A 57,671-nucleotide genomic window follows, 5' to 3' on the forward strand; every position below is an offset into this window, starting at 1 on the left:
AAGCCATTGGCCAAGCCAAACAAACCAAACTTTGGCGCCTGCATAAATCTCGCGGTACACTTACCACCCACCATGACCCTGAAGGGCGTCCAACAGTTTTTGAGCGTCTACCTAATCATATGGGCCGTGTAATCAGTGTTGGCCGCCTTGATATGAACACTGAGGGCCTGCTTCTTCTTACAAACGATGGTGAGCTCGCCCGCTGGCTTGAGTTACCTGCCAATAGTATTGAACGCACGTACCGAGTGCGTGTGCACGGCTATGTTAAACCCGGTGTGTTCAACAAATTGAAAAATGGCACCACGATTGACGGTGTTCACTACGGTCCAATTGATGCTGAACTTGAGCGTCAACAAGGTGCTAATGCGTGGGTGATTGTTAAAATTCGCGAAGGTAAAAACCGCGAAGTGCGGAAAGTTATGGAAAGCATCGGTTTTGAAGTGAACCGCTTGATCCGCACACATTATGGTCCTTTCTCACTTGGTACAATGGCCAATGGTGCTGTGGCCGCCGTTGGTGAAAAACAGATGCACGAGCTACTTGGTGATTTCTTTAAAGACGCAAAAGAAACTGTTGCAGCTCCGAAGGTAAGACATAATCCAGAAAAATGGGCAAAAGCTAAAAAACAAAACAACCCAAAACCAGGTGCCAGCCGCAAACGCAAATGGGAACAACAAAAGCGCGATGGTGTGTTACCTGCAAAATCTGAAACCAAAGCTTCAGCGCGAAAAAAGGCGGACACGGTTGCACGAAAACCTGCCAAACCAACAGGCAGACCAGCTCGTGGCTCTAAGCCTCGCCCAACCGGCAAAGCTAAATGAGCAGAATAGTTGCAGGTATCCACCGAGGCCGGCGCCTCAATATGCCTAAGGGAAAAGATGTTCGTCCAACCACAGACAGGATGCGCGAACGGCTTTTCTCAATGCTGATGCATAGTCGCTATCCTGATCTTATTGATGCAAGGGTAGCCGATCTGTTTGCAGGTACTGGCGCGCTGGGGCTGGAAGCCCTCTCTCGAGGAGCGGCACATACCACTTTTGTAGAAAAAGCTCGCTCTTCAGTGGATATTATCAACAGTAACATCGCCCTGTTGAAACTGGAAAAAGAAACGAAGGTTATTTCAGGCAGCGCCCGTACACTGCCTAAATCTTCAACCCCCTTCGATTTTATCTTCATGGATCCTCCCTACAGGCAAGGCCATGTAACGCCAACGCTTGAGAGTATTATAGATAGTAACTGGCTTGCGGAAGATGGTGTTATCATCTGCGAACTCGCGGCGGATGACACCAGCATATTTCCCGATGCACTGGACTTGATTGACGAACGTACACAAGGCCAACAGCGCATTGTGTTTTTAATGCGTAAAAATACCGAAGGTTAAACACGGCCAATTCGTATCATGGATGTGGACAAAAGAAGCTCCATTATTTTGTCCACTGCCCTATTTCCCGGCTTCATATCTTGAAGCCTCAATATGTTGTTTACTATTAATACCTCGCAGGATGCGGTTTTCCGCATCCTCTTTTTTCAGCATAAAAAACTTCATTGGCCTTTCACTCATTTCCTGTAAACTCACCTAAACATTTATGAGGAAACGATTTATGCGGGAACTGGAGCTGCGCTTAGCCCTGGTTTGTTACGGTGGGGCATCGCTTGCTGTTTATATGAACGGTATCTCGCATGAGATACTTAAACTTATTCGCGCGTCTCGTGCTTACCACAGCATTGACAACCGAGACAAACTGGCATCCGCCACATTCTTGGAACTCGCACCTAAACGCCCCTACACTACGGATACAGAATCTCTCTATTACGAACTCCTTCAAATGCTTGGAGAAAGGATTGATATCAGAGTGATTGTTGATGTTGTCTCAGGCACATCGGCGGGTGGCATCAATGGTATTTTCCTCGCACGGGCTATAGCACATGATCTGGATTTCAACCCTCTTCGCGATATGTGGATGAAACTGGGGGATGTAGAAGAACTGATGGAAAAAGGTACTATCGCCGAACGTTTCAGCAAATTCTACCTCTACCCTTTTATCTGGCTTTTTGCAGATAAAGCCTTTGATGACGCTAATCCAGATGAGGAAAGCAAAAGAAAGCTCTCACGCTTTCTCAGGTCTCGATGGTTTAAACCACCCTTTTCGGGACGCCGTATGCTCAGTTGGATGATCAGTGCCTGTCAGAATATGGGGGAAGCTGATGCAAACCATTCTCTACTGCCGAGTGGTCATAAACTGGATCTTTTTGTAAGCATCACTAATTTCTTCGGGCAACCAAGGCGACTGAAGCTACATGACCCGAAAGAAATCAAAGAACGCCAACATAAAGTGCCTCTCAGTTTTTCCTACTTAAAAGCGGAGGGACAAACGCTAAAAAGCGAGCTGGATGACAGCAACATTCCCGGGCTTGGGTTTGCCGCTCGCGCAACAAGTAGCTTTCCCGGTGCATTTCCGCCCATATCTTTCAGTGATTTAACAGCGTATCTGAAACACAAGAAAATGCCGTGGCCTTCAAAACAAGCATTCTTCGCTAAGAACTTCCCGAACCAAATACATAATGAAGATGCGCTCAACACCATGTCATTCATTGATGGCGGTGTGACAAATAACAAACCGTTCGGTGAAGCCTTAGAAGCCATGGAAGACAGGGCTGCACACAGAGAGGTAGACCGCCGGGTAATTTATGTAGACCCAATGCCAGACCGTGCAACGGATCGATTGAACGACCACAGTGAAGAAAAGCCGGGTTTTTTCCGTACTATTTTATCATCACTTGCAGAAATTCCCCGCAACGAACCAATTTATGATGACCTGCAGGATATTGCAGAGCGCAATAAAGAGGCGCGACGCATGGAAAGCGTTTACGCCACGATTGAAGCTGAAGTGCGACAGCTCGTGGACAATATGCTGCAACTGGATGCAGAGAAGCGCGTAAGTACTGCTATTCTCGCCAGCTGGCGTGAGCGCGCGCACCGACTTGCAGAAGAAAAAGCTGGTTACGGCTACAGCACTTATATGCAAAGCAAAACTTTAAGCTTACTTGATCGCCTAGCCAAACTACTTGTCCACATAGCTTCTGCAAGCGGTCAGAAACTCAGCCAAACATTAGCGCGGGAAAGAATTTACGCTTGGGCGAACGAACAGAAAATTGACAAGGCCGATCTCAACCAGTCGCATGAAGATCTACAGAACTTTATCAAGTTCCTCCGTGCTTTTGATGTGGATTATAGGGTTCGGCGGCTTAGGTTCACCGTGAGACAGCTTAATCAGTTCCTCCAAACAACCTGCGGAGAAACAACTGCGTTTCATAAACTTACTAAACAGCAACTATACAAGAGCATGGAAACCTTCCGCTCTAAGTGGCACGCAGAAGCTTATGCAGGCACACTGGATGATATATGGAAAAACAAAGCCCTACTGCCTGATGACGCAGTACCAGCAATCATGAATCGTATTGCTGAGACCATGCAACTGGAAGAGCATGATTTTATCACCGATGAATTTATGGCGCTTACCCTTTCTGGCGCTGGCGATGAAGACCTGAAACTAACCCTTTTCAGGGCATATGTGGGCTATGCTTTTTATGATGTGCTGACACTGCCAATGTCTACACATGCCGACCTGCAGGAAATAGACGAAATTCGGGTTGACCGTATCAGTCCAGTAGACTGTGCATCTATGCACCAAGATGATCAACCGCTGAAGGGCACTGAGTTATATAATTTCGGCGCTTTCTTCAGCCGTAAGGCGCGGGAAAATGATTATCTTTGGGGCCGTATCCATGCAGCGGACAGGCTTGTTGATTTCGTACTCGATGCAGCGGGCAAAGAAAATATTCCTGCCGACTTTGATCGCACTCGCTTCAAGAAGCGCCTCGCCAACAGAATTCTATCAAGCGAAGAACACGCGATGAAGCATAGCGGTGAACTAATCGCCAAAATGCGGGCAATATTTAACTAGAAACAAACCACCATAAAGATTATATGTATATCTTTATGCAATTTTAACGGTTATTTATATGTCAGAAAATATTCGAATTGACCTTTTTCTTCGCTACAAATTTGACTACGAAGAAGGCGGAAGTCTACTTGATGCTTATGATGGCACAAAATCACTACACGGTATCGCTAAATCTATTAACCTCTTCACACATGCATTCCTTAAAAATGATATTTTAAGACAGGCTCCTCGCCTACAAGGCGCTAAGATATTTGTAACACCGCAACGAGAAGGTTCGGTCCTTCAACAAATACAAGTTTTCATACAAGATCCAATTGTCATCGCTGCACTTGGTGGCTACTCAGCATTAAAAATACAACAAATAGAAAAATTATTCACAAACAGCCTTAAATGGGCCTTCAAAGCAGCTACAGGAACCAACACTCAAAATGACGAATTGGGAGAGATATCTCCTAGCTTAGTTGGAACCGATTTAGAACCTCACTTTAACGACTTTCAACAACAAACCCTTCAAGATCTACCTGAGGTAATAGAACCAGCCTTAATTGAGTTTCACAGGCCACTCCTTAAGAGTAATGGAACAATCACTTTGGAAGATAATCAGAATATAGCGCTCGCACATTTTGATTATTCTACACTACAGTATTTACAGAATACCACTCTCCAAGAAAATAGGGAAACCATCGTTGGTAATGTCACTAGATTAAACGGAATCAATGGCAATGGTCGACTATTTGATCAAAACTTAAATCGAACCGTAAGTTTTGAACTAGCCTCTAAAGAAATTTTCGATAAAGTCGGTAAAACTCTATCTTGGTCAATTGATAAGTTTATTCGGAAAGAACCTTGCGAACTCAAATTTACAATTTTGAGAGCAATAAGCGAAAATGAACGAACAAAGAAGTATTTTGTTTACGATGTAAGCTTCTCCGACGGAACAAAATTATAACTAACGACGGCCAAATAATTTTTCGATATCGTTAAGCGCAAGTTCCACATAGGTAGGCCTACCGTGATTACATTGGCCTGAATGAGGAGTGGCTTCCATTTCCCTAAGCAGCGCGTTCATTTCATCAACGGTAAGCCTACGGCCAGAGCGCACACTGCCGTGACACGCCATTGTACCTGCCACTTCTTCAAGTTTTTCTTTCAAGGACAATGCTTCATCAAGTTCGGTTATTTCATCAGCCAGATCACGCACGAGGCCTTTGGCATCTAGCTTACCGAGCATGGCCGGTACTTCACGCACCACAACAGCCCCTTCGCCAAATGGCTCAATAACAAGACCAAGAGCTTCCAGTTCCTCTGCGCGCTTAAGCAAACGTTCAGCAGGCGCATCTTCAAGTTCCACCACCTCTGGCAACAGTAGTGATTGACGCGCAACACCTGTTTCAGCCATCTGCTTTTTCATACGTTCATAAACAAGCCGTTCATGGGCTGCATGCTGATCAACGATCACGATCCCATTTGCTGTTTGGCTCACGATATATGTGGCATGTACTTGCCCCCGTGCTGTGCCGAGTGGAAAATTCTCTGGCTCTGGCTGCGCTTGTGGCACTGGTGGTGTTTCAGCGGAATATGGCGTCTGCATACTCTCCGCAACCGAGGTATATGATGCATCTTCAACAGGGCGCGCACTTGGCGCAGAAATATCCCCTTGCGGGTCAAAACCAAGCTGGGTTTCCCGAGCTTCCACAGGCTGATAAAGCTGGTCTGCTACCTGCTGAAAGCCTGACGGTAACGTTGGACGTTCTACTTGCCGGGTCCACGGCATCGCAGTTCCTGCCCCTTCTGCTTTAATTGCCCCAAGGGCAGCGCCAGCCACCGTTGTGGATGCTCGGTGCCCAGCCATGCTCAAACCATGCCTGAGAGCTGAAACAATAAGCCCACGCACCAAACCTGCTTCCTTGAAACGCACCTCCGCTTTCGCAGGATGTACATTCACATCAACAAATTCGGGCGGCACCTCAAGGAAAAGTGCAAGTACAGGATGTCTATCCCGCGCTAGATAATCTTGATAGGCACCACGTACCGCGCCCACAAGCAAGCGGTCTTTCACAGGCCTACCGTTCACAAACAGATACTGGTGCTGTGCGTTACCGCGGCTAAAAGTTGGTAAACCTGCGAAACCAGTAAGCCGCAGCCCTTCACGTTCCGCATCAATTTCAATGGCATTTTCCCGGAATTCTCGGCCAAGGATAGCGCCTAACCGCTCCAAACGCGGGTCCTCTGTCAGGCTTACCACGGGCGGTGCACGGAATGTAGTTCGGTCGCCATCACCGAAAGTAAAAGCAATATCAGGATGTGCCATAGCAAGGCGCTTGATCACATCCCCTGCCTGACCATATTCCGTGCGAGCTGTTTTCATAAACTTAAGCCGGGCCGGTGTGGCATAGAACAAATCCCGCACTTCAATGCGTGTACCTTCCGTATGGCCCGCGGGTTCAGCTTCGTGCTTCACCCCACCTTCAACACGAATTGCCCATGCGTCTTCAGCTTCCTTCGCGCGCGAGGTAACACTAAGGCGCGCTACTGAACCAATAGAGGCCAAAGCTTCACCCCGGAAACCGAGCGAGGCGATATTCACCAAATCTTCGTCTCGTAGTTTCGAGGTGGCATGCCTCTCAACCGCAAGCGAAAGTTCTTCGGCATTCATACCACAACCATCATCCGACACCTGGATAAGGGCCTTGCCGCCATCCCGCATGATCACATCAATCCGCGTTGAACCAGCATCAATAGAATTTTCAACAAGTTCCTTCACTGCACTTGCAGGACGTTCTACCACCTCACCAGCAGCAATTCGGTTGATGGTTCGTTCAGAGAGAAGGCGGATAATTCCCGCTTCTTTCGGGAGGGTATGTCGGTTCTGGCTAGTCATGGCGCGACCCTATCAGGCTTTGAAAAGGGATGAAAGAAAATGCCGTTTTTAGCTGTATATTTTTCATAATTTAACCAAATGGTTGACTATTTAGAAAATATCCATATACTTAACCATATGGTTAACGATAATACACAACGACTAGATGCTGTCTTCCATGCTCTTTCTGATCAAACCAGAAGAGGTATGCTTGTAAGTCTCAGCAAAGAAGATCAAACAGTTTCTGATCTGGCAGCGCCTTACGCTATGTCTCTTGCTGCTGCTTCGAAGCATATTAAAAAACTCGAGCAAGCAGGCCTTGTAACCCGCGAGGTTATCGGACGCACCCATATCTGCCGCTTAAACGCAAAAGCAATGGCTGAGGCGCAAGCATGGATCAAACAGTATGAATGTTTCTGGGCTGACAGATTAGATGATCTTGAAACAGAACTCCTGAAAGCAAAACGCAAACAGCTTGCAAAGGATGAGACATGAATATTCATGGAAAATTATTGGACGAGCAAACAGTTCGGCTAGAACGCCTGTTACCCGGGCCGATCGAGCTTGTATGGGAGTACCTGACAGAATCGGAAAAACGCGGCAAATGGTTAGCAACCGGCGAAACCGAACCAAGTGTTGGCGGCAAGGTAGAACTGCACTTCAATCACGACAACCTATCCCCTGAGCGAGATAGCGAGGCCCCTTCAACCGATTGTGGCGACGGCACAATTCACTACGGAACCGTAACAAAATATGAACCACCGTATAGACTAGCCTATACATGGGCCGAAAATACGGGCAGCACCTCAGAAGTAATGTTTGAGCTTGAGGCTATTGGTGACCAAGTGAAGTTAACCATCACACATGAACGACTACCAGATATGGAAACTATTGTTGGCGTGTCTGCAGGTTGGGAAACCCATGTTGCTATAATGGCGGATTGCCTTGCTGGCATTACACCTAAACCATTCTGGGGCGTGTTCAACAAGATCAAAACAGCGTATGAAAACCTCTATGCCACCTAACAAAAAAGCCGGTTCAAAGACCGGCTTTCTTTAAATGATTTATGTAAGTCTACCCGCCCGTTGAAACGCGGTTAACCTCAACATTATCAGGGCGGAAGGTACGTTCTTCAGCTTCAAGAAGATCAGCGAGAAGAAGCTTCTTTTTCACTACATCCTGCGTTAAAGGACCACCAACATTCGAACGAATATCCACATCAGCATACGGCAACTGGCTGAGCAGTTGATTTTCGCTTTGGCTCTTTGGAACCTGACGAGGGAATTTCTTCCCAGGGAACAACGCATCAAATGCAATACGGCCAGGGTTAATAGTTTGAGCGCGTGGCTCGCCCGGGCGTGGCGGTGTTAAAGTTGATTCCGGCGGAACTGCGAGCGGCGCCCTGTCCACAACTTCAAACTCGTTCGGCACATAGGTTTTCTTACTGCCACCGCTACCACATGCAGCGAGACAAGCGGTTGCCAAAACTAAAACTGATACAGACTTGAGCGTCATTCACCCTACTCCCTTGTGATCACGCTGGTTTAATTGTCAGCTTGATCGGCGTTTAAGGCATTTTTAGGGCCTTTCCTGCCTTCAAGCAAGCCATCAATTAAAAGAAGTATCACACCAATGGTTATGGCACTGTCCGCCACGTTAAAAACATAGAAATTATAGCTAAAAGCATGAAGGTGAATAAAATCCACCACAGCACCATGTAAGAATCGGTCAATGATATTGCCAATAGCCCCGCCAAGAATGATAGCAAGCCCCAAACCCTCAAGCTTTCGCTCCGTGGTTCGCAGCCAATTCAACAACCACATACTGATGCCTGCAGTTAGGATAACAATGCCCCATTTACCAAGGCTGTCACCGATAGGCAGGCCCATAGAAATACCGTAGTTCCATACCATGGTGAAATTGAGGAATGGCAGCAGTTCAATGGAACCAACTTCCGGCAGTTTCAAGCCGTTCAATACCCACCATTTGCTGATTTGATCAGCGAGTAAAAGTATCCCGCTGATCAGCAAACCACGTTTAAAATATGGGCCAACCTTCATATCTGTTAGCCTGCGTCGTGCGCATCAACCGCTGCATTACAGCGGTTACACAAGTCACCATTTTCAGTAACTTCTGGAGATACCACCCAACAGCGCTCACATTTCTCGCCATCTGCCACTGTAATAACAGCAACATCTTCACTTCCTACCTTCAGTGTAGCAGCTGAGGTGATGAAAATCTCTGCAGCATCAAGGCCATCAAATGCTTTGAGTGTAGCTTCATCAGCTACAGTCACTTCAGCATTTGCCTGCAAGCTTGAACCAATCGTCTTATCGCGGCGCAGAAGTTCAATCGCAGATGTTACTGTTGAGCGCACTTCGCGGATTTTTGCCCACTTGGCTGCAAGAGCATCATCTTTCCATTCCGAAGGTGTATCCAGCCAAAGCTGACGGTGTACGCTTGGTGCATCGGCACCATGGCGAGACAACCAAACTTCTTCTGATGTGAAAGAAAGGATAGGCGCGAACCACAGTACAAGGCGGTTAAATACTTCATCAAGCACGGTGCGAGCTGCACGGCGGCGCGTATCAGCCGTGTTATCACAGTAAAGCGCATCTTTCCGGATATCGAAATAGAATGTGGAAAGATCAACGATACAGAATTGATAAAGTTCACGGAAGATCGGGTTGAAATCATAGCTATTTGATTTCGAACGGATCAGCTCATCAAGTTCTGCAAGGCGGTGTAAAACCCAGCGCTCAAGCTCAGGCATCTCCGATGCTGGCAAGCGCTCTTCATCCGTGAAGCCATCCAGATTACCAAGTAGGTAGCGCATCGTGTTACGGATCTTACGGTAAGCATCAGCCTGGCCTTTGATGATCTCATCACCGATACGTACGTCTTCCATATAGTCAACAGCAACCACCCACAGACGCAGAATATCAGCGCCATACTGCTGGATGATTGTTTGCGGCGCTACGGTGTTGCCGAGCGATTTGGACATCTTGCGACCTTCACCATCCATGGTGAAACCGTGTGTAAGAACACCTTTATACGGAGCCACGCCACGTGTCCCACAGCTTTCCAAGAGGCTTGACTGGAACCAGCCACGGTGCTGATCAGAACCTTCGAGATACAAATCAGCAGGCGACTGAAGATCAGGACGCATTTCGCTTACAAACGCGTGTGTACAGCCACTATCAAACCAAACGTCAAGAATATCGTGTACTTGCTCGTAATCATCAGCGCTATATTTATCGCCAAGGAAATCCTGTGCAGGAACAGCAACCCATGCATCAGCGCCGCCATCTTTAACCGCAGCCACAATACGGGCATTCACTTCAGCATCCTGAAGAATTTCGCCTGTTTCTTTATGTACGAATACAGTGATTGGTACACCCCAAGCACGCTGACGAGAAATTACCCAATCAGGGCGATCTTTTACCATCGCTTCAATACGGTTCTGGCTTACTGCAGGGTACCAGTTTACTTCTCCGCGAATTGCCCGTAGCGCGTTTTCACGCAGGCCAGTTTTCTCCATAGAGATAAACCACTGTGGCGTATTACGGAAAATAAGCGGTGCTTTGGAGCGCCAGCTGTGAGGATAACTATGTGAAAGCGTGCCTTTAGCAATAAGACCATCAACAGCTGTTAGAAGCTCACAAACCTCATCAGCTACTTTATAAACGTGGCGGCCAGCAACAAGCGCTACATTATCATAATAGCAACCAGCTTCATTCACTGTGTACGGTACAGGAATACCAAATTGAACGTGTGCTACCTGATAGTCATCGTCACCGTGGCCTGGAGCCGTATGTACGAAACCGGTACCCGCTTCAGTGGTTACATGGTCACCCGGTAGCATTGGCACATCAAAATCATAGAAGCCATCCGCATCTGCGTGACCGTTCCATGGGTGCATCAACACGGAACCTTCAAACGCAGAACCCTTTACATGGGCAATCTGTAGATAATTGCTAATACCTGCACGGCTAACAAAATCCACCGCCAGTGCTTCAGCAACTACAAAACGGTCACCTTCTTTGGCAAGGGCGCCTTCTGCTGTCTCAGTTACTTCAAGCACAACATAATCAACAGCAGGGCCAAAACAAACCGCACGGTTTGCAGGGATGGTCCACGGTGTTGTTGTCCAGATAACAACGCGAGCACCATCAAGTTCTTTCGCAGATGTTTCCTTTACACGGAACGCTACATCAATCTGTGTGGATGTGTGATCATGATATTCCACTTCAGCTTCAGCGAGTGCCGTTTTCTCAACCGGAGACCACATCACAGGCTTGGAACCTCGATACAACGCACCGGATGTTGAGAACTTCAAAAGTTCTTCAACGATCTGCGCTTCCGCATCGAAATCCATAGTCAGGTAAGGTTTGTTCCAGTCACCGAAGATACCAAGGCGCTTGAACTCTTCTTTTTGAACACCGATCCACTGATCTGCAAACTCGCGGCACTCGCGGCGAAATTCAACAGGATCAACCTCATCCTTGTTTTTCTTCTTCTTGCGGTATTTTTCTTCGATCTTCCATTCGATCGGCAAACCGTGACAATCCCAGCCTGGAACATACGGTGCATCTTTACCCTGCATCTGTTGTGATTTGGTAATCACATCCTTCAGGACCTTATTCATTGCGTGGCCAATATGGATGTTCCCATTTGCGTACGGAGGGCCATCATGCAGTACGAACTTTTCCTTGCCCGCAGCATCTTCGCGCAGTTGTTTATAAATGCCTTCTTTTTCCCACTTAGCAAGGAATTCAGGCTCACGCTTGGGGAGCCCCGCTCGCATTGGGAAATCTGTTTTAGGCAAAAAGACTGTATCGCGGTAATCGCGTTTTGTTTCTTCAGCAGACATAATTCTCGTTCCGCTCTCTTATTCTTTCGGCGCATAGCCGAATATAACTATATTCTTGGTGAAAGTGACAAACTAGAAACCCCGGTCGCTACGTAAGCGCCGGGCCAGTAATTCGAATAATGCTGGCAGTTATCTGCCACTCATATGAACATAGATTCGTCATGGGGCGAGTTTTAACAGTGGTCACCCCTGCTGTCGAGCATTGAATCTGCTAGAAAGCGCTATTTTACTCGCCTTTGAAATAGATTTGCTGCTTTTCCACTGCCATAGCCCCTTCCTGCCGAATGCGACGTTCAAGGCCACCATATGCCTTCTTGGACTGCCTTCTGTCTGGCCCACTATATCCAGTTATCTGAATAAATGGCTTTGGATGCAGCATGATATCAGCAAGACTTTTAAGCAAAGTTGAAGTTGTAAAAGGAAGAATAATCATCTTATTCACGCCAGCATCTCGCGCAGCGATTACATCATGCCTGCTAGGGTTTTTCATACACATAATAATTGGTGCTATAGAAGTTGGACTGGCAAGCATACGCACAAAACGCACAAAATCCACCCCGCCAAGATCGGAAAAGCTATCTTCTACCAACAGGAAATTAAAATGCGTTTGCCCAAAACGTTCAAGCGCATCTCCTTTGCTTTCAGCAATTTGGATAATATCTGCTTTTTGTTCTTTAAAAATTGCACGCGCACCTTCTGCCGCCTGACCATTTTCCATAGCGATCAAAACGCGCAAATCATTTTTGCTTCCTAGTACCAAGTCACTCGCCCCACGAATACTCAATTAAGATAAAAAGTATAATCTGCTTACTCTTAATAAAGTAACAATCACAACATGCAATTTTAAGTACTGATTCATGCTATTTATTTTTCACCGTGCACAAAAAAATGCCGGCTTCACAAAGAGCCGACATTTTTAACTTATTCAGTATTCCGCTACGGAAAATTTGATTATTACTCAGATTGAGCTTTTTGTTGCTCACGTTTTTTAAGTTTGCGTTTTCGCGACATTAAGTTGAGTACTTCCACACCTAATGAGAATGCCATAGCAAAATAAATATAACCTTTCGGCACATGCACTCCGAGACCTTCGGCTACAAGGAATACACCAATCAAAAGAATGAAGGATAGTGCAAGGATTTTAAGTGTTGGGAACCGCTCAATAAAGCTGGCAATGAATCCTGATGAAAAGATCATTACAATCATTGCAACAGTCATCGCTGCAACAATAACTGGAATACTATCGGTCAGCCCCACAGCCGTCATCACAGAATCAAAAGAGAAAATAATATCGATGAAAACAACCTGCGAGATAACCGCCAACATACCACCAGTGTATGTTTTACAGTCTTCGATTTTATCGCCCGTAATTTCATCATGGACACTATCTGTAGCTTTGTAGATCAGGAAACCACCCCCAACGAGCATCAATATATCTTTCCCTGAGAAAGAATGCCCAAACAGATCTAGAAGTGGTTCTTTAAGACCTATGATCCACGCCACCCCCATTAGCAGACCAATGCGCATAACAAGCGCAAGGGTTAGACCAATAACACGAGCTTTTTCTCGCTGACCATCAGGCAGATGACCAACAAGCAAGGCTACAAAAACCACGTTATCAATCCCGAGAATAATCTCAAGAGATGCCAAGGTCAGGAAGCTAACCCACAGATGATAATCAAGTAACAGTTCCAAGGGAGCCTCCAAGTTAAAATATCAACACGTCTTAGTTAATGATCAAATGTGTTTATAATATTTGAACAGGAATACAATCATTCAACTATATTTTTATTCTCAAATTCATCAATGTTCGCCAGCACAATATCTTTAATTTCATCTGGCGCTCCCTCAAGGTGAGCAGTAATGGTCTCACGGTATCCACCGCTTTTAATTAATTTACTTAAACCGCGATTAAATAGATTACGCATAATTTCACCGTCTTGAGTTTTAGCAAACAGAACATGCGCATAATTATGATCTACATCACTTGGGTAACTTTCAAGGAACACTCCGTTGGAATCATTTTTCATCAAATGGCCCGCTGTAAGTGTTGGCAATAGTGTAAAATCAGCCCGTCCTGTTTTTACAAGCTGGTAACAGTTTTCAAGCGAAGTAGGATTCACAACACGCAGATCATAATGTTCAATATGTGGTCGAATAAAGTCAGGAATGGTCCAGCCAAGAGGATAACACCAGGTGCGCTCAGCTGAACTATCATGAAGGCTTGAAGGAAAACGAAAATCTGAATCGTGAGATATAAACACATGTTTGAAAATATAAATTACATCAGAAAGGTAGAATTTTTCCTCTCTTTCTTTTGAGTACACCCAAGCGAATGTCCCAATTATTCTTTTAAGCTCTAAATCCCGGTAACTGCGAGGCCATGGCCTGATAAGGAGATCAAGATCAACACCTTCCAGTTTCAAACTTTGCCTTACAATATCAGTAAGCAACCCATCATTAAGATGAGCCTTCGAAATATACGGTGCGAAATCGACATCTGTTGCAAGCTCAACCCGCTGTTCTTCAGCCGAAACCGCAGGCAGCAGAGGCCAGAGTATAAGCATGGCGATCAGGAAACCTCGTACTTTGCCTTGCTTCAGCACCAATTACTCCTCCTGCCCATCATGCAAAACACCTATATCACTTAAACCAGCTTTAATATCTTTCTGCATTTCTATAGGTAGACCCACCAAATACGGTGAGATGATATCAAGGTATCGGCCATTTTTTACCAATGCCTCAAAACCTTTATCATATAGCGCTTTAGCCTTTTCACCCGCATGGGTTCGCGCAAATAATATATGTGTATTACCAAAATAAATATCGTCAGGAGCGCTATAAAAGAACAACGGGCCCGGCCTGATACCTTCCGCTAGAAGAATACGAATATTGCTACCAAGCGCTAAACGCTGCACAAAAACTATATCTACCCGTCCGGTAAATATCATACGAAAACAAGATTCGATACTTGGAGGCAGAGCCACCTCCAGCACCCCTTTGCTTTTCATTTCTTCGGCAAAAGCCGGAAGTGTCCAACCCAGTGGGGAACACAGAACAAGTGACTTACCCTCGCTATGTTTCTCGTGAAACGTATCGGGATACTTGAAGTTTTCCACCCTACTGACGAAAACAGCTTCAGATCGAAACATTGGCCGAGACAGAAGGAATTTTTCTTCTCGTTCTTTAGTATGTGCCCAACTGAAGGTGCCGGTAATTTCCCCTATCTCTAAAGCTCGATGCGCTCGCTTCCAAGGCATCAATCTTAGCTTTAAGGTAACGCCCACCTCGGCAAAGCTTGCCCGAACCAATTCTGTGAACAAACCGCCAGAGGCAATCTCATCTGTGATAAACGGCGGGAAATCCATATTGGTGACAAGCTCAATTTCTTCAGCATAGGCTGAAGGTATAGCCAAAAACCCCACACATAATGAGAGGGCTGCTATTCCTGTCTTTATTTTTTTTGTGTCTAAACCGAGCATCTTATTAAAATCATTAATATGAACAACTTAAGATGCCCTTAACTGGGTAGGTTTAATCAGTCTCGCGCTCTGACATGTGGTTCAGGAAACAAATCCAGATAAGCATCAAGGGTTGGACCACCAAGACGTGCGCGGTCATTCTCGGGCTCCGCAAGTACTATTTTGGCAACTCGACAATCTTTTGCAATCTGGTTCTGTAGTTCTTCAAGACCACTAAATTTCATCTCAGGCCTAAGAAAAGCAACAAGTTCAACCCGGAGATGGCGATCATAGATTTCTTCATTGAAATCAAATAGATGTACTTCCATCAACACATCGTGCTTATCAAAGGTAGGGCGCTTCCCGATATTAGCCACCCCCATAATAAAGCGGCTTTCATCATCAAGTCTCGCTCTTACGGCATAAACACCGAGTTTAGGCTGAAGGCTTTCCCCCAACTCAACATTTGCAGTTGGAAAGTTAATCGTGCGACCACGCTGATCCCCTTGGGTCACACGGCCATTAATTGTCCACCAATGTCCAAGCAGTGCAGCAGCTTTTCTAGCCTCACCATTTTGCAGGGCCTTCCTCACTACGGTAGAGCTGTAAACCTCACCTGCATACCCTTCAAGGCCAACAGTTACAGCCTTGATCACAGAAAGACCAAAACCTTCCATATCGCCCATATAAGCTAGAACGTCAGTACCGCCGCCACGCTTGCTACCGAACCGGTAATCATAGCCAACAAAAACATGCTGAGCGCCAAGACCATCAACAAGAATATCCAACACAAAATCTTGGGCTGACATGCCGGCAAGCTCTTTATCGAACGGCAGCACAAGAAGCTGATCCACGCCAAAACGTTCTAGAAGCTGTGAACGTTCACGGAAAGGTGTCAGCCGAAATGGTGGCGCATTGGGTGCAAAAAAGCTAACCGGGTGCGGTTCCGTAACCACAACAGTGAGCTTTAAACCAAGCAAACGCGCTAGTCGGCCAGCTTCACCAATCACCACTTGGTGGCCACGATGAAAACCATCAAAATTACCAAGAGCCACCACACTACCTTGTGTTTCAGCTCCCAGTTCACTGACATGCCTCAATAAGCGCATCTCTTATCCCTGCTTGTTTGCTTTTGGTTTATATAGGTGAAATATAAATATTGCCTATATATTTTTGCGATTAGGCACATACACCAAGGCTTCGCCTGTCACCACCTTTTTGTCTTTTACAAAACAAGCAGTCTCGAATTTAACCCGGTTCTTGCCTTCAACACACTCAAGTACACTTACTTCCGCTTTAACTGTGTCACCAAACTTGACAGGCGCTAAAAACTTTACTGACTGGCTCATGTAAATAGCTCCCGGGCCAGGTAGTTTGGTTCCCAACACTGCAGAAATAAAACTGCTGCTAAGCGCCCCATGAGCAATACGTTCCTTAAATTGGGTCCCTGCGGCATAATCTGCATCCACATGCACGGGATTGTGATCTCCAGATACCGCCGCGAACATATTCACCATTTCTTCCGTTACCAAATAGGTCATGCTCTCGCGCATTCCCTCAGAAATATCTTCAAAAAAAATCTGTTCCATAAGTTCACCTACAAAAAAAACACCAATCAACGGCACCGTTAAAAACCTAAATACCTTCAGCACATATACAGTATTTGCAAATTTCTTTGCGAAATATTAGGGTTAGTGATGAGAAGCAATTGAAAGATCATTATCTTTAGGTTAACCAATTCTTCAGAATGTCGGGGCTAATTTCCCGATATGGGAATAGTTCAGAGGATCTCTTTGGAGATGCTCTTAGTGCAAATCATTATGTTGAGGAAATATCATGGCCGTTGATATGGGTATGCCGATCCTGATCGTCGACGACTACAAAACAATGCTCCGCATTGTACGTAATCTACTAAAACAACTTGGTTTCAATAATGTGGATGAAGCCACAGATGGCTCTATGGCGCTGGAGAAAGCCCGCGCTGGTAAATATGGCCTTATTATTTCTGACTGGAACATGGAACCAATGACTGGTTACGAATTCCTGAAAGAAGTTCGTGCTGATACTCAGCTTAAAGATACACCATTCATCATGGTGACCGCAGAATCTAAAACAGACAACGTGATCGCTGCGAAAAAAGCTGGCGTGAACAACTATATTGTTAAGCCGTTTAACGCTGCGACACTAAAATCAAAAATGAATGCCGTTCTCGGAGATTTCTAAATGAGTGCCGAAGAGCTTCCGGATCAGATCAGATTACTGGTCGATAGTTTAAGGAAGCAAAATACCGCAAACCTATCACTGACAGATGTTGCATCTGTCACGGAAGTATTGATGGGCACAATGCAGGTATTTTTCGCAAACATTGATACGTCTGTTTATCGGGAATGCCGGGCGCTCAGCGACTATATCAGCAACGCCCGTAAGGAAATCGCTTCCTTGCAGCCTTCTGATTTGGAAAGCGCCCGTATTCCGAGAGCAGGTCTGGAATTGGACGCTATTGTTCAGTCCACCGAAGACGCTACAAACACCATCATGGAAGCTGCCGAAGAAATCATGGGTGCTGACACCAGTGATTCTGAAGCTTATCAAGCTGTTACCCAAGATGCTGTTATGCGAATTTTTGAGGCTTGTTCTTTCCAGGATATTACCGGACAACGAATCTCTAAAGTAGTTGAGACCCTCTCCTATATCGAGAAACGAGTTCTCGAACTTCGGAACCTTCTTGGGGTAACCGAAGATGATATCGACGTAGCCAATGAAGAACACCAAAAAGAACTTGATGAACGCGCTCTGCTTTCAGGCCCTGCGCTTGAAGGTGAAGGGATCGATCAAAATCTGGTTGATCAACTTCTTGGAGATGACGATGCGGCACCTGCAGCAGAAGCACCAGCCCCGGAACCTACTCCGGAGCCTGTTGCAGAAGCAGCACCGCCGCCGCCTCCTAAGCCACAGGCTCCTCCACCACCTCCTGCACCGGAGCCACCCAAACCTGTTAATCCACGTCAGTTGGATTCAATGTTTGAGGAAGACTTCGATCCTGTAGCTGAATTAGCTGCCAAGGAAGCGGAAAAAGAAGAAGCTAAGAAAAAGGCCGAAGAGGAAGAAGCCAAAAAGGCTGCTGCCAAAAAAGAAGAAAAGAAGGAAGAGGACATTGATCTTCCCTCTGGTGAAGAAGTTAGCCAGGATGATATTGACGCGCTCTTTGGCTAAGATTTACCAAGATAACTGTTGCATTACGGCGTGGGGAACAGCCTTTCCTGCGCCGAAAATTTTTCTAAACTGTGCAACAGACACCCTACCATCCTCGGCTTGGCGCTCAAGTTCAGGGAATTCCATACGGTGAATACCGCCAGCAATAAATAATCCCTTATACCCAGCAGCCAGAGCACCAGCCATATCAGTTTGCAAGCTATCACCAACCATCAGTATACGGTTTTTGGGTGTATCCGCAGGCAAACCACATTCTTTCAGACATGATTGAAGCGCATAAGCCGTAGGTTTACCAAACCAACGTACCTCCCCGCCTATTTCTTCGTATAGATCTGCAACTGCGCCTGCACACTGATAGAGTTTATCTCCCACATGTACGATACGGTCAGGGTTCGCACATAAAAGCGGTGTTTGTTTTTCTGCAGCAATCTTCAGCCAATTCCTGTGCTTTTCCACATCCCTATAATCAAGGTCTGTTGCAAGAATAACATCTGCTTCATCAGGGTGGTTCACCTCAACAACAGGCAATCCTTCTACCGTATTCCTGTCTCCTGCTGGCCCAAGGTGATAGAGTTTTTTTCCTCTAAAATTTGCCCGCACTTCATCACGAGCCAATCCACCAGACGTTACAACAAAATCTGTTAAATCTTCAGATAGCCCCATAGAAATAAGATGATCTCTTACATGGAACCTCGGTCTTGGCGCATTTGACAGAAAAACCGTTTTAATTCCAGCAGCTCGAGCCTTCTGTATGGCTATTTCTGCAGATGGGTGCAGACTAATTCCATCATGCATTACCCCCCAAAGATCACAAATAATGAGATCAAGTTGATCAGAAAACTCTCGGATTCCTGAAATTAAATCAATGGGACGACCACCACTATTAGGCATAAAACTCTCTACAATTCCCGGCTTAATTCATGTGCCGAAGCTGGTTCGCCAAATAAATATCCTTGTGCAAACTCAACCTGTGTTTCTAGCGCCTGCAATACCATATCTTCGGTTTCAACTCGGCTGGCTACAAGCTGCATACCGCGACGGCGCAACGATGATTTGAAGGCGTCTACGTCACCACGCTCAGGGTGAGATTCTATAAGTGCACTCAAATCTGCTTTGATAAATTGGAAATTATACTTCTCAAGCTCAGTGAAACTATCATCAAACTCAGTCACCATATCTAATGAGAAGCCAAAGCCTCTTTGACCCAGTATTTTCAAACGTCCAAGCACATCATCATTCAACATTTTAAAATCTTGCTGTGCTATCTCAAATACTAAGCGCCCGGAAAACTCTTCATTGCTGGTCATAAAATCAATGAACTGCGGGAAAAACTCATCATCTTCCATAGAATGACGTGACATATTACAGAAAAAGCGAAGTTCGGGTTTTCGCTTACCCATTCTGCGAACAAGCTGAATAAGGCGGAACAATAAAAGGTTATCGATAGTACCTATTAATCCTTTGCTTTCCGCAACTTTCATATATTGGCGCGGCAGTACAATCCGACCATCTTCATCTCTCACGCGAGAGAAACATTCATAGTGTACTTTCTTTCGGCTTGGCAGGCTTACAAGCGGCTGTAAATATAAATCAATACGGTTTTCAGATAGTGATTCTTTCACCACTTTTAGAAGTTGATCTTCACGCTTGATAAGACGGATAGGCGCCCTTCGTGGACCAACAGTAGCACGAGGCTCAGCAACTGACTTTCTTTCTTCATCATCAGATTTTTGATCAAGTGTCCCATCATCGATAACAGCAAGCGCTGCCTCTTCAGGTGTAAGCTCTAACTCTTCGATCTCTTCTTCAGTGATCACCTCTGGAGTTTCTTCTTCCACCTCTTCAACGATCTCTTCGTCATCATCTTCTTTTACGGGAGGTAAATGATCTACGCTAAGTTCAAGCACCTCCTCTTCAGTAGGCTCGACTGTATCTTCAGCAACCTCAACTGGCTTAAATCCACGTTCCTGCGCCGTCACCTGAGAAAGAAGCGTCTGTAGGACTTTAAGTTCAGAAACCACCAATTCATTCTGTTCTTCACCCATTCGGCTTCGGCTCACCATCTCTCGCCGCGCGCGTTCCAAATCCCTACGCAGAATTTTGACTGTGTCTTCAAGACTATCCAACCGATGTTTAGCATTTTTCTCTGAGCGGCTAACTACGAGCCAATTTTGTATCTGCCAAGCTCCGAAAAATATAAACATGCCAATATATCCGGCATGCGACATTGAAATACCCAAAGCACGTGGCAGAATAACCGTCGCTGCTACGCCGAGAATAAAATAAGAAATGAACAATAAGATTTGCGTTATTGGCGCCATAGAGCTTCCCGCCTGACAGTTACCCACTTCTTATAAACTGCCACAAAGAAGCAGTGTGGTTAAGCTATAATTCCGTTTCTTTATTCCTCCCCTTAACATGTCACTGAAACAGTGTCATCATAATGCCTTATAGTTTATCCAGTATCTGGAGCGATTTTAATAAGGGGACACTTCGTGAAAAAATTCATCCTAATCGTACTTCTGCTCATTCTCGCAGGTGGCGCATATGCATACACACAATTAGGCACTATCGTAAAAACTGGCTTTGAAGTCGGTGGCCCCGAGGTACTGAATGTTTCAGTAAATGTAGATGAAATCCAGATTTCTCCCTTATCTGGAGAAGTACAAGCCTCTGCTCTTGCACTTGGTCAACCCAAAGGTTTTGGAGACGGTCCAATTGCAAAGGTCGGCAATTTCGAGATGAAGCTCGAGCCTGAAACACTGCTTACAAACCATATCATCATTGACGAAATTGTTATCAACGAGCCTCTCTTTGATATTCGTATGCTTGACGGAAAGATGAATATCAAAGCCCTTCAAGAAGGTTTGAACATTCCAGAAACAGGCCCTACTACAACCGAAACTGCTTCCTCTGAGGAAATCACACTTACTATTCGCAGCATGAAAGTGACCTCTCCAAAAGTTCTTGCCCAGTCTGATGGTCTGTTATCAATAGATGAAGATATCAACTTAGCGGACTTTACCATTACAGATTTAGGTACTGATGAAAAAGGTTTGGCACCAGCAGAAATTGCTCGCCATGTTATGGATACTCTCCAACCTCAAATCGCAAAAGCCCTTGTTGCCGCAGGGGCATCCAAGAAACTTCAAAATCTTGCGGACGATGCACGTGGCAAATTAGAAAAAGGTGTTGGTGGCCTTCTGAACAAACTAAAGAAAAAAAAGGATAATTAATGGATTGATTTCTAGACCAGACAGTCCATTATCTTGGTATATCATCTAGGGAGATAACAATGTCACTTGAAAAAATCACAGAAGAAATGCGCAGCCGTGTCGGCGCTCATTCGCCAATCCAAAAAGTAATCAAATTTGATTTTGGTGATGATGGCATCGTACGTATTGATGGCGTTTCTTCACCAACCGTAATTGATAACGACGACACAGATGCCGACTGTACAGTGAAAGTTTCAATGGAAAACTTCATCCAAATTGCAGAAGGTAACCTAAACGCACAGATGGCTTTCATGACAGGCAAATTGCGTGTAGAAGGCGATATGAGCATTGCGATGCAGCTGGGATCAATTCTCGGCTAAAAAACCCGGCGGCTCACTGAGCCGCCTTTTTTTTGGTGAGTATATATGCTGGATAAAATCCGTTCTGCACTTATTGGTGTTAGTCTTTTCGTTATTCTGGCCCTTGGTGGCCTTTATATGTATGTCCAGATTAAAGGCGGCGATGGTCTCCTTGGAAACGAAGAAGGCTCTTTAGAACCAACAAACTTCAGTACACTGTCACATACAACCAGCGATGATGGCTTTCTTCTGTGTTCACCAGATATCTGTCCAAATGCAGAAATTGATGAAATTCCAGAAACCTTCCAGTTATCTGCAGCAAAGCTGAGACAATTGGTTGCTGATTTCACCGACAATTATAGCAACATCAACACTCTGAGCTTTAACTTTGCCGCCAACCAGTTCGAATTCACAGAGAAACTACCGGGAAAACCATTCCCAACAGTAGTATCTGTGAAAATTATTGAAGTTACACCTTATTCAAGTCAGCTGGTCATCTATGCTTATCGCCCTGTTGGTGACACATCTAAGGCACAAAATAGAGAGACTGTTGAACGTTGGCTTAGCTTAATGCAGGCCGACGCTGCTTCTTAAGAAGCTTCCTCAACAGCTTGGGTATCAACACCAGGTAATGTTGGCGTTGATATCTGTACAAAACTGGAATTACCACCGGACCTACCCTGAAGGCTTTCTCTAATCTGTGCCTGCGTTTCCCTGTAGCTATTAAGAGCATTCCCTATTCTGGTAGGGGCAACAAAAGGAGCCGCGGCTTCAGCTGTTCGGGTTTCAGCCAGTAAAAGCCCAGTGCCCGTCGCCAGTAAACCACTACCAGCAGGCTCAAACTGAGCCGGTATTGCTTGCGGTGCGGTATTATCCTGCCCTGTTTCACTGGTCTCTGGGAAGCGGCTCGCAAAGGTATGAGCAACTGTTTGAGGGCGCAGAGAAGGGTTCGTACCTCGCACAGGAGTACGTTCAAACCTTGTAGGCTCAGTCGCTACACGCGACTGGCTAGCAAAAGCTGCATCTGCCATATTGGCACCCGTAAATTTTCACCCACAGCTATTTTACCCTCAAGCTATACCTTTTGGCAACTTTTTGAGCAGAATGGGCCTAGCATGGGCGTTTTTCTTGTGCTAGGTCTGGCTGTTGAGCGAATGTGTAGCTGCTTCCTGGGGGAGGAGAGACACTCGAAATAAGATAAGAGTAAAAGAAAAGCGAATTTGTACAATGGATAACACCACACTCGCCATCTACATTCATGAACTCCGTAATCAGTGTCTTCATGCACAGGCGTCTTTCAACCTGTTCAACCAGTCTGTTCAAGCGGGTCAGGGTCAAGGCATTCTTTATTCCGCCCAAATGATTTTGATGCCAACAAGCCAGATTGCTTCTCTTTTATGGCCAACACGTGCTCGCGCACGTCACCGCGGTGAAGCACTACGTAAGGTTCTTCAGCTTGACGATAAGCACCCTCTCAATGACCGTCGCCTCTCGGAAGTATGGGAGCGCTCAGACGAGAAAACGGAAGAATGGATTGCCAATACAAAAGGTAAGCAGATCGCCTTCGACCTAGTAGGTGACCCAAAAGTACTTGGTGATGGCACCAGCACAGAAGAAACAATCTATCGCGGCTATAACCCAGACACCCGTATTTTCACATACCGCGGTGTTTCCTTTAATCTGCCAGCAGTTGCTAATGCACTGACAGATGTAGCAGGTCGTGTAAATGTTGTTTACCGCCAAATGTTCCCTGAACAAGCTAAGGCAGACGATGAAGCACGTGCACGTGCTGAAGAAGCCCAGAAACAGGCGATAGCTGAGCAGCAAAAAGCAATGGAAGCTGCTGAAGCAGCAAAAACAGAAACTGAGCAACCAGCTGAAAAGAAAAAAGCGCCTGCTAAAAAAGCAGCCCCAAAAAAGGCGGCTGAGAAAAAAGCCCCTGCGAAGAAAAAAGCGCCTGCCAAAAAGCCTGCAGCTAAAAAGGCTCCTGCTAAAAAAGCAGCTCCAAAAAAGGCAGCCTCAAAATAGCCAGATTAATCTTCTATTCAGGGCAGATATGATATCTGCCCTGAATGAGTTTTAGCTACCTAGGTAACTGGTTTAGAAGAATAACGGATAGTATAATGAAAAATTGGATTGCTACATTTGTTATTGCAACAGCTATGAGCACATCAGCACTTTCAGCTGATTGCGGTGAACCACCAATGGACAGACCAACTATTCCTGATGGGGCCACCGCAACTCAAGCATCTATTCGTGCAGCCCGAGATTCTGTAATTGCTTACTCTACAAAAGTTGATACCTACCTTCAGTGTATGGATAGGCGAGCAACAAATGTTGTCCCATATCTTACCAAAGATCAAAAGGTACGTTGGGATGAAGATCTGGCAAGCATCCATGAAAAACGCCGCGACCTTCAAACTAAAATGAATGAAGCAATTCGTGCTTACAGGAACGCTATTCGAAAGAAATAGACGGTTAATTATACGATTAATTTAAAGGACCTTATAGGTCCTTTTTTTGTTTCTAGATATACTCTCACCCCAATTAGACTAAATAGTCTAATTTATTTGACTCTTCCCCTTGAGCGCCCCATCTTTCTTCACAAGAGGAAATAAAGGGAGAAAACCAGTGTTAGCAAAGCGCGCTGTGTATGACGAAGAACACCATATTTTCAGAGATGCGGTTCGAAAATTCTACGAAACAGAAGCTACTCCGCATGCAGAAGAATGGTCAAAGGCCGGGCAAGTGCCACGCACATTCTGGAACAAAGCTGGTGAAGCAGGCATTCTTTGCCCTCAATTACCTGAGGAATATGGTGGCGTGGGTGGTGACTACCGCCTGAACTGTATAATCAATGAAGAACAAGCCTATTGCCGGGCTGGCGGTGCAGCTTTAGCAGTACATTCAGATATTGTAGCACCTTACCTTCTTGATTATGGTTCCGATGATCTAAAGGAACGTATTCTCCCTAAAATGGCCACAGGTGAAATGGTCGGTGCAATAGCCATGACCGAACCCGGTACCGGATCTGATCTTCAAGGTATGAAAACAACCGCCAAGATGGACGGCAACCATTATGTTGTAAATGGTTCTAAGACTTTCATCTCCAACGGACAAAACTGTGATTTTGTGATTGTCGCCTGCAAAACAGATTCGAACGCTGGTGCACACGGAGTGAGCCTGATTGTTGTCGAAGCAGATCGCGAAGGGTTTCGTAGAGGACGAAATCTGGATAAAATTGGTCAGCACTCATCTGATACGTCAGAGTTGTTTTTTGATGAAGTACGTGTACCTGCTACTAACCTTATTGGTCAGGAAAACGCAGGCTTTATGTACCTTATGCAGCAACTGCCACAAGAACGCCTATCTATTGCTGTTATCGCAATGGCTGGGGCACAGCGCGCTTTTGATATTACCTTGGACTATGTAAAACAACGTGAAGCTTTTGGTAAGCCGATCATGGCATTCCAGAACACCCGCTTTAAAATGGCCGAAATGAAAACTGAGCTGGAAGTGGGCTGGGCCTTCCTGGACCAGTGCTTGAGCCGCCATATAAAAGGGGAGCTGGATGCGCAAGGTGGCGCGATGTCCAAACTTTGGACTACAGAAATGCAAGGCCGCGTGGTAGATCAGTGTCTCCAGCTTCATGGTGGATATGGCTTTATGTCTGAATATGAAATCGCACATCATTTCACTGATTCCCGTGTACAACGTATTTACGGCGGTACATCTGAAATCATGAAAGAACTGATTGGCCGGACACTGTAAGGCTTTTTGTCTCAGATATTTGCGTGACGTCCTTCTTCATGCTAGAGGGGCGTCATATTCTAAATTGATGAGGCATTTAAAATGGCACTTCAAAAAGTAACTCTACAGGCAAAACTTAAGCGCGGTACTTTTTACTGGGTTGCTGAAGTTGAAGCTGCGTCTGAGGAAGAAGCCGTAGTTGCTGCAGAAAACCTATTCCTTGCGGAAATGGAAAATGCACACGAATGGGAATTCAGCGACTATAACGTAGAAAACGCATAAGTTTGAAAAAGCTGCCATCCCTATGATTGGCAGCTTTTTTGTTGCGCATCTTTACCTGCTGTCCAGCGCTCCAGCGCATTAATAGAAACATCCATACGCTTTTCTTGAGCATCACTTTCTCGGAAAAACCAGAAACGGTCTTCATACGCATTAGGCCTGATAACATCTCTGATCATAACCTTGGTTTCGCATGGCCCTAACGGCTCCAACTCTACACTCCACCAGCGTATCTCATGATCCGCTTCCTGACGGGTTTTAAAAACACGTTCTTGCAACAGTTCGGTTGTTTCTTCCCATGCACGCCAGCGTCGGTAAATACGCTGCCAATAAAGCATTCTAGAACGCCCCTCCTCAATAGAAAGTCCATTCACCAGTGTCAGCTCACCCTGCCAGCGCACTCTATTTTCATTATCTGAGACAAACTGCCAAACCTCTGAAACAGGAGCATTAATTACCCGTTCCCGCTTAAACTCAAAGGCGCCATCATATACCACATAGCCATGGTAAAAAACGCTCACAACGAGCGCCATGATAAACGCAGCTACGCCTTTATGGTAAAGGTTCCAATCCTTAAATCTGTCGCGATACTTACGAGCCATACTTCCTGCCTTTTATCTTGCCTCTACCTGCTTGACGTCTACTTCATTAGCGAGCAGTGTGTCGCTGGGAGAGGAACTAATAGCGTATACTATAACATTTATCGCTTGAATAGAGGGGAGCAAAAAATGCCAATCACACTTATTTCAGCAAGCCTTATCGGCCTGCTACTCATCTACCTATCTTGGGGTGTCGTGAAAGAACGCCAACGCACTAAAGTCAGCATCGGAGATGGTGGCGATGACCGACTACATCATGCGATCCGCGCGCATTCCAACTTAATAGAATATGCCCCGATAGCCCTCATTCTTTTTGGCTTATTGGAATCAAATGGAGCGAATCACTGGCTAATGATTGCACTCTCAACCTTCTTTGTGGTGGGACGCTATATGCACGGTGTAACATTCGGAAAATTTGAAGGTCGCAACCCATTTCGATTTTATGGCACGCTATTCACATGGCTAACAATTTTATTTGCCTCAATTACCGGTGTCTTAATGGCATTGCACGTTATCTAAACATTATTAAGGCGGCCTAACAGTCGCCTTTCATTTGCTCTGTTACAGGCATAATCAACAAGTTCGCAAACCAATCCCGGAAGCCTGTTTTGGCTTCTACTTCAGAAAGCCCCAGCTGCTCTTTCAAAAAATCTCCCGCTATACCATCACCAACTGCTGTAAGGGCGGATAACATCACTGTATAACGCGCCCTCTGCCGAGCAACTTTCCAGCCTTCTTCACTATCATCGCCGTTTTCAGAGACAACGAAAGCTGCAATCTCTTCGACAAGACGATCAAATAGCTTGCGCATTCTTCCGTCTTCATCCTTTGGCAAGTTCCCTTTCAACATCATCCAGGCTAGAAGCCGCGCGTGCCCACCATCAGACAAGGTTTCAAATACATTCATCAAAATCGTATTTTCAGTTACCTGATCCTTACGGGTTTTATAAATGGCAAGGATATCTTCCAGAAGACGTGCGGCCATACTCTCAATAAGTGCTGCCCTTACCCCCTCTGCACTACCAAAATGGTGAAGAACCGTTGAATGGGCAACTCCCGCAACACTCGCCACTTCTTTTACCTGCAATCCTTCAGGACCTGCATCCTGCAGCCTTTCTTTGGCAGCATTCAGGATCAGAGCCTTTGCTTCTTCAGGCGTTCGACGAATACGTTTCTTCACAGTAGCCATAAATTCTATCTCTAAACTTTTTCACTATTGACATTTTTGTCGATAGTGTTATTTTTATCCTTAAGGTTAAGCATACGCGAGGAAGCAGAAGCATGTCGAGCCATACGGAAGAAATCAAATATACTCCGCAACCACGTCGCTGGGGCGATGCATGGCGCGCACTTAAGCAGTTGATGGAAACACCAGAGGATACCACGCAGGTTTTCAAGATCATGAAAGCTCTGGCTGGCAATTCCCTGTTCAATGAATTCAAACGCTTCCGCAAAACAGATTTCGGCACAAAAGTGTTGGATGAACGAATCAATCTTTTTGATACACTTACCAACCGCGATTATCTATCCAAGCTTCCAGAAGGCACTCTTGGTAAAACATACTATGATTTCTGCCAGCGCGAAGGCATTTCGCCTGAAGGCCTTATTGAGGCCAGCGCGGAGGAATATGAAGGTTTTGAAGATAAAAACCTTGAGTTTTATGCAAACCGTACGCGCGAAAGTCATGATCTTTGGCATGTGGTAAGCGGTTATGGTCGTGACGGCCTTGGTGAGGTATGCGTTGTTGCTTTCTCTTATGCACAGACCAAAAGCTTAGGCTTTGCGGCAATCGCGGTTATGGGCGCTCATAAATTTAAAAGCGATTTTCAGGACGCAAATATCTGGAGCACTATGTGGCAGGCCTATATGAACGGCCGCAAAGCTGCATGGTTGCCGGGCGTAAATTGGGAAGCCCTTATGGATAAACCACTTGAAGAAGTGAGGGAACTTCTGAACATCAGAACACCCCAGAAATACCAAAAACTGGATCATGTGATTGCCGGTACCCGGCCTGAGGTATTAGCGACACAAGCATAAAGACAAAAAGAAAAGCCCCACCATTTGGCGGGGCTTTTCTTTTACTTCATTGCAAATGCTGAGGCACAAGCATCCAGTATTGCTTCTGTACCAATTCGGTACTCTTCATAAAGCTGGTTGATATCACCTGATTGACCAAAACGATCAATACCGAGCGGCATCACTCGGTGACCACGCACAGCACCCAACCAACTCAGCGTCGCTGGCACTCCGTCTATCACCGTTACCAGCTTCGCATTGGGTGAAAGCTGACTGAGAAGCGCATCGATATGTGACTGAACAGTGACACCGTCTTTGCCCAGTGTCGCCACGCTGGCTGACCATTCCTTATGAACAAGATCTGGTGACGGTACCGCCAGAAGTCCCGCACCCGGGATATCCCCCAACACTTCCTGGAGCGCTTCATTTGCTTCTGGCGCTACAGCACCCGTATAAATAATGGCAAATTCAGCACCCTCTTCAGGTGCATGTTCCCAATATGCACCCTTGAGCATATCAGTAATCCATTCATCACCATCACGTTCAGGTTGCTCAAGCGGCCGTGTGGACAGACGAAGATAAACACTATCTCCCTCAGGCTTTTGCATATGCTCAAAGCCCCACTGCATAATATAACGGAGTTCATCATTATAAGCTGGCTCGAAATACACGAGCTTATCCTGTGCCATACCAATAACTGGCGTATGAATACTCTGGTGGGCACCACCTTCTGGTGCCAACGTTACGCCAGACGGCGTTGCAACGAGCATAAAACGGGCGTCTTGATAGCAGGCATAATTAAGTGCATCGAGCCCACGGTTAATAAACGGATCATAAAGCGTGCCAACAGGAATCAGACGTTCGCCAAACAAGCTGCCAGAAAGCCCCATCGCCGCGAGTGCAAGGAACAGGTTATTTTCCGCGATACCAAGTTCAAGGTGCTGACCGCCTTTGTGGCTACGCCAAATTTGCGGGCTCATCACCTTCTCGCTTTTGAACGTATCCTCTTGGCCTTCACGACCGTAAATACCGCGCTGATTTACCCAACCACCAAGATTGGTAGAAACCGTTACATCCGGGCTGGTGGTGATAATATTATCTGCGATGGCATCTGATGATTTCGCCATAGCGTTCATGATTTTACCAAAACCAACCTGTGTTGACTGTTTACTTGGACCCAGATCCATCAACTCAGGGACAGGAAGCACCGCTGCGTCATAACGGCGATGTTCAGGTGTATTGAAAGGTACATTTGAAAGGTAATCCTGAAGCGCTTCTGCTTCGTCATCCATACCTGCAAACTTATCCCATTCTTGCCCTTCTGGCACACCCATCAATTTACGAAGCTCTTCCATCTGTGTCGGATTCATCAGGCCTGCATGGTTATCTTTATGGCCCTGAAACGGTAGACCATAACCTTTCACAGTATAACAAATGAAACAGTGTGGTTGATCGCTATCAATGCTGCGGAAGGTCTCTAAAAGCAGCTCCATATCATGACCACCAAGGTTGGTCATTAATGCCTGAAGTTCCTCATCATCATAGCTTTCAAGCAAAGCTTTCACACTACGCTTGGAACCGATATCTGCAAGCAAGCGTTCACGCCACGCAGCACCGCCCTTGTAAGTAAGTGCGCTGTAGAGATCGTTCGGGCATTCATCAATCCATTCCTGAAGAGCTATACCACCCGGCTTTTTAAACGCAGCCTGTTGCATCTTTCCGTATTTAAGATTGATAACTTTCCAGCCCGTCGTTTCAAAAATATCGGTGAAACGCGTAAACATACGGTCGCTAGTAATGGCATCCAGGCTCTGACGGTTATAATCAATAATCCACCAGCAATTACGGAGATTGTGCTTATAACCTTCAATGAGAGCTTCATAAATGTTACCCTCATCAAGCTCCGCATCCCCCATCAACGCGATCATCCGGCCTGCATTTTCTTCGTCCATCACGCCTTTATCAATAAGATGGTCCTGAACGAGAGAAGCAAACGCTGTTACCGCGACACCAAGACCAACCGATCCTGTTGAGAAATCAACATCGTCTTTATCTTTGGTCCGGCTTGGATACGATTGAGCACCACCAATAGAGCGAAAACGCTCCAACTGATCACGTGATTGCTTACCGAATAAATACTGAATAGCATGAAACACTGGGCTAGCATGCGGCTTCACCGCAACTCTATCTTCAGGCTTAAGTACACCAAAGTAGAGCGCACTCAATATAGTGGCCAGTGATGCAGATGATGCCTGATGCCCCCCTACTTTCAGTCCATCAGCCGATGGGCGAATATTGTTTGCATTATGGATTGTCCAAGAAGCAAGCCACTGAACACGATCATAAAGCTTATTAATAGTTTCTACTTCTGCTGCAGAAACCAACGAGTTCTCTGATGAAACCTTTGGGGCAGTTTCGCGGGTCGTGGCTTTAGCCATGCTTTTTATCCCTCTTATTATAGGGCGTTCTTGACGCCATTCTTCATCTGTCACATAAGGGCCTGACACACAGAAGTCTAGCAAAGAAGCAGCATAGTGGCGCTGTGTTTAATCACCATGATGCGAAAAGAAAGGAGCTGTAGTTTGAAGATGATCGACCTGCATACCGCTCCTTTTGTTTTACTTGATGATAGCCGTCCTTCACATTCGGCAGGCAACAGTTATCTGTTTCACACTCCCGAACATATTATTCAAGCAAACGAATTTGAAGATATCCCTATAGCTCTAGCTGCAATTGATGAAGCAGTAGAGGCAGGTCTTTATACAGCCGGATGGATCAGTTACGAGGTAGGCTACTATTTTGAAAAACGGTTACACCATCTTGCTTCACGTTCAAGCGAAGAACCGCTCATATGGATGATGGTTACCTCACACCGAGATGAACTTACCCCAAAACAGGTTGAAACGCTTCTTCACACATCGCGCCGGGGTAATAAAAAATCTTTCGGAATAGAATTCAAAAAACCTGATTTAACCGAAGCTGAATACAATAAAGCAATCTCAAACATTCACGCGTTTATTGAAGCTGGCGACGTTTATCAGATAAACTATACATTTCCATTACCCGTGGAGATCAAAGGCTGCAGCATAGAGCTATATAATGAATTACGGAAAAACCAACCCGTATCATTTGGAGCTTATATTAACACTGGTGAAACAGAGGTATTATCTTTCTCCCCTGAGCTATTCCTCGAGCGCAAAGATAATCAACTAAAATCCAAACCAATGAAAGGTACTGCTGCCCGAGGGAAAGACGCCGAAGAAGATGCATCAATTGAACAGTTTCTAGTGAATGACGGCAAGTCTAGAGCTGAAAACCTTATGATTGTCGATTTAATCCGGAACGATCTCAGCCGCATTGCAAAATCGGGTTCCGTTCAAGTCCCCAAACTCTTTGAAACAGAAAAATACAATACACTATTTCAAATGACATCAACGGTAACAGCTACCGCAATAAAAGACTTAACACCTACGCAAGCCCTCACTGCTATGTTTCCTTGCGGCTCCATAACGGGTGCTCCAAAGGTGCGTGCCATGGAAATCATTGCTGAACTGGAACCTCATGCGCGCGGCGTCTACTGTGGTTCAATTGGATATTTCCACAGTAAAAGCTGGTCTCTAAATGTACCCATCCGGACCCTGGTAAGAAACGACGATGCCAAAAGCCGCTTAAGTGTTGGCAGTGGTATAGTGGCAGATAGCAACCCAGAGGGTGAGTATCAGGAATGCCTCCTAAAGGCTCGCTTTACCGAACGCACTGTCAACGAATTTGCTCTAATCGAAACTCTCCTTGTTGAAGAGCAAGAATGCAAAAACCTTGATCTGCATATGAAGCGTATAAAAAACAGTGCTGATTACTTCAATTTTGCGTTTCCAAAATCAGAAATAGAAAATGCCCTTAAAGGCCATGCTTCATTACTGAATACGAAACACAAGCTGCGCCTTCTTTTAAACAAGGCAGGCGCCTTCAGTATTTCAAGTAACAAACTTTCCGAACCTACTTCGGAAAATAGGAAGATAAAGCTATCAGAGAAGCGAACTGATTCGACTGAAGTTTTCCTACGCCATAAAACAACGAATCGCTCCCTATATAATGAAGAGTTCAAGCGTGCCATCGCTGATGGGTATCTGGATGTACTCTTTATCAACCAACATGGTTTCATTACCGAAGGCGCTATCAGCAATATTTTCGCAGAGATTGACGGGAACCTGTATACCCCACCACTTTCAGATGGCGTTTTGCCAGGAATTCATAGAGCCTCAATGCTGGAAAACAACCTGGCAATTGTTCGTTCTCTTACCTTGAGTGACCTACAAAAGGCAGAAGCCTTATATATAGGGAACGCTGTCAGAGGCCTCCGCAAGGTCGCCATCTCGGATTTCTAAAAACGAATCAAATTTAAACATCTGATCAATTACTCAGAAACTATCCCTGTTTTAGGAAAAAAATAGAGGCATCTGTTAACTGCTTTTTTAGAGAATGTTGATAGCTTCCTCAGCGGGTAATCAGAACGCCTAATGTTTATAGTAATTTGTGAGGTTCAACTGAATGCATTCATCTAATTCTCCTTCCTCCCTCCCTCAATCTGGAATGGATAATAGTTCTATTTCCAGTCACAGCCGATCATTAGCGACTAAGCTTTCAGGTCATATGGGGCTGGAGAATGCAATACGTGTAAGCAAAGAGAATCAGTGGCACGGCGTGCTTGCAGCACTGCTGGAACTGAAAGCACGTTAAAGTCGGACTACGTAAGGTAAAATAAACGTTAGTTATCATTTCTCGTCTTCAAGCAACAAAAATCAACCTCTGAAAAAAATGCTACCTTTAAATGCACTTATATATTGACCTTTTCGAATAATGTAATATTATTACATATACATAACGGTCTATATTTCAGCTGTTTTTAGGTGCAAAATTAAACAGATATGTGCCTAGAAACACGAAAAGTGAAATTTTTGCTTGGAATCGTGAAAGATTCTTGGATGATAGGCCCCGAGCCGGACCACCCGTCTCAACCCCGACCTGTTCGTGAAAACGGATAAGGTCATTTAAAAAGATCATCCGTGCTTAAGTATAAAAGCTCAAAGGATGGCAGAGCGGAACAAAGTAATTTGTTGAGTGGTCGGCACAATTGGGAGAGGTCGGGAAACCTTTTAAATGGAACTGCCAGTGATCTGATGAACACGTTTTGTCAGAGAGGTACGGCAGACATACTCCCAGTTTGTTAGGGTAAAGGTTTGAGTAGCATTAAATGCTCTTGAATTTTTGCAAGGTTTAATCCGCCTCAGGGTTACCTCTGGTTATTCATTTAACCGGACTAAAGGTATCTAGGAGGCTTTATAAAACCCATGTGGGCAGAAAATGGATAAGGCTAAAGTGAAACGGATAGCTGTCTCTACAGCCGCAGTCGCCGCGATCCTTCTAGGAGCAACTGCTGCTAATGCACAGGAAGCTCAAGTGAAGTCGATCGTTGACGAAGTAAACGCGGCTAACCAAATCGCACAAGCTTCTCAACAGAAGATCGATGGTATCAACGACGCAACAGAAAAACTTTTTGTAGATTACAAAGGTGTTCTCAAGACAAATGCTGGCCTGCGTGCATATAACGCTCAGCAGCGTCGTGTGATTTCTCGTCAAGAAGAAGAAATCGGGAAGCTAAAAGAATCTATCGGTCAGATCGATGAGATTAAACGTCAGATCACTCCTCTGATGCTTGATATGATCGAAGACCTTAACGAATTCGTTCAAGCGGACATCCCGTTCCTGCTTGCAGAACGTGAAGAGCGTATCGCTTCCCTACGTGAAGCTATGGATAACCCGAACGTAAGTGACCCAGAGCGTTTCCGTGTTGTACTTGAAGCTTATAAAGCTGAAGTTCAATATGGTCGTACATATTTCGCGTATGAAGATACACTTCCAGATGGTCGTAGCGTGAACTTTGTTCGTCTTGGTCGTGTAGGTTTTTACTACCAGACTAAAGACACAACAGAGACAGCTGCCTGGAATTCTGAGACAAAATCTTGGGACATTCTAGGTGCAGATTTCACGACACCAGTTCGCCAGCTTATTCGTATGGCTCTACGCCGTACACAGACTGACGTAACTGTGCTTCCTATCTCAGCACCGAAGTAAGTAGGGGAATTAGCAATGAAAAAGATTATTACTTCCGCTGCTCTTCTCGCTGTAGGCCTATCGGCTTCAGTGTCTGCACAAGATGGCAGCATGTCAGATCTTCTGAACAAGGTTCGTGAAGGTCGTGTAAGCGAAAGCGCTGAGCACAAAAAACGTGAAGCAGAGTTCCAGGCTCGTAAAGGTCAGCAACAAAAGCTTCTTACAGATGCTCGTGCTGAACAAGCTCGTCTTGAGCGTGAAAGTGCTCGTCTTGAAGAACAACGTCGTAACAATGAACAAGAAATCACACGTCAGGTTGAAATCCAGCGTGAACGTCTTGGTCAGCTAAGTGAGCTTTTCGGTGTTCTTCAGCAAAACGCTGGTGATGCAAAATCAATCATTTCTACATCACACGTTTCTATTGATAACCCAAACCGTCTTGCTGAAATCGACAACCTGATTTCTAAAGCACAAGAATCTTCAGAGCTTCCAACACTATCGGATATCCGTGCGTGGCCAGCTCAGATGATCCTTGAAATGATCGGTTCTTCTGAAGTTAAAAAGTTCAATCACGAAGTTCGCTTGAACGACGGTTCTACACAGAACATGGAAGTTGTTCGTATTGGTGACTTTGGCCTTGTTGGTGATGGCAAATATCTTCAGCTAACTCCAAAAGGTGTTGTTGCTGAGCTTCAACGTCAGCCTTCTGACCGTTTTACAGGCACAATTGCTCCGTTTGAGAACTCGACAAGCGGCATGCACGCTCTAGGTATTGACCCAACACGCGGTCAGCTTCTTAACCTTGAGATCGACAAGCCAACTATTGAAGAGCGTCTAGACCAAGGTGGACCAATTGGTTACATCACTCTAGGTCTTGGTGTTATTGGTGTTATCATCGCAATCCTACAGTGGCTATACCTACTGGTAGTTGGAGGTAAAGTACGCAAACAGATCCGTTCTGAAACTGCGGACACAGGTAACCCTCTTGGCCGTGTATTAGCTGTTTACGACCAAAACCGCAGTGTTGACGTTGAAACTCTTGAGCTGAAACTTGACGAAGCAATTCTAAAAGAAACTCCTGCTCTAGAGCGTGGCCTAACAATTGTTAAGCTTATCTCTGCTGTTGCGCCTCTATTTGGTCTTCTCGGTACAGTGACTGGTATGATTGAGACATTCCAGGCTATTACACTATTCGGTGCTGGTGACCCATCACAGATGGCTGGCGGTATTTCCGCGGCTCTTATGACTACTGTGGAAGGTCTTGTTGTAGCGATCCCAACTCTGCTTCTGCATACATTCGTATCAGGTTCCTCTAAGAGCGTTATCCACGTTCTTGAAGAGCAGTCTGCTGGTATCATTGCAGTTCACGCTGAGAAAGCGAACGGATAATGCGGAGCCTTAACGACGCATTTGACGCTATCCGGGCGTTCATGGAACAGGGCGGAGACGTCTTGTTCCTGATCCTCGCGGTAACGTTCATTATGTGGGTGCTCATTGTCGAACGTATGTGGTATTTCACGCTTGAATATAAAAAGCAGAAAAACCGCGTGATCGAAGCTTGGGAAACACGTACCGAGCGTAAATCATGGTTTGCACACAAAATTCGTACAGCCATGATTTCAGAGGTAAACCACGATCTATTCCGTGGTGTGAACCTCATTAAAACGCTCGTAGCGCTTTGTCCTCTTGTAGGACTTCTCGGTACGGTAACAGGTATGATCGAGGTGTTTGACGTTATGGGTTCACAAGGTAGTTCCAACGCACGTGCGATGGCTGCCGGTGTATCCAAAGCAACAATCCCGACAATGGCGGGTATGGTTGCTGCACTATCAGGTATTTTCCTGAGCACATATATTGAACGCCGCGCTAAACGTGAGTCAGAAAGTCTTGAAGACAGCCTGACCATGGATCACTAAGCTGGATTTGGAGAGGAACACTAATGCGCAAGTTCGCAAAAGCAGAGGAAGAAGCTGAAGTAAATATGACCCCGATGCTCGACATCGTGTTCATCATGCTGATCTTCTTTATCGTAACTGCAACGTTCGTTAACGAATCTGGTCTCGAGATCAACAAGCCGGAGGATAACAATTCAAGTAATCCTCCACCACCAGATGAAGATAAGCGCGCAATCGCATTTGTGATTGATGAAAACAACAGAATTACACACGATTTCCTTCGTATTGATGTATCTTCTGTTTCTTCAATCATCAAAAAAGAAAGCGTTGAGCGCCCAGAAGCTCCTGTAGTTATTCAGGCTGCTAAAGGTTCGGAGTTTGGTTTAGCTATACGTATCTATGATGCGGCTAAAGCAGTTGGTCTTGGTGATGAAAAGATCGTAATGACGCCTAAGAAGTAATCGCTGGCGGGAAAATTCCCGCCATCACGGCGAAGCGCCCTAAGGGGCGAATTGGAGAAAACCATGCGTAACCACGCTCAACAAGAAGAAGATACCGAAATTAACATGACCCCGATGCTCGACATCGTGTTCATCATGTTGATCTTCTTCATCGTTACCGCGGTATTCGTAAAGGAATCTGGGACGACCGTTATCAAACCTGAAGCAGAGACAGCTGTGAGCCTTAAACAGGTGAGCGTACTGATCGCTGTAACAGAAGATGACGAGATCCACATCAATCGGGAAGTGAAAGAGTTAGAGGAAGTTCGTACGGCCGTTGAAAAACTGCATGCGGAAAACCCAAAAGGCTCCGTTGCGATCCAGAGTGATGAAACAGCAGATGCCGTTCTGGTAATGAAAGTGTATGACGCCATCAGAGATGCTGGTGTTGAAAAAATCGCTATCGCTACGGAGGTCAAATAACATGATTACTCGGGTAGCCAGCTCACTTGTTGTCGCTTCTAGCGTTACTTTCGGTCTGTTTTTCGTAATGCATTCACTTGTTGCGGGAGACGGCGAAGTAGTATTGAACGAAGACAAAAGAGCTCGTTTCATCGATGTTGTACAGGACATCGAAGAACAACCTCCACAACGTCTGGAACGTAAAGTAGAGAAGCCACCAGAGGTGGAAGCACCTCCGCCAGAGATCGACACACCTGTTGTTGATAATTCTGGTCCAGATAAACTGAACCTATCCGTAGGTCGCGCCAATACAGCAGCAGCTGTTGATCTTGGCGGCATTGACCTTGGCCCAAGTTCAGATGGTGACTACCTTCCGCTTGTACGTGTACAGCCACAATACCCACGTCGTGCTCAAGAGCGCGGAATCGAAGGTTTTGTGATTGTGGAACTAACCGTTGCTGCTGATGGTACTGTACCACCAGAGTCAATTGTTGTGTTGCAAGCCGATCCAAAAGGTTATTTTGAACGTGCTGCTATCAAAGCTGCTCAAAAGTTCAAATATAAACCGAAGGTTATTAACGGTAAGGGCCAAGAAGTGACTGGTGTTACATACAAGTTCAGCTTCAACATGGCTCAATAAGCGAGACAGGAAAGAGACATGAGTATCAAAAACACTCTTAAATCCCTGTCGGTAGTGGCGGTTGCAGCTGTTGCATTTGCGACCGTCCCTATGCCGCAAGGTACACCATTTGCTGAAACAGCTTTCGCGCAAGAACAAGCTGCTAATAAGCCACGGAAAACCCGCAAAGTGCAGGCGATCCCACTTCCTTTCCAGAAAAAACTGGAAAAAATTAGCGAAGTCTTGAACCCGGAAGAGATGTCAGATGCTGAAAAGCAAGCAACTCAGACAGAGCGTCTTGCTCGCGCTTCTCAGTTGTTAGATGATGCCTACAATAGCCGCGGTGTAAATGATTACGCTAAATCTATCGTATGGCAGTATCGTGCTCAGATCGCTTTCGATCGTGAAGATACACCAGGCGCAATTAATGCTTTTGAAAACGTTCTAAAGTTCAAGGAATCTATTCCTGTAGCTCAAGAACACGGCATTATGTATAATCTGGCACAGCTTTATTACTCCATCGAGAACTACGATAGAGCTTTGCAGTATCTGAAGGATTGGGAGCGCGAAGTTTCAGCTGTTGACCCTGCTCTCGTAGGCGTAAACCAGTTGGTCTTTATTTCTCAGGTTTACTACACTCTCAACGAATTCAATACAGCGATCACATATATTGATCGTGCTATTACTGACGCTGAGAAAGTGGACACCATCGAAGTTAAAGAAAACTGGTATGGTCTACGTCTAGCTTGCCTATGGGAACTGAAAGACTATAAACGTGCTCAGGATACATTGATCACGCTTATCGTTAACTGGCCAGACCCAAGCTACTGGAACCAGCTCGCTGCGACGTATCAGGAACTAGGCAATGAAACAGCATCATGGTCCATTCTTGAAGCTGCCTATAAGCAGGGCTTCCTAGATGATAAACCAGCACAAATTCGTAACGTTGCGCAGATTCAAATCGCTCGTGACGCGCCAATCAAATGTGCATGGATTATCGAAGACGCTCTAAAGGAAGAGCAGCTTGAACGCGATGCAGAAAACCTTCGTACGCTAGGTCAATGCTATATGCAGGCTGCTGAGTTTGATAAGGCAATTGCACCTCTTACAGCTGCTGCTAAATCTGAAAATGATGGAGACTTATGGTTCCAGATTGGTCAGGTACAGCTGGCAAGTGATGACCTAACCGATGCAGTAACCTCTTTTGATAAAGCGAACAGTGAATTCACTTCTTCAAAAGATTCCAAAGCTGCTGGTAAACGTTTCTCAACTGTGATGATGAAAGCTCAGGCTCTGATTGAACTTAAACGTTTTAAAGAAGCTAAAACCGCTTTCGCTGAAGCAAGTAAAATTGCGAAGACTTCACGTCAACGCAGGCAAATTTCTCAGTGGAGAGGTTACCTCAAAGCTGAAGAAGCTCGTGAAGCAACGCTTAAAGGCTAATCTTCATTACATAATGATTAAAACGGCGTCCTTTGGGCGCCGTTTTTTTATGTCGATTGTTCCCCTTCTTCCTAACTCTTTTCACATCATAAACATACTACACTCAAATAGTTATATTATAACTTTACATAATCTTTTGATTTGATATTGTTATACTATAACAATCCAGGAGCAAACTAATGAAGATAGGGAAATACATACCAATCACAGCGACAGCCATCACAACCACCAGCGGCTTATTCTTTCTTATGCAAAGCTTAGTCGCTGACAATGAAATACAGGTTGATCAGAGAGAGCCTGTACGCATTATTGATTTTGTACAAGCTATCGAGGAGCCAGAGGTTTCACTCACCGACCGAACAATTGAACCTCCTGTTGAAATAACCCCTCCTCCTCCAAGAGTTGCCCCCTTACCAACAGATACAGAAGGCAATCCAAGCATCAATATTCCTACTGGCCCACCACCCCTTCCTGGTCCACCAGAGGGGCCTCAAATAGGCGGTTATACAGATGGTGCTCAAATACCTCTAGTACGTATACAGGCAAGCTACCCAAGAAAGGCATTAGAGCGCGGTATCGCTGGCTGGGCTGTTGTTGCTTTCCGCATTGATCCATCAGGTACGGTGCAAGACCCAGAAATTATCGAAGCAGAACCTGTAGGCTATTTTGAACGGGCAACTCTAAAGGCCATAAAGAAGTTTAGATACAAGCCAAAAGTTATCAATGGCCAAGCTGTGGAATCTTTCGGTCAGTTCAGAATGGTGTTTAATTTAGATGAATAAGGGCCGAGGGAATTATGCGATATAAATCAAAACAAACTGCTAGCCGTGTTGATATGACTCCTATGTTAGATATTGTCTTCATCATGTTGATTTTCTTCATCGTAACAGCAACTTTCCTTAAGGAAACAGGTGTTACTGTACAAAGGCCGGAAGGCATAGCCAAAGCGCCTGATAAAGAACAACAGGCCTTGGTATTTCACGTTGAAGCAGACAATCGACTTTCACTGAACGGCAGGAATATCGATATCTGGTCAGCTGAAGCTTTAGTAAAAGAAGCCATAACCATAGATCCGGAAACAGCTGTTACCATTAACCTAAAGGAAGGAGCAGATATGAAAACTTTCATGCGTATCTATGACGGCCTTCGAAAGGTTGGCGTGCCCAAATATAGACTGCCTGTCCTGACCCACTCATAAAGAAAAAGGCACCCAAACGGGTGCCTTTTATTCTAATGCACTAACGCGTCATAAACTTTATTACGCATATCCTTACGTAATGGATAAATCCCGGAAGGCAGTACATTCGTCATCAAAATCACGACCAATTCTTCTTTCGGATCAATCCAAAAAATGGTATTTGCCATACCACCCCAAAAATAATTACCAATATTGGTTTGGCCTTTAACAACACTAGGGTCCTGAACAACAGCAAAACCAAGCCCAAAACCTAAACCCTGCTTACCGCCAGCGATACCATTCAAATTACCCGGAAGCTGATTTGTACGCATCATCGCCACAGTCTTTTCTTTAAGCAGACGAACACCATCCAACTCGCCACCATTGGCAATCATCTGTGAAAATCTCCAGTAATCTTCTGTGGTAGACACCAAACCACCGCCGCCAGAAAGCACCCCAGGCTGAACGGTAAAATCCTGCCAAAATTCCCCCTTGTATGGCACAAGGGCCTTCTTTTCATCTAAGGCGTACATCTCTACCAGACGAGATTGCTCATCCCCCTCAGCATAGAATCCGGTATCATCCATTCCAAGTGGTTTGAAAATACGCTTACTAAAGAATTCGTCTAGTTCCATTCCGGATAGAACTTCAATCAAGCGACCCTGTACATCAACTGATAAAGAATACACCCATGCACCACCCGGTTGGTATAATAGCGGTTCCTTACCGAGCTTTTCCGTAAGTGTTTTAATAGAATCATCAGCGCCAAAAGAGAAAACACCATTTTTTCGGTACGACCTATCAACGGGGGTATCAGAGAAAACGCCATAGGAAAGGCCTGCAGTATGGCGCATTAGATCCAATATAGTCGCTTCTCTATTTGCTGGAACCGTTTTAAAGCCATCTTCATCTTGCCCTGCAAACACACGTTGGTCTGCAAAGCTAGGTAAATACTTGGAAACAGGATCATCCAAACTGAATTTTCCCTCTTCCCAAAGCATCATTAACGCTGCTGTCGTTATTGGCTTTGTCATGGAATAAATTCTGAAAACAGCTTCATCTCCCATCGCCTTGCCTGCAGCGATATCCTGATCTCCGTAGGTTTCGAAATGAGCAACCTTACCCTGTCTGGCAACTAGAGTGGTTAATCCAGCAAGCTTCCCGCTATCTACATAACCTTGAAAATGCTTTTTTAGGTCTTCTAGTTTAGCAGAAGACAAGCCAACGGCTTCCGGCTCAACTTTTGGCAGGTCTTTTGCTGATACACTGGCAGATAACGCCGCCCAAGCGCCTACACATAAAACAAATGATCTAAGCATTATCTATCCTCTCCCCTGTTGCTTTCTAGTAAACTATGGCATCGAGGATATTGTTCAAGAGCTGTATCCACGATGAACGTTCATATAAGATTAGCGTATGAAATAATTAGAGTAACAAAAAAGCCCGCACGATCTCTCGCACGGGCTCTTTCACTTATTTTGGTACTTTAGAAAATATAGTTCACAGTAGATAGATCAGACAGTTCTATACCTTCAATAAACACACTGTCATCACCGCCAAGATCAATACGGACACCATCTACACCATCAACAGTAACACCTGTTGCCGCGCCTACGACATCAGCAGCTGAAGTGAAATCGGTGGCAGAAAAAGACAGATTCAGAACATCGGCGCCTAGGTTGAAATCATTAATGGTATCCTGTCCAGCATTACGCCCAAAGATGAAGATATCTTCACCAGCGCCACCAGACAGTACATCATCGCCTGGACCTGCCCATAGCACATCATTACCAGCGCCGCCATTTACGGTATCATCGCCCTGACCACCGTATAGCGTGTCTCGACCAATACCACCTTCAACTTCATCATCGCCCTGGCCGCCAAGGAGAGTATCATCGCCTTCACCACCAATGATGCCATCATTACCAGCACCGCCATAAATTAAGTCGTTATCAGCGCCACCATCAACTTCATCATCACCCGCGCCAGCACCAAGAGTATCAGAACCTTGACCACCTTGAACGACATCATCCCCGGTGTCACCAGCGCCAGCGAAACTTGTGTCAGCACCAGCACCTGCAATGATCGTATCATCACCGTCACCCGCAATGATAAAGTCATCACCTGCATCTGCATCGATTACATCATTACCGGCACCGCCATCAAATAGCTCAGCAGCTTCAGAACCAGTCTGTTCATCATCACCATCGCTGCCTGGAACCACGACAATCGGATCAGGCGTCGGCTGCGGATCAGGTGTTGGGTCTGGATCTGGCGTCGGCTGTGGATCAGGTGTTGGGTCCGGATCTGGCGTCGGCTGTGGATCAGGTGTTGGATCCGGATCTGGCGTCGGCTGTGGATCAGGTGTTGGATCCGGATCTGGCGTCGGCTGTGGATCAGGTGTTGGATCCGGATCTGGCGTCGGCTGTGGATCAGGTGTTGGATCCGTCGTAGATGCAGCAAATGTAATAACACCAAGCAGAGGATCATGGTCACTAGCAGCGTCCACAAAGCCCGCATTTACATGAACAATATCAAACTCAACATTACCATTCAGGTTTTCACTTACGAGGAACTGGTCAATAGCCTGGGAATTACCTTGGAAGTTAAAGGTGTAACGACCATCTTCAATTGGTACATTATCAACTTGGTTAAAGAGAATTCTATCGTCCCCTTCACCGCCAGCAAGAATGTCTACTGTATTTGAGAAATTGAAATCATTCAGATCACCCAGAACAATGATATTTGCATCACTGTCTGCCGCCAGCAATGTATCTACATAACCATTAAGAGCTGTAGCTTGATCTTCTCGGCGTTCAACACCTGCCTCTTCAGCGGGCTGGTTTGCACCGAAGAGATCATCAGAACCACCTTTAGAAGTGAAATGATTGTTAATAACCGTGAATATTTCACCATTGAATGAGAATTGCGCTTCCAGAGGTAAACGTGAGCCATTGAATGCATCAGCCGATGCAACACCCGCGTTAGTCAACAACGTTTCATCAATAGCTTGCAGGCTACCATCTACCAAGTCTACCCGATCGTCATTATAAAGATAAGCAACCCGGATGTTACCATTTGGTTGTCCGCCCTGTGTATTTTCTGCAACTGGGTCAACAACCGCAAAAGAATATGTTGGTCCGCCTGCAGCTTCAATAGCATCGATGAGAGCTTGTAGCGTTTGATCTGATGCAACAGTACCAGATGAAGAACCGTTGTTATCTTGAACTTCCTGTAAAGCAATCACATCTGGGCTGAGAAGATTGGTTACAATCTGCTGTGCCTGTGCTGCGATTTGATCTACATCACCAGGATCAAGATTCAACACGTTATAACTAGCAACAGATACAGAATTTTCATCACCTTGCAACGTAGTGATTTCTGGTACGGTACTGCCATCTGTAACCCCAGCAAACTCTAACGGAATAACCTCAAAGTTACCAAAATTATATGTAAGAATACCCGTTACATCACCAAGCAAATCGCCGATCTGAATATTAGTGGTATTAAAATCAACACCAATACTGCTATCGAAATCAATCTGAATACGCTCAGGATTCAAATCCCCTTCTGTAACAGTAATCACTCCAAGTGGGCTAAAGCCGGTTGCACCCGCGCCCTGATTTGTCACAGTATAAACTTCGCCAAAACTTTCGCCGGTAGAAACAGCGATAGCGTCTTCAACAATAACACGCGTACCCTCAAGAGATTCATAAAAATCAATAGCATTGGTGCTGATATCAAACGTATGATTAGCAACATCTGCAGGGTTAGAAAGATCAATACTAGAACCATTTCCAGAGTTAATGATAACTTCGGTTGGAGGCCTGATACCACCTGCCCCTAGAATAGTCGCTACAGGTAAAGGATTACCAGAAGAGGTTACCGAGATATCAGTTGCATCAATTTGCGTTACTGTGAGGCGACCTGAGAAACCAACTTCTTCCACTTCACCGGTTACCTGCACAGCATCACCAACTGCAACGGTTGGTGTTTCATCGGTTGCCACAAAAATACCATCAGAAGAAACAGGGTTTAAATCACCAGTTGGGTGCTGAATATAGAAACCAGGATTGCTGCTGTCTGTATCGATAGCCGTTACAATACCGGTGGTAATAACAACCTGTCCCTCTAAAGGAGAAAGGTGGTTCTCACCCTGAATTGTGAAAATCTCTGCTTCGACTGGGTTACCTGAACTGCCAGTAGCATTCGTTGTTCCAGGTGTATCATCGGAAACATCACTAAATTCACCTTGCGTGAAATCGCCCTCACCATCAGTGGCCCTAAAGACATGCGCAGGCGTAAATCCATCAGATGACCGAATGACAGTGTCACTATAAGTGATGTCAGGTGTTGCATCGGTATTCGAGAGTGTAACCGAAGCAATAACATTGCCATACGGTGTTACATCAAGTGTACCATCATCGTCAGTATCCAGATCATCATCAACCGCGCCTGTGAAGTCCTGTACAAGAATGAAAGTTACTGGTGAACTGAAGAAATCGAAGCTCTCTTGAATATCACCTGCATCAAAACTATAGCCTGATCCAGGGTTACCCAACAGGAATACACCGTCTGCATCTGCAACACCACCCGTTAAATCAAATACAAAATCGATCTCACCTGGTGCAAACTCGCTGGAAATAGCCAATAAAGTCAGGCCGTCCAAGCTAGCTCCTGGAGTGCCATGTAGTTCGACAAAATTACTTGTGTCATCGCTAGAACCAGATGATCCGATACGAATTTCGTTAAACTCAAAATCTGGAACAGGTACATTGGAAATACCCGGAGTTGCAGCAAGTGCAGTGATAGTTTCGCCGCCATCAGTTGTGCGTCCAACAGATTGGTTATCTGCATCGCCGTTTTCCGCTTCGCTAAACTGAGTAGTTTCACCAAACCCTGTAAGCAAGCCGCTGTCGTCTGCATCACCGTCATCATATACAATCACATCAATCAAGTTTGTTGTTGTAATTGGTGTATCGTTCGGGAAATCAGCCTCTGTACCTTGATAAAGAGCAACGGCGTCAGCGCCATTTTGAAGGCCACTGTTACTAAACACCAGATCTACATTTGGAGTTGCAGCATTACCAATTACAAAAAAGCCATTTTCATCAGTGGTATGGCCGTCAAGACTGATCGCATTATAAGATTGGTCATCACTACCGTTAAAGAATACTAAAACAAGACCATCGAGAGATGTATTACCTGCACCACCATCATATAGTTCAATAAATTCCGCAGTATCTGAACCTGGTGTCTGGGCATCTACTTCATTGATCACAATATTAGTACTTACTGGGGCTGAAGGCGATGGAGCAGCAGAGTTTGCAGCACCCGGTGTTGCGATCAATACGCCCTCTGTATCACCACCATCTGAAGTACGGCCAATAGTATGCCTATCAGCATCCTCAAAGCCGTCTTCGTCCAGAGCTGTTGTTTCACCTAAAGCTGTAAGAAGCGCGCTTGCATCACCACCAGTGTTATACACAACAGCATCTATCAAATTTACAGTAGTTGCGGCAGTGCCATCCGGGAAATTAGCCGCTGTATCCTGATAGAGAGCTACTCCATCCGGGCCATTTTGAATAAGGTTAACTGCAATCACCTGATCCACGCCAGTAACAGCGTTAGAACCAACTACAAAGTAACCATCAGCATCCGTTGTTTGACCAGTTAGATCAATCGTTAGGTACGAGTTTGTGGTATCACCATCAAAAAGAACAAGGATCAGTCCATCAAGCGACGCATTCCCAACACCACCATCATAAATCTCAATAAACTCTGATGTATCAGCACCAGCATCTGTTGTTGTGTCAATTTCATTGATAACAAACACAGGCTCAGGGGCAGGTTCAGCATTTTCGGCGCCTGCAGTAACACTTGTTTCTTCAAAGTTTTGCCCTGACAGTCGGCCAAGGGAACTAGCGCCATCGCTATCTGAAGCACTATCATCAAACTGCGTACTTTGATTCAAGCCTGTAAGCAGCCCCGTGTCATCAGCATCACCTGAACCATAAACAACGGCATCAACAAGGTTAGTATCTGTTACCGCCGTGCCATCCGGGAAATCAGAAGCTGAAGCTGTGAAAAGCCCAATCGCATCAGCACCAGTTTGCAGCCCAAGTGAAGCAATGGTAAGGCCCGCTCCTGCGACACCAGCATCACCGACTACGAAATAGCCGTTTGCATCAGTAGTTTGGCCGGTAAGATCAATAGTACGGTAAGATTGATCTGTATCGCCATCAAACAGTACAAGGACCAAACCATCTAGCGCACTGTTGCCAATACCGCCGTCAAATAGCTCAATAAACTGATTTGCCGTATCTGCGGCATCAGCATGGAATTCGTTAATGGTAAAAGTTGCAGATGCCTCAAACACCTGATTAGCTGTACCAGGTGTGTTAATCGCTTCCCCGTTTTCTGCTTGGGCGCCATTAATGATACCTTGTCCATCAAAATCGTTACGTACCCAATCAGCTACAGCATCGGTGTCAGTACCATCCGTTGTGCGTGACGCACCTCCAACAGTGTTTGAATCACCATCAAAACCTCGTGTGAGCACAACAGGAGAGTATGTCTGATCGCCACTGCCACCGTCATTCACAGCAACACTATCAATAATCGCATCCCAAGGTGTTACATCAAGTACGCCATCATTATCTGAATCGAGATCATCACCATCCGCACCAGTAAAGTTTGTAACTAAAAGCAATGTCCCTGTACCGTTCTGGATCGCATTACTTTGGAAATCAGTAACCCAGAAACCATTCTCATCTGTCGTACCCACTTGATATACGTTATTGATACGGCCCAACGCGTTACTGTCACCGTCAATATCTATGATCCAGTAGTTAGAAAGATCGGTATTTGGGTCTCCAAATATTTCAATATACTCATTCGTATCTGAGCTGGTGTGATTTGCTACAAACTCATTAATTACCGGTGCTGGCATTTCCCTATTCCCAAGTCTTTTAATCAAAACTTCTCCAGCCCCAAAACTCTGGCCGAAGTCATGCTTAATATTATTTTCGCTAAGTTCCTGACGAAACGGTCAGAAAGTTACGGGATATAAACCATTCATCAATGACATATTTATTAATAGAAATTTAACCATATTTAACTGATTGAATTATCAGCAAACTTTTCTATTTTATACACATGTGATCAAAAAAGTTTAAATCACTTAAAACCATAGGTAGGATTTTCACTTTTGGTAAAGTTGCAGTGATTCACAAAATTTTAACTATTTTACAAGGCACTATCACAAGGCTATTTCACGAGTATTGTGCGCCTCTGATCTAGCAAAAAGTGTAGAGTTAAAAGTCTTATAAAAGTTAGAGGCAGCAATAATGAGAAGGGTTTTGTCAGCAGTATTAAAGAAAATGGCGCGACAATCACCATGTTCCACATCTTGAAATAACGAGAAATCGCTTTTACATCAAGTGAGAAAATACACTTACTTTACATCACTAAACATCCGTCCCATTCCCGGACTTGTCCTTATTAAGAACAGTTACATCAATCCCTAGTTTCCGTGCTCTTTCTTGCCATTGAAGGCGGGCCAGAGAACGCATATCTTCTACATTGTCCATCTCATCCATGATCTCCATACCCAAAAGGGCCTCAATCACGTCTTCAAGTGTTACAATCCCTTTAGTGCCGCCAAAAGCATCTTCAACAAGGGCAATATGCTGTCTGCTATTCAAGAAATACTCTAACAAATCTGGGAGTGTACTATCTTCAGCGACACGCTTAATATCTCTTGATAAATCACTTAATCGCGCATCTTGGTTAGCCTGCGTCTCAAACGCCAACACTTCATCCCTCAACACAACACCCTGAATATCATCAAGATTTTCACCATAAACCGGCATCCGGGAGAATGTATTTGCCAAACTTGCCTTTGAAGCTTCAACGATAGGTGTGTCAATATGTAGTGCAGCTACCACCGTACGAGGTGTCATAATATCAGTCGCGTTTAATTGGCTAAACTGGATAAGATTTCTAATGATCTTTGCTTCTTGTTTTTCAATATGCCCGGAACGCTCACCAATACTTGTCATGGCAAGAAGTTCATCCCGGGAGAAAGGGTGAACTGGTTTACCTTTTGCTATTAGTTTAGTTAACCCTTCGGATACCCTGATAAGTGGATAAAGCAAGACAATGGAAAATCGGATAAACCCCATGGTTGGCCCGATAAGGTTCGTCCAGTATATGGCCCCAATGGTTTTAGGAATAATTTCAGATAAAAATAAAATAGCCAGTGTCATTACACCTGAGAACACGCCAATCCAAGCACTACCGAACACTGTTGATGCCTGAGCACCCGCTGCAATAGCACCTAATGTATGTGCTATCGTATTCACACTAAGAATAGCCGCTAGTGAACGGTCCACATTATCCTGCCTAAGGCTTTTTAGCCGCTCAGCCCTCTCCGGATTTTCGCCTTTCATCTTCTCAATATACGAAGGTGTAATACTGAGTAGTACAGCCTCTGCGATAGAGCAGAGGAATGAAAACAACAAAGCAATTGAAACGAAAATCACTAACAAGATAATGTCAGCTGATGATGGATCAGGCATAAAGGCATCCTCACATTAAAGATAAAGTAAGGATACACACCAAACATAAACTGGTCTAAGTAAAAAAGAACCTGCAATCCCTACTTACTGGCTAGATTTTACCCACCTGCACAAATACTGTATCCCTCAGGGCATACCCCACCACCATATAGCTTTATAGCATGATCAAACTCATCATCTGTTAGTATCCGTGAGCTATGCCCATCAAGATAAGCGCTGACATCAAGGTTCAACCGATTAATCGCTTTTTTAAAATTCACCATATCCTTATGCACCCGCGGCAAAGCGGTCTTTAATTGGGTTTCATAGTGGTCTTCCGCAAACAGAAGTTTTGCCTGTGGGATATACATCACTAAATTATGCTCCGAATGAGCAGTAGAGATATCATAGATTTCCACCTGCCCATCAGCCAAAGAAGCAAATGTATCCACTTCTTGAACTTGCTCATCCTTGAGCTGTGTCCCCACCCTATCCTTCACGGCTGGCAAATGTTCTGTTGCCGTAATGATCGTAGCACCAAGCTCCGCAACCTCTGGAAGGACAGCCAGATGTTCACTGTGGTGATGAGTTAAAACAAAAGAGCGAACTGGCTTGCTTTCACCTCTATACTCATGGAGTTTCTCTAAGGTATCTTTAAAGCCCCGCTGCCCACCCGAAGCAATATAAGCATCACCCGTATCAACAAAAACCGTATAGGATCGGCCTTTTCCTACCAGATATGTGTTTTTCGCAACTGCCTGTATTGTCCATTCAGATGTATCAAGCACTTCACCCCAAGGTGTGAAACCAGCAGGCACATTAAATGCGCCCTTTAGTGGCGGGTTCAAAATTACTTTCCGGTCAAGTGACACTTGCCGTGGTTGATCACCAACAAAGAAATTCATATCCTGCGCATACACTATGCCATCAGCATGTATATGATTTGAGAAAACATAGCTCAGCGTACCTGCACGCGGGTGGCTTCGCTCCATTTTAGAGATAAAGCCGGTATCTTGCTGGATATAGAGAATCGCCTCAAATCCAGAAAGAAATCTCACCTTCAGCATTTCATGTAATGTGCCTCTAAAATAGCCGTTTCCCAAGTACTCGGCAGAGGTTAGAATCTTAGGCAACACGCGAGCAATCATCGTATCACTAGCCCTTACTGCACTTGCACCAACACTATCAAATGTCAACCAATCTTCATCTGAATATTTCTGATTGAGAATATCGTAGAGGCGCCCCTTCTCACCGTCGAACACAAACCTTTCCAAATCTACAGAGGTGCGAGAAACACGCCAGGAAAGCATAGTTTTTCTGCGTTTCTCAAAATCTATAAGGAGCTCTGACTTTTCCCGGAAAAAGTCGGGTCGCTCCAAACTCGCATCTTGTCCTGGCCAAAGAAGTTTCTTATGCTCAAATATATTTATTGAACGAGCTAAGGTTAAATAATCCCCACCATAAACCTGATGCGTTTTGGCTATTATAGTTTCTTCTCTATCACCTGCCTGCAATGAAACAGATGATGCAACAAACACTAAAAATAACGACACGGACATCTTTATCCGAGGTACGAAGCTTTTCATAAAAACATTCCCGAACTGCCATTTATATAAAGTAATGAGCCAAGCTGATGGCATATGCGGAAAGCATACAGCTCAAATGTCGAGATTATGTCGTAATGAAGATTTTGGAAGAAAAGTGGTGCCCCCGGTCGGAATCGAACCGACACTCCCGTAAGGGAACGGGATTTTGAATCCCGCGCGTCTACCAATTCCGCCACAGGGGCAACTGTCCGGTGAGGTAGTCGGCGCATCATATCCAAAAAGGTCGCCTCGTCAAGCTGCGAATATCCTAAAATAAATATATCCCTGATTGTTACCCTCCCGGCTTTTTGCTAAGGCTGAAAGCAACATTGCACCGGGGAGAAAATGTGTGCTCAGAAAGCTATATGACTGGACCATAGAAAAAGCACAAAGCCCAGCTAGCGAGCGCTGGCTTGGAGGTCTGGCATTTGCGGAAAGTAGCTTTTTCCCGATCCCTATTGATATCATGTTAATTCCAATGATTTTGACAAATCGGCTGAAAGCGTGGCGCCTTGCCACTATCACCCTCATCATGTCTGTGCTGGGTGGTGTTGCTGGCTATATGATTGGCGCTTTCCTTTTTGAAGTGATTGGTCAGCCCATCATTGATTTTTATGGGTACGGTGAGAAATTTGCCGAATTTCAGGAATACTATAAAGAATATGGTATCTTGATTGTGCTTGTAGCTGGTTTCACACCACTGCCGTTCAAAGTGGTTACCATTGCTTCGGGAGCAGTAGGGCTGAACCCTGCAGTTTTCACGTTGGTTTCTATTCCAGCCCGCGGTGCGCGTTTCTATCTGGTAGCAGCTCTTCTCTATATGTTCGGGGAACCTATCAAAGATTTTATCGAAAAACGCTTGGGTTTAGTGACAAGTGCGATGATGATATTGGGCATTCTCGGCTTTGTAGCGATTAAATATATTTAGGGATAATATGAACACCTTCCTTCAAACACTTATCAAAGAGCAACCGGTTCGCTTTGGCGGTCTTGTGGCTTTCGGCTTGCTTGCCGGCGCATATGGTTTTCAGTTTGCTGGGTACCCTCCATGTGAAATGTGTTGGTGGCAACGCTACCCCTATATGGCCATGATACTACTCGTGCTTGCCTCTGTTTTCACCAAAACAGATAAAAACCGTTGGGTACTACTCCTCGTAACTCTTCTTTTTGCTGCGGATGCATCCATCGCTGTTTTCCATGCAGGTGTTGAACAAAAATGGTGGGAAGGTTTCACCACATGTTCATCGGGGCTTGATTTATCTGGCAATATTGAAGATGCGCTCGCCGCTATTAATGCGGCCCCTGTCGTACGGTGCGACGAAATACCATGGTCCCTTTTCAGCATTTCAATGGCAGGCTATAATGCAATTATCGCAACCGGTATGACCATCTACTGCGCAGTAAAGTTCAAACGGTCCTGAAAGCACGTTCGCCATGACAGATAAAGAACCAGTTCATAAACCAACGCTTGAAAAGCAAACGCCTGCACGCCCACTTCCGGGTGACCGGGATATATCCGAGCAAGCGAAGCGCATGATCCGTGTTGACCATGCTGGTGAATTCGGCGCTGTGCGCATATATGCGGGTCAGCGCGCTATCATGGGCGACAAACATCCTAAAGCAGGCCTCCTTAAGCATATGTACGAGCAAGAAGAAGTGCATCTGGAGCGTTTCAACAAGTTCATTCGCGAACGCGGCGTGCGCCCAACTATCATGGCGCCTTTCTGGCATGTTGCAGGTTTTGCGCTAGGTGCAGGTACAGCCCTGATGGGTGAAAAGGCTGCTATGGCCTGCACACAGGCTGTAGAAGAAGTGATCGATGATCATTACCAACACCAGCTTGATACCCTTGATGGTGCGGATCCTGAGCTTGAGGAAATGATTGAGGTTTTTCAGGCTGAGGAAGTGGAACACAAACGTATTGCGGAAGAACACGGTGCTGAAGAAGCACCGGGTTATCCTGTTCTTTCAGCAGCTATCAAAGCTGGCTGTAAAGCTGCAATCTGGATTTCCAAAAGAGTATAAGCATCAAAATCCTCTAACTTTCCAGCTCTGCATCCCAATATAAAAAATCCCGCCAACTTTCATGAAGATAGTTAGGCGGGAATAAACGTCCAATAGTATGTAATTCAGTAGCAGTCGGCCTATAGGGCCAGCGCCTTATGTGCATGCCTGCTTCTTGGGGTGTTCTTCCACCCTTTCGCATATTACACGGTGCGCAGGCTGCCGAGATATTTTCCCAGCTAGTTCGCCCGCCTTGTGTTCTGGGGATCACATGATCAAAGGTAAGGTCTTCTTTCGAACCGCAGAACTGGCATGTAAATTGGTCTCTAAGAAACAAATTAAAGCGAGTAAATGCAGGATATTCAGGCTGTTTCACATATTCCTTAAGCGCAATAACACTGGGCAGTTTCATACTAAAAGATGGTGACCGTACTTCCCTGTCGTATTCAGAAACAATATTCACACGATCAAGGAAAACAGCCTTTAAGGCCAATTGCCAATTCCAAAGACTAAGCGGATAATAACTGAGCGGTCGATAATCCGCATTCAGCACCAGTGCCGGACAGGATTCCGGTGATCTCTGGCTGGTTGGCACAAAGTTAATGCCCATTCTTTCGGTCCCCCTGAACAATCAGACACGGGCAAAACCGATACAACAATCGGTGCTGCCATATACTCAACTCCGATACTCAGTAGAATCAAGATACAGTATTACAGCAGTATGACAAAATACTATATTATGTGCTTTGCTACTTTTTTCTGTATTTTTTAATACGCATACAAACCAAAATCAGATGGCAAAAACAGCGTTTCCTATTTTCTTTTTCTTCTCATATCTTATGGTGCAGCTATGACAGAAAATGACCAGAAATCACATACGTTCACCACACGCTTTGCCCCCAGCCCAACGGGGGGATTACATATGGGGCATGCCTATTCAGCGCTTCTCGCCTTTCATGAAGCGCAAAAGCATAATGGACGTTTTCTGCTCCGGATCGAGGATATTGATACCACCCGCTGCAAACCTGAATTTATTGAAGATATCTACAGGGATTTAGAGTGGCTTGGCCTTAGATGGGAAGCCCCCGTTCGGTGTCAGAGTCAACACTTCACTGATTTTCAGCAAGCACTTGATACGCTTAAAAGCATGGGGGTTATCTACCCATGTTTTTGCACCCGGAAAGAAATCCAGAACACTCAGCCCCAAATAGGGCCAGAAGGCATTATCTATCCCGGCACCTGCAAACATCTAACCGCAGAAGAACAGCAACAGCTTATAGATGTGGGTAAATCTCATTCATGGAGGTTAAATCTGGATGCCGCACTAGAAAAAATAGACACACCTATGTTTTGGCGGGATCAAATCGCAAGACAAATAGCTGCGACCCCTGAACTACTGGGAGATGTTATTCTAGCGAGAAAAGATACACCAACGAGCTATCACCTTTCCGTTGTGGTGGATGATGCTTTGCAAAACATCACCCATGTAATCAGAGGAAAAGACCTCTGGCATGCGACACACATTCATGTGGTTTTGCAGGCTCTTCTTAAGCTTCCGCAACCTCAATACTGGCACCATGATTTGCTGCTTGACGAAAGCGGTGAAAAGTTCGCTAAACGCAACAAATCCATGACGCTAAAGTCCATTCGCGAGGGCGGTACTAGCGTAAAAGATTTATACACAAAGCTGGGCTTTTAATTACTTCCCACCTGTTAATTTATGAGCCCGCTTTGTCTGATCTGCTGCTTGTAAAAGTTTTAACTTCAGTTGGTAATTATAACTCGGATGTTCTTTCAAGAAGGTATCAATCATATCGACAGCCTCTTCTGATCGGTGTGAATTCAACGTCGCGACTATCCAACGCCCTGGAAAGAAAATATCACCAGTTTTCTGAATGTCTTCTAACAGCTCAATACTTGGTTCAATAAATCTTTCAGCATGTTTGCGCCTTAAAGGGTGATGCAAATAAGAAATTGCAGATAAAACCCAAGCTTCTACTGCACGATGTTTTTCTTGCTTTAACAATTCAAAGAAAGTTTCTCTGATATTCCTATCCGGTGAAAGGGCTCCTGCCACAAATTTAAACCTGTGTTGACGATCTGGGTTCTGAATTGCAGCATATTGCTGATTAATAATTTTTTGCCCAAACTTGGGAAGTTTAATCGCTAATGTGGAAGCAAGTCTTATTCTGTCAATCTCAGACAAGACCAAACCTTCAATTTCAATGGTACCTTCCCATACAGCATACAAATAACTCAACTGCTTACGTGAAATGGCAATATTTTGAAAACTACGAAATAACCGTTTCTGGATCGATTTATTTGTTTCCGAAAGCACTGCTTTTAAGAGCATTGCTTCCAATTCTTTTGCGGTTTTGTTGCGCTGTTTTTCAGGCAGAAAATTCCAGAAGATATTTTCGATCTGTGTAAGAACTAAACCCTGTAATAACTGATTAGGTTCCTGAAACATCCTTTCAGACAAGAAATTATAGTATTCATATGGCGCTATAGATTTGTCACCACCCAGCATACGTTCATATGCACTAATGAAAACACTAGCTCTTTCCAATTCAGAAAACGCCCCCCAGTGCTCCCTAATCGATCCCAAATCAACGGGGAAAACACCGTAGCCTTTACCGTCTGTGTTGAAGAGCAACACATCACCTTCAGCCAGTACGACATCCACGTTTGCATCTGCGAAATTAACTGTTTGGCTTTTAGAAGCACCATCTAATTTACGAACGGTGAATTGCTGCGGCCACACTCTTCCTTTATTCATAGGGTCAGACTGTTCCAAACCACTACCGGAGACATTAATATATGGCATCCTGGGTGAATTAACCCACACTTCACTCCATGCTTTCAGGTCGTGCTCTGAACGTCGATCTAGAATGCTGATCAACCCCGGCCATGTAGCATTGGCACCGGCAAATGTATTTAAATACTCTTGGATACCTGTTTGGAACTCTTCCTTACCTAAAAGCAACTCAAGCTGCTGCATCATAATCGGCGCTTTATTGTAGATAATACTGCCATACAAAGTGCCTGCCTCATTTAAATTTGGCAGTTCCTGACGGATAGCATTTGCCCCTTCAGTTCGGTCTACTGCATAAGCCCTTGGGAAATTTCTGATATGAAAATTCAGATCATGGTTCACATCAGGAAAGCTTGGGTTAACAATTTTCGCAGCCATAAAATTAGCAAACACTTCTTTGGTCCATACATCATTGAACCAATCCATCGTTACGAGGTTACCAAACCACATATGCGCAACTTCATGTGCAATAAGATTTGCTCGCCCAAGCTCCTGAGCTTTTGATGCATCTTTCTCCAGAAACAAACTGCTTGCCCGGTACTGAATGGCACCAACGTGTTCCATACCGCCATACTGAAAGGCTGGAATTAAGGCGAAATCCATTTTCTGAAAGGGATGCTTGATACCCGTATAGTCTTCAAGCCATTTAAGTGCCGCATAATGCTGATCAAAAATTTCATCCACATTTTGCTCTAATTTTTCTGTATCAGTTTCGCGGTGCAGCATCTGGAAAATTTGACCGTTATGTTCCCGGCGTACGACATCAAAACGGCCAGCAACAAAGGAGAAAAGATAACTACTGATACGGTCACTGGTTTGAAAGGCTATGGTTTTCACGCCAGCATCTATGGATTGGTGTTTCACTGCACCATTAGCAATTGCCTGCCAGGCTTCTGGCATTGTAAGGGTAAGATTATAGGTAGCTTTCAGGTTTGGTTGATCAAACACCGGAAAGGCAGTTCTGGCACGGTCGGGCACGAACAGTGTATAAAGATAATCATCGTTCCGGTTTAAAGAACTTTGCCCCGCGAAAAACTCTATTTTAACACTATTTTCACCAGCATTAAGGAATGTACCACTTAGCACCAAATGTTCTTTTTCAAATCTGATACTTCTTTCCGTATCATTCACCCACAACTGACGTATTTTTTCGCCGTTCTCTTTGAAATCCAACTGCAACGTTTCAGGAATACTGGAAAGAGCAAACGTAATAATTGCTTGGCTGTTAATTTCAGCTTCTGCATCATCCTTCAGATTAAAAGTGAGATCATAGTGGATATTGGAGAGAAGCTGCTTTCGTTCTTTCGCAAGCTCAAGAGACACACCTGGCTCAATCGGAGCGGCTAAAACATTACTTTCACTAAAAGAAATCCAAACTAGTAAAGCAGTAAACAAGCTAAAGAGTCGCGGCATAACAGTGTCCCGTTCAGTTACAATAGAGGTATTTTATCGAACACATCGCGGAAGGCCAGCCACAAAGATGTTAGAAGGCCTGCCTATGGGAGAGAACAGGCCTCCATTTAGTTAGTCGGAACTACTGCAACAACACTGGGCAGCATCCCGTGCTTTACAGTCACAATTTGTACATTCACAGCTTGAGCCACACTTACACTCACATGTTTGCTCTTCTGTCATCTTCAATTCCTTTCTTAAGTTTTCATTCAAGAAAATAAAGGCTACAATCTGTAGCAACTACAGATTCAAGAGTTTTTTTCAGGAAATAGGTATGCGGCTATCCATTGGAAAATTGAGTAAGAAAAGCGACGTGAATATTGAGACAATTCGCTACTATGAACGTATCAAACTCATGCCTCCCCCTTTCAGAAGCGATGGTGGTCACCGAATCTATGACGAAACTCATATGGAGCGCCTCCTGTTTATTCGTCGTTGTCGCGATCTCGGATTTCCACTTGAGGATATCCGAAGCCTTCTCGATATGGCTGATCAGGATGAACATTGTTCCAGCAT

The 57,671-nt window shown here is 45.1% G+C and carries 55 protein-coding genes and 1 tRNA gene (2 of these 56 cut by a window edge); 33 read left to right on the forward strand and 23 right to left on the reverse strand.

Features of this window, described 5'->3' with window-relative positions:
• The 4 genes from KFE96_RS16575 to KFE96_RS16590 all read left to right on the forward strand — a co-directional run.
• Positions 1–821, forward strand: the 3' portion of a protein-coding gene (locus KFE96_RS16575) for a pseudouridine synthase (protein WP_255833649.1). 202 nt of this gene lie to the left of the window's left edge; 821 of the gene's 1,023 nt are visible here — the last part of the coding sequence; its start codon lies off the left edge, out of view; the stop codon is at positions 819–821.
• The gene (gene rsmD / locus KFE96_RS16580) at positions 818–1,381 is read left to right on the forward strand and encodes a 16S rRNA (guanine(966)-N(2))-methyltransferase RsmD (protein WP_255833650.1); all 564 of its coding nucleotides are present in this window, start codon (positions 818–820) and stop codon (positions 1,379–1,381) included. Before KFE96_RS16575 ends, rsmD begins: the two co-directional genes overlap by 4 nt.
• A 220-nt stretch (positions 1,382–1,601) precedes the next feature.
• Positions 1,602–3,965 (forward strand): patatin-like protein, encoded by a 2,364-nt coding sequence (locus KFE96_RS16585; RefSeq protein ID WP_255833651.1) that lies wholly within the window; start codon positions 1,602–1,604, stop codon positions 3,963–3,965.
• A gap of 58 nt (positions 3,966–4,023) precedes the next feature.
• Positions 4,024–4,914: a hypothetical protein gene (locus KFE96_RS16590; protein WP_255833652.1), complete on the forward strand. Its 891-nt coding sequence runs from the start codon at positions 4,024–4,026 to the stop codon at positions 4,912–4,914.
• On the opposite strand, the gene mutL is transcribed toward KFE96_RS16590, so the two are convergent.
• Positions 4,915–6,846, reverse strand: a complete 1,932-nt coding sequence (gene mutL, locus KFE96_RS16595; protein ID WP_255833653.1) for a DNA mismatch repair endonuclease MutL — start codon at positions 6,844–6,846, stop codon at positions 4,915–4,917.
• Between the two features lie 78 nt (positions 6,847–6,924).
• Here mutL and KFE96_RS16600 point away from each other — a divergent pair, with 78 nt between their 5' ends.
• Positions 6,925–7,320 (forward strand): helix-turn-helix transcriptional regulator, encoded by a 396-nt coding sequence (locus KFE96_RS16600; RefSeq protein WP_255833654.1) that lies wholly within the window; start codon positions 6,925–6,927, stop codon positions 7,318–7,320.
• On the forward strand, positions 7,317–7,850 hold the full coding sequence (locus KFE96_RS16605) for an SRPBCC family protein (RefSeq protein WP_255833655.1): 534 nt from the start codon (positions 7,317–7,319) through the stop codon (positions 7,848–7,850). Before KFE96_RS16600 ends, KFE96_RS16605 begins: the two co-directional genes overlap by 4 nt.
• A gap of 49 nt (positions 7,851–7,899) precedes the next feature.
• Here the strand turns inward: KFE96_RS16605 and KFE96_RS16610 are convergent, their stop codons facing one another.
• From KFE96_RS16610 to KFE96_RS16650, 9 genes are all read right to left on the reverse strand, one after another.
• Positions 7,900–8,340, reverse strand: a complete 441-nt coding sequence (locus KFE96_RS16610) for a DUF3035 domain-containing protein (protein WP_255833656.1) — start codon at positions 8,338–8,340, stop codon at positions 7,900–7,902.
• Between the two features lie 29 nt (positions 8,341–8,369).
• Positions 8,370–8,885, reverse strand: coding sequence for a signal peptidase II (gene lspA / locus KFE96_RS16615; protein ID WP_255833657.1), 516 nt, complete (start codon positions 8,883–8,885; stop codon positions 8,370–8,372).
• Between the two features lie 5 nt (positions 8,886–8,890).
• Positions 8,891–11,698, reverse strand: a complete 2,808-nt coding sequence (gene ileS, locus KFE96_RS16620; protein ID WP_255833658.1) for an isoleucine--tRNA ligase — start codon at positions 11,696–11,698, stop codon at positions 8,891–8,893.
• Positions 11,699–11,924: 226 nt separating this feature from the next.
• Positions 11,925–12,458: a hypothetical protein gene (locus tag KFE96_RS16625; protein WP_255833659.1), complete on the reverse strand. Its 534-nt coding sequence runs from the start codon at positions 12,456–12,458 to the stop codon at positions 11,925–11,927.
• A gap of 194 nt (positions 12,459–12,652) precedes the next feature.
• On the reverse strand, positions 12,653–13,393 hold the full coding sequence (locus tag KFE96_RS16630; RefSeq protein ID WP_255833660.1) for a TerC family protein: 741 nt from the start codon (positions 13,391–13,393) through the stop codon (positions 12,653–12,655).
• 77 nt (positions 13,394–13,470) lie between these two features.
• Positions 13,471–14,304, reverse strand: coding sequence for an ABC transporter substrate-binding protein (locus KFE96_RS16635; protein ID WP_255833661.1), 834 nt, complete (start codon positions 14,302–14,304; stop codon positions 13,471–13,473).
• 3 nt (positions 14,305–14,307) lie between these two features.
• Positions 14,308–15,180, reverse strand: a complete 873-nt coding sequence (locus KFE96_RS16640) for an ABC transporter substrate-binding protein (RefSeq protein ID WP_255833662.1) — start codon at positions 15,178–15,180, stop codon at positions 14,308–14,310.
• Positions 15,181–15,236: 56 nt separating this feature from the next.
• Entirely contained in the window at positions 15,237–16,268 is a 1,032-nt protein-coding gene (locus KFE96_RS16645) for a bifunctional riboflavin kinase/FAD synthetase (protein WP_255833663.1), read from the reverse strand.
• 54 nt (positions 16,269–16,322) lie between these two features.
• On the reverse strand, positions 16,323–16,748 hold the full coding sequence (locus KFE96_RS16650) for a MaoC family dehydratase (protein WP_255833664.1): 426 nt from the start codon (positions 16,746–16,748) through the stop codon (positions 16,323–16,325).
• 247 nt (positions 16,749–16,995) lie between these two features.
• Here KFE96_RS16650 and KFE96_RS16655 point away from each other — a divergent pair, with 247 nt between their 5' ends.
• Complete coding sequence (locus KFE96_RS16655; protein ID WP_247017189.1) at positions 16,996–17,382, forward strand: response regulator; 387 nt, start codon at positions 16,996–16,998, stop codon at positions 17,380–17,382.
• The gene (locus KFE96_RS16660; protein WP_255833665.1) at positions 17,383–18,372 is read left to right on the forward strand and encodes a protein phosphatase CheZ; all 990 of its coding nucleotides are present in this window, start codon (positions 17,383–17,385) and stop codon (positions 18,370–18,372) included.
• 3 nt (positions 18,373–18,375) lie between these two features.
• Here the strand turns inward: KFE96_RS16660 and KFE96_RS16665 are convergent, their stop codons facing one another.
• Together KFE96_RS16665 and KFE96_RS16670 are read right to left on the reverse strand one after the other, a co-directional pair.
• Entirely contained in the window at positions 18,376–19,263 is an 888-nt protein-coding gene (locus KFE96_RS16665) for a TIGR01459 family HAD-type hydrolase (RefSeq protein ID WP_255833666.1), read from the reverse strand.
• An 8-nt stretch (positions 19,264–19,271) separates the two neighbouring features.
• Positions 19,272–20,693 (reverse strand): EAL domain-containing protein, encoded by a 1,422-nt coding sequence (locus KFE96_RS16670; RefSeq protein ID WP_255833668.1) that lies wholly within the window; start codon positions 20,691–20,693, stop codon positions 19,272–19,274.
• A gap of 174 nt (positions 20,694–20,867) precedes the next feature.
• Here KFE96_RS16670 and KFE96_RS16675 point away from each other — a divergent pair, with 174 nt between their 5' ends.
• Genes KFE96_RS16675 through KFE96_RS16685 form a run of 3 tightly spaced genes read left to right on the forward strand, consistent with a single transcriptional unit; the run spans position 20,868 to position 22,540 of the window.
• Positions 20,868–21,608 (forward strand): hypothetical protein, encoded by a 741-nt coding sequence (locus KFE96_RS16675; protein ID WP_255833669.1) that lies wholly within the window; start codon positions 20,868–20,870, stop codon positions 21,606–21,608.
• Between the two features lie 59 nt (positions 21,609–21,667).
• Positions 21,668–21,967, forward strand: coding sequence for an SCP2 sterol-binding domain-containing protein (locus tag KFE96_RS16680; protein WP_247017199.1), 300 nt, complete (start codon positions 21,668–21,670; stop codon positions 21,965–21,967).
• Positions 21,968–22,012: 45 nt separating this feature from the next.
• Positions 22,013–22,540: a hypothetical protein gene (locus tag KFE96_RS16685; protein ID WP_247017201.1), complete on the forward strand. Its 528-nt coding sequence runs from the start codon at positions 22,013–22,015 to the stop codon at positions 22,538–22,540.
• On the opposite strand, the gene KFE96_RS16690 is transcribed toward KFE96_RS16685, so the two are convergent.
• A complete protein-coding gene (locus KFE96_RS16690) occupies positions 22,537–22,977 on the reverse strand; it encodes a hypothetical protein (protein WP_255833670.1) in 441 nt (146 codons plus the stop codon). The two genes, KFE96_RS16685 and KFE96_RS16690, sit on opposite strands and share 4 nt — an antisense overlap.
• A 196-nt stretch (positions 22,978–23,173) precedes the next feature.
• Here KFE96_RS16690 and KFE96_RS16695 point away from each other — a divergent pair, with 196 nt between their 5' ends.
• From KFE96_RS16695 to KFE96_RS16710, 4 genes are all read left to right on the forward strand, one after another.
• Positions 23,174–23,974 (forward strand): hypothetical protein, encoded by an 801-nt coding sequence (locus KFE96_RS16695; RefSeq protein ID WP_255833671.1) that lies wholly within the window; start codon positions 23,174–23,176, stop codon positions 23,972–23,974.
• A gap of 95 nt (positions 23,975–24,069) precedes the next feature.
• Positions 24,070–24,420, forward strand: coding sequence for a hypothetical protein (locus KFE96_RS16700; RefSeq protein ID WP_247017207.1), 351 nt, complete (start codon positions 24,070–24,072; stop codon positions 24,418–24,420).
• A gap of 157 nt (positions 24,421–24,577) precedes the next feature.
• On the forward strand, positions 24,578–25,717 hold the full coding sequence (locus KFE96_RS16705) for an acyl-CoA dehydrogenase family protein (protein ID WP_255833672.1): 1,140 nt from the start codon (positions 24,578–24,580) through the stop codon (positions 25,715–25,717).
• Positions 25,718–25,798: 81 nt separating this feature from the next.
• Positions 25,799–25,978, forward strand: coding sequence for a hypothetical protein (locus tag KFE96_RS16710; protein ID WP_247017211.1), 180 nt, complete (start codon positions 25,799–25,801; stop codon positions 25,976–25,978).
• A gap of 20 nt (positions 25,979–25,998) precedes the next feature.
• Here KFE96_RS16710 and KFE96_RS16715 read toward each other — a convergent pair whose 3' ends face one another.
• Complete coding sequence (locus KFE96_RS16715; RefSeq protein WP_255833673.1) at positions 25,999–26,577, reverse strand: SRPBCC family protein; 579 nt, start codon at positions 26,575–26,577, stop codon at positions 25,999–26,001.
• Positions 26,578–26,703: 126 nt separating this feature from the next.
• Here KFE96_RS16715 and KFE96_RS16720 point away from each other — a divergent pair, with 126 nt between their 5' ends.
• On the forward strand, positions 26,704–27,093 hold the full coding sequence (locus KFE96_RS16720) for an MAPEG family protein (RefSeq protein WP_255833674.1): 390 nt from the start codon (positions 26,704–26,706) through the stop codon (positions 27,091–27,093).
• Between the two features lie 16 nt (positions 27,094–27,109).
• Here the strand turns inward: KFE96_RS16720 and KFE96_RS16725 are convergent, their stop codons facing one another.
• On the reverse strand, positions 27,110–27,763 hold the full coding sequence (locus KFE96_RS16725; RefSeq protein WP_255833675.1) for a TetR/AcrR family transcriptional regulator: 654 nt from the start codon (positions 27,761–27,763) through the stop codon (positions 27,110–27,112).
• 92 nt (positions 27,764–27,855) lie between these two features.
• On the opposite strand from KFE96_RS16725, the gene KFE96_RS16730 reads away from it, so the two are divergent.
• Positions 27,856–28,611, forward strand: a complete 756-nt coding sequence (locus KFE96_RS16730; RefSeq protein WP_255833676.1) for a ubiquinone biosynthesis protein COQ4 — start codon at positions 27,856–27,858, stop codon at positions 28,609–28,611.
• Between the two features lie 41 nt (positions 28,612–28,652).
• Here the strand turns inward: KFE96_RS16730 and KFE96_RS16735 are convergent, their stop codons facing one another.
• A complete protein-coding gene (locus KFE96_RS16735) occupies positions 28,653–31,028 on the reverse strand; it encodes a hypothetical protein (protein ID WP_255833677.1) in 2,376 nt (791 codons plus the stop codon).
• A 150-nt stretch (positions 31,029–31,178) separates the two neighbouring features.
• On the opposite strand from KFE96_RS16735, the gene pabB reads away from it, so the two are divergent.
• From pabB to KFE96_RS16790, 11 genes are all read left to right on the forward strand, one after another.
• Positions 31,179–32,975 carry an aminodeoxychorismate synthase component I gene (gene pabB / locus KFE96_RS16740; RefSeq protein ID WP_255835613.1) on the forward strand — a complete coding sequence of 599 codons (1,797 nt, stop codon included), beginning with the start codon at positions 31,179–31,181 and terminating at the stop codon, positions 32,973–32,975.
• 205 nt (positions 32,976–33,180) lie between these two features.
• The gene (locus tag KFE96_RS16745; protein ID WP_255833678.1) at positions 33,181–33,327 is read left to right on the forward strand and encodes a hypothetical protein; all 147 of its coding nucleotides are present in this window, start codon (positions 33,181–33,183) and stop codon (positions 33,325–33,327) included.
• Between the two features lie 624 nt (positions 33,328–33,951).
• Entirely contained in the window at positions 33,952–34,722 is a 771-nt protein-coding gene (locus tag KFE96_RS16750; RefSeq protein ID WP_255833679.1) for a DUF3450 domain-containing protein, read from the forward strand.
• A 15-nt stretch (positions 34,723–34,737) separates the two neighbouring features.
• Complete coding sequence (locus KFE96_RS16755) at positions 34,738–36,090, forward strand: MotA/TolQ/ExbB proton channel family protein (protein ID WP_255833680.1); 1,353 nt, start codon at positions 34,738–34,740, stop codon at positions 36,088–36,090.
• Complete coding sequence (locus tag KFE96_RS16760; protein WP_247017229.1) at positions 36,090–36,617, forward strand: MotA/TolQ/ExbB proton channel family protein; 528 nt, start codon at positions 36,090–36,092, stop codon at positions 36,615–36,617. The genes KFE96_RS16755 and KFE96_RS16760 overlap by 1 nt, the downstream gene beginning before the upstream one ends.
• A 23-nt stretch (positions 36,618–36,640) precedes the next feature.
• Complete coding sequence (locus KFE96_RS16765; RefSeq protein WP_247017230.1) at positions 36,641–37,057, forward strand: biopolymer transporter ExbD; 417 nt, start codon at positions 36,641–36,643, stop codon at positions 37,055–37,057.
• Between the two features lie 63 nt (positions 37,058–37,120).
• Positions 37,121–37,519, forward strand: coding sequence for a biopolymer transporter ExbD (locus KFE96_RS16770; protein ID WP_247017232.1), 399 nt, complete (start codon positions 37,121–37,123; stop codon positions 37,517–37,519).
• A 1-nt stretch (position 37,520) separates the two neighbouring features.
• Positions 37,521–38,138: an energy transducer TonB gene (locus tag KFE96_RS16775; RefSeq protein WP_255833682.1), complete on the forward strand. Its 618-nt coding sequence runs from the start codon at positions 37,521–37,523 to the stop codon at positions 38,136–38,138.
• A gap of 18 nt (positions 38,139–38,156) precedes the next feature.
• On the forward strand, positions 38,157–39,560 hold the full coding sequence (locus KFE96_RS16780; RefSeq protein WP_255833683.1) for a hypothetical protein: 1,404 nt from the start codon (positions 38,157–38,159) through the stop codon (positions 39,558–39,560).
• A gap of 179 nt (positions 39,561–39,739) precedes the next feature.
• A complete protein-coding gene (locus tag KFE96_RS16785; protein ID WP_247017238.1) occupies positions 39,740–40,342 on the forward strand; it encodes an energy transducer TonB in 603 nt (200 codons plus the stop codon).
• Positions 40,343–40,356: 14 nt separating this feature from the next.
• Entirely contained in the window at positions 40,357–40,758 is a 402-nt protein-coding gene (locus KFE96_RS16790) for a biopolymer transporter ExbD (RefSeq protein WP_255833684.1), read from the forward strand.
• A gap of 32 nt (positions 40,759–40,790) precedes the next feature.
• Here the strand turns inward: KFE96_RS16790 and KFE96_RS16795 are convergent, their stop codons facing one another.
• The 5 genes from KFE96_RS16795 to KFE96_RS16815 form a co-directional block, all read right to left on the reverse strand.
• A complete protein-coding gene (locus KFE96_RS16795; protein WP_255833685.1) occupies positions 40,791–42,056 on the reverse strand; it encodes a serine hydrolase in 1,266 nt (421 codons plus the stop codon).
• 167 nt (positions 42,057–42,223) lie between these two features.
• A complete protein-coding gene (locus tag KFE96_RS16800; protein ID WP_255833686.1) occupies positions 42,224–47,689 on the reverse strand; it encodes a hypothetical protein in 5,466 nt (1,821 codons plus the stop codon).
• Between the two features lie 517 nt (positions 47,690–48,206).
• Entirely contained in the window at positions 48,207–49,319 is a 1,113-nt protein-coding gene (locus KFE96_RS16805) for a hemolysin family protein (protein WP_255833687.1), read from the reverse strand.
• A gap of 98 nt (positions 49,320–49,417) precedes the next feature.
• Positions 49,418–50,851: a hypothetical protein gene (locus tag KFE96_RS16810; protein WP_255833688.1), complete on the reverse strand. Its 1,434-nt coding sequence runs from the start codon at positions 50,849–50,851 to the stop codon at positions 49,418–49,420.
• Positions 50,852–51,000: 149 nt separating this feature from the next.
• Positions 51,001–51,087: transfer RNA gene (locus tag KFE96_RS16815), tRNA-Leu, on the reverse strand.
• A 146-nt stretch (positions 51,088–51,233) separates the two neighbouring features.
• On the opposite strand from KFE96_RS16815, the gene KFE96_RS16820 reads away from it, so the two are divergent.
• The 3 genes from KFE96_RS16820 to KFE96_RS16830 are packed head-to-tail and all read left to right on the forward strand — an operon-like array spanning position 51,234 to position 52,909.
• Positions 51,234–51,812, forward strand: a complete 579-nt coding sequence (locus KFE96_RS16820; RefSeq protein WP_255833689.1) for a YqaA family protein — start codon at positions 51,234–51,236, stop codon at positions 51,810–51,812.
• 7 nt (positions 51,813–51,819) lie between these two features.
• Positions 51,820–52,305, forward strand: a complete 486-nt coding sequence (locus tag KFE96_RS16825; RefSeq protein ID WP_255833691.1) for a disulfide bond formation protein B — start codon at positions 51,820–51,822, stop codon at positions 52,303–52,305.
• 13 nt (positions 52,306–52,318) lie between these two features.
• Complete coding sequence (locus tag KFE96_RS16830) at positions 52,319–52,909, forward strand: demethoxyubiquinone hydroxylase family protein (protein ID WP_255833694.1); 591 nt, start codon at positions 52,319–52,321, stop codon at positions 52,907–52,909.
• Between the two features lie 13 nt (positions 52,910–52,922).
• Here KFE96_RS16830 and KFE96_RS16835 read toward each other — a convergent pair whose 3' ends face one another.
• Entirely contained in the window at positions 52,923–53,498 is a 576-nt protein-coding gene (locus KFE96_RS16835; protein ID WP_255833695.1) for an HNH endonuclease, read from the reverse strand.
• Positions 53,499–53,738: 240 nt separating this feature from the next.
• Between KFE96_RS16835 and gluQRS the strand changes: the two genes are divergently transcribed.
• Positions 53,739–54,587, forward strand: a complete 849-nt coding sequence (gene gluQRS, locus KFE96_RS16840; protein ID WP_255833696.1) for a tRNA glutamyl-Q(34) synthetase GluQRS — start codon at positions 53,739–53,741, stop codon at positions 54,585–54,587.
• Here the strand turns inward: gluQRS and KFE96_RS16845 are convergent, their stop codons facing one another.
• The gene (locus KFE96_RS16845; protein WP_255833698.1) at positions 54,588–57,116 is read right to left on the reverse strand and encodes a M1 family aminopeptidase; all 2,529 of its coding nucleotides are present in this window, start codon (positions 57,114–57,116) and stop codon (positions 54,588–54,590) included.
• 313 nt (positions 57,117–57,429) lie between these two features.
• Here KFE96_RS16845 and KFE96_RS16850 point away from each other — a divergent pair, with 313 nt between their 5' ends.
• Positions 57,430–57,671 carry the 5' portion of a helix-turn-helix domain-containing protein gene (locus KFE96_RS16850; protein WP_255833700.1) on the forward strand. It continues 205 nt past the right edge of the window, so 242 of the gene's 447 nt are visible here — the first part of the coding sequence; it begins with the start codon at positions 57,430–57,432; its stop codon lies off the right edge, out of view.

Source organism: Kordiimonas sp. SCSIO 12603, from assembly GCF_024398035.1.
Taxonomy (GTDB): Bacteria; Pseudomonadota; Alphaproteobacteria; order Sphingomonadales; family Kordiimonadaceae; genus Kordiimonas.

Excerpts from the sequence above, each read along its gene's own strand:
- mutL (WP_255833653.1), bottom strand. The coding sequence starts at position 6,846 with ATGACTAGCCAGAACCGACATACCCTCCCGAAAGAAGCGGGAATTATC.
- KFE96_RS16710 (WP_247017211.1), top strand. The coding sequence starts at position 25,799 with ATGGCACTTCAAAAAGTAACTCTACAGGCAAAACTTAAGCGCGGTACT.
- KFE96_RS16765 (WP_247017230.1), top strand. The coding sequence starts at position 36,641 with ATGCGCAAGTTCGCAAAAGCAGAGGAAGAAGCTGAAGTAAATATGACC.
- KFE96_RS16655 (WP_247017189.1), top strand. The coding sequence starts at position 16,996 with ATGGCCGTTGATATGGGTATGCCGATCCTGATCGTCGACGACTACAAA.
- KFE96_RS16585 (WP_255833651.1), top strand. The coding sequence starts at position 1,602 with ATGCGGGAACTGGAGCTGCGCTTAGCCCTGGTTTGTTACGGTGGGGCA.
- KFE96_RS16775 (WP_255833682.1), top strand. The coding sequence starts at position 37,521 with ATGATTACTCGGGTAGCCAGCTCACTTGTTGTCGCTTCTAGCGTTACT.
- KFE96_RS16805 (WP_255833687.1), bottom strand. The coding sequence starts at position 49,319 with ATGCCTGATCCATCATCAGCTGACATTATCTTGTTAGTGATTTTCGTT.
- KFE96_RS16730 (WP_255833676.1), top strand. The coding sequence starts at position 27,856 with ATGTCGAGCCATACGGAAGAAATCAAATATACTCCGCAACCACGTCGC.
- KFE96_RS16830 (WP_255833694.1), top strand. The coding sequence starts at position 52,319 with ATGACAGATAAAGAACCAGTTCATAAACCAACGCTTGAAAAGCAAACG.
- KFE96_RS16660 (WP_255833665.1), top strand. The coding sequence starts at position 17,383 with ATGAGTGCCGAAGAGCTTCCGGATCAGATCAGATTACTGGTCGATAGT.
- KFE96_RS16690 (WP_255833670.1), bottom strand. The coding sequence starts at position 22,977 with ATGGCAGATGCAGCTTTTGCTAGCCAGTCGCGTGTAGCGACTGAGCCT.
- KFE96_RS16790 (WP_255833684.1), top strand. The coding sequence starts at position 40,357 with ATGCGATATAAATCAAAACAAACTGCTAGCCGTGTTGATATGACTCCT.
- KFE96_RS16825 (WP_255833691.1), top strand. The coding sequence starts at position 51,820 with ATGAACACCTTCCTTCAAACACTTATCAAAGAGCAACCGGTTCGCTTT.
- KFE96_RS16760 (WP_247017229.1), top strand. The coding sequence starts at position 36,090 with ATGCGGAGCCTTAACGACGCATTTGACGCTATCCGGGCGTTCATGGAA.
- KFE96_RS16735 (WP_255833677.1), bottom strand. The coding sequence starts at position 31,028 with ATGGCTAAAGCCACGACCCGCGAAACTGCCCCAAAGGTTTCATCAGAG.
- gluQRS (WP_255833696.1), top strand. The coding sequence starts at position 53,739 with ATGACAGAAAATGACCAGAAATCACATACGTTCACCACACGCTTTGCC.
- KFE96_RS16715 (WP_255833673.1), bottom strand. The coding sequence starts at position 26,577 with ATGGCTCGTAAGTATCGCGACAGATTTAAGGATTGGAACCTTTACCAT.
- KFE96_RS16800 (WP_255833686.1), bottom strand. The coding sequence starts at position 47,689 with ATGCCAGCACCGGTAATTAATGAGTTTGTAGCAAATCACACCAGCTCA.
- KFE96_RS16670 (WP_255833668.1), bottom strand. The coding sequence starts at position 20,693 with ATGGCGCCAATAACGCAAATCTTATTGTTCATTTCTTATTTTATTCTC.
- lspA (WP_255833657.1), bottom strand. The coding sequence starts at position 8,885 with ATGAAGGTTGGCCCATATTTTAAACGTGGTTTGCTGATCAGCGGGATA.
- KFE96_RS16605 (WP_255833655.1), top strand. The coding sequence starts at position 7,317 with ATGAATATTCATGGAAAATTATTGGACGAGCAAACAGTTCGGCTAGAA.
- KFE96_RS16680 (WP_247017199.1), top strand. The coding sequence starts at position 21,668 with ATGTCACTTGAAAAAATCACAGAAGAAATGCGCAGCCGTGTCGGCGCT.
- KFE96_RS16590 (WP_255833652.1), top strand. The coding sequence starts at position 4,024 with ATGTCAGAAAATATTCGAATTGACCTTTTTCTTCGCTACAAATTTGAC.
- KFE96_RS16685 (WP_247017201.1), top strand. The coding sequence starts at position 22,013 with ATGCTGGATAAAATCCGTTCTGCACTTATTGGTGTTAGTCTTTTCGTT.
- KFE96_RS16665 (WP_255833666.1), bottom strand. The coding sequence starts at position 19,263 with ATGCCTAATAGTGGTGGTCGTCCCATTGATTTAATTTCAGGAATCCGA.
- KFE96_RS16770 (WP_247017232.1), top strand. The coding sequence starts at position 37,121 with ATGCGTAACCACGCTCAACAAGAAGAAGATACCGAAATTAACATGACC.
- KFE96_RS16785 (WP_247017238.1), top strand. The coding sequence starts at position 39,740 with ATGAAGATAGGGAAATACATACCAATCACAGCGACAGCCATCACAACC.
- KFE96_RS16780 (WP_255833683.1), top strand. The coding sequence starts at position 38,157 with ATGAGTATCAAAAACACTCTTAAATCCCTGTCGGTAGTGGCGGTTGCA.
- rsmD (WP_255833650.1), top strand. The coding sequence starts at position 818 with ATGAGCAGAATAGTTGCAGGTATCCACCGAGGCCGGCGCCTCAATATG.
- KFE96_RS16645 (WP_255833663.1), bottom strand. The coding sequence starts at position 16,268 with ATGCGCTTATTGAGGCATGTCAGTGAACTGGGAGCTGAAACACAAGGT.
- KFE96_RS16720 (WP_255833674.1), top strand. The coding sequence starts at position 26,704 with ATGCCAATCACACTTATTTCAGCAAGCCTTATCGGCCTGCTACTCATC.
- KFE96_RS16835 (WP_255833695.1), bottom strand. The coding sequence starts at position 53,498 with ATGGGCATTAACTTTGTGCCAACCAGCCAGAGATCACCGGAATCCTGT.
- pabB (WP_255835613.1), top strand. The coding sequence starts at position 31,179 with ATGATCGACCTGCATACCGCTCCTTTTGTTTTACTTGATGATAGCCGT.
- KFE96_RS16795 (WP_255833685.1), bottom strand. The coding sequence starts at position 42,056 with ATGCTTAGATCATTTGTTTTATGTGTAGGCGCTTGGGCGGCGTTATCT.
- KFE96_RS16755 (WP_255833680.1), top strand. The coding sequence starts at position 34,738 with ATGAAAAAGATTATTACTTCCGCTGCTCTTCTCGCTGTAGGCCTATCG.
- KFE96_RS16745 (WP_255833678.1), top strand. The coding sequence starts at position 33,181 with ATGGATAATAGTTCTATTTCCAGTCACAGCCGATCATTAGCGACTAAG.
- KFE96_RS16750 (WP_255833679.1), top strand. The coding sequence starts at position 33,952 with ATGGATAAGGCTAAAGTGAAACGGATAGCTGTCTCTACAGCCGCAGTC.
- ileS (WP_255833658.1), bottom strand. The coding sequence starts at position 11,698 with ATGTCTGCTGAAGAAACAAAACGCGATTACCGCGATACAGTCTTTTTG.
- KFE96_RS16640 (WP_255833662.1), bottom strand. The coding sequence starts at position 15,180 with ATGCTCGGTTTAGACACAAAAAAAATAAAGACAGGAATAGCAGCCCTC.
- KFE96_RS16845 (WP_255833698.1), bottom strand. The coding sequence starts at position 57,116 with ATGCCGCGACTCTTTAGCTTGTTTACTGCTTTACTAGTTTGGATTTCT.
- KFE96_RS16725 (WP_255833675.1), bottom strand. The coding sequence starts at position 27,763 with ATGGCTACTGTGAAGAAACGTATTCGTCGAACGCCTGAAGAAGCAAAG.
- KFE96_RS16695 (WP_255833671.1), top strand. The coding sequence starts at position 23,174 with ATGGATAACACCACACTCGCCATCTACATTCATGAACTCCGTAATCAG.
- KFE96_RS16610 (WP_255833656.1), bottom strand. The coding sequence starts at position 8,340 with ATGACGCTCAAGTCTGTATCAGTTTTAGTTTTGGCAACCGCTTGTCTC.
- KFE96_RS16650 (WP_255833664.1), bottom strand. The coding sequence starts at position 16,748 with ATGGAACAGATTTTTTTTGAAGATATTTCTGAGGGAATGCGCGAGAGC.
- KFE96_RS16600 (WP_255833654.1), top strand. The coding sequence starts at position 6,925 with ATGGTTGACTATTTAGAAAATATCCATATACTTAACCATATGGTTAAC.
- KFE96_RS16700 (WP_247017207.1), top strand. The coding sequence starts at position 24,070 with ATGAAAAATTGGATTGCTACATTTGTTATTGCAACAGCTATGAGCACA.